This window comes from Citrobacter sp. CK195, assembly GCF_030333365.1.
Taxonomy (GTDB): domain Bacteria; phylum Pseudomonadota; class Gammaproteobacteria; order Enterobacterales; family Enterobacteriaceae; genus Citrobacter_B; species Citrobacter_B koseri.
Map to the genome: position 1 here is coordinate 270,559 of NZ_JAOWGB010000024.1, position 57,359 is coordinate 327,917.

At 54.8% G+C, this 57,359-nt stretch carries 54 protein-coding genes (2 of these 54 only partly in view); 26 read left to right on the forward strand and 28 right to left on the reverse strand.

All coding sequences use genetic code 11. From position 1 onward, the window contains the following. From ytfT to OGX93_RS12470, 3 genes are all read left to right on the forward strand, one after another. Positions 1–235, forward strand: the 3' end of a protein-coding gene (ytfT, locus tag OGX93_RS12460; RefSeq protein ID WP_024130780.1) for a galactofuranose ABC transporter, ATP-binding protein YtfT. 788 nt of this gene lie to the left of the window's left edge; the window shows 235 of its 1,023 coding nt (coding positions 789–1,023); the start codon falls outside the window, past its left edge; its stop codon occupies positions 233–235. Further along, positions 222–1,223 carry a galactofuranose ABC transporter, permease protein YjfF gene (yjfF, locus tag OGX93_RS12465; protein ID WP_024130779.1) on the forward strand — a complete coding sequence of 334 codons (1,002 nt, stop codon included), beginning with the start codon at positions 222–224 and terminating at the stop codon, positions 1,221–1,223. Before ytfT ends, yjfF begins: the two co-directional genes overlap by 14 nt. A gap of 81 nt (positions 1,224–1,304) precedes the next feature. Next, a complete protein-coding gene (locus OGX93_RS12470; protein WP_080750335.1) occupies positions 1,305–2,417 on the forward strand; it encodes a methyl-accepting chemotaxis protein in 1,113 nt (370 codons plus the stop codon). Between the two features lie 102 nt (positions 2,418–2,519). Here the strand turns inward: OGX93_RS12470 and fbp are convergent, their stop codons facing one another. Beyond that, positions 2,520–3,518: a class 1 fructose-bisphosphatase gene (gene fbp / locus OGX93_RS12475; protein ID WP_024130778.1), complete on the reverse strand. Its 999-nt coding sequence runs from the start codon at positions 3,516–3,518 to the stop codon at positions 2,520–2,522. A gap of 175 nt (positions 3,519–3,693) precedes the next feature. Between fbp and mpl the strand changes: the two genes are divergently transcribed. After that, a complete protein-coding gene (mpl, locus tag OGX93_RS12480; protein WP_024130777.1) occupies positions 3,694–5,067 on the forward strand; it encodes a UDP-N-acetylmuramate:L-alanyl-gamma-D-glutamyl-meso-diaminopimelate ligase in 1,374 nt (457 codons plus the stop codon). A 322-nt stretch (positions 5,068–5,389) separates the two neighbouring features. Here mpl and yjgA read toward each other — a convergent pair whose 3' ends face one another. After that, complete coding sequence (gene yjgA, locus OGX93_RS12485; RefSeq protein WP_012134373.1) at positions 5,390–5,941, reverse strand: ribosome biogenesis factor YjgA; 552 nt, start codon at positions 5,939–5,941, stop codon at positions 5,390–5,392. 95 nt (positions 5,942–6,036) lie between these two features. Between yjgA and pmbA the strand changes: the two genes are divergently transcribed. The 11 genes from pmbA (at position 6,037) to OGX93_RS12540 (ending at position 15,569) form a co-directional block, all read left to right on the forward strand. Beyond that, entirely contained in the window at positions 6,037–7,389 is a 1,353-nt protein-coding gene (gene pmbA, locus OGX93_RS12490) for a metalloprotease PmbA (protein ID WP_047459405.1), read from the forward strand. 44 nt (positions 7,390–7,433) lie between these two features. Next, positions 7,434–7,820, forward strand: coding sequence for a cytochrome b562 (gene cybC / locus OGX93_RS12495; protein WP_286449912.1), 387 nt, complete (start codon positions 7,434–7,436; stop codon positions 7,818–7,820). 331 nt (positions 7,821–8,151) lie between these two features. After that, positions 8,152–8,472, forward strand: coding sequence for a glycine dehydrogenase (locus tag OGX93_RS12500; protein ID WP_012134369.1), 321 nt, complete (start codon positions 8,152–8,154; stop codon positions 8,470–8,472). Positions 8,473–8,482: 10 nt separating this feature from the next. Continuing rightward, positions 8,483–8,845, forward strand: coding sequence for an SFCGS family glycine-rich protein (locus OGX93_RS12505; RefSeq protein WP_012134368.1), 363 nt, complete (start codon positions 8,483–8,485; stop codon positions 8,843–8,845). A 2-nt stretch (positions 8,846–8,847) separates the two neighbouring features. Next, on the forward strand, positions 8,848–9,147 hold the full coding sequence (locus OGX93_RS12510; RefSeq protein WP_012134367.1) for a DUF4312 family protein: 300 nt from the start codon (positions 8,848–8,850) through the stop codon (positions 9,145–9,147). Positions 9,148–9,169: 22 nt separating this feature from the next. Continuing rightward, entirely contained in the window at positions 9,170–9,946 is a 777-nt protein-coding gene (locus OGX93_RS12515) for a DUF4311 domain-containing protein (protein WP_012134366.1), read from the forward strand. 14 nt (positions 9,947–9,960) lie between these two features. Next, positions 9,961–10,605, forward strand: a complete 645-nt coding sequence (locus tag OGX93_RS12520) for a DUF4310 family protein (RefSeq protein WP_012134365.1) — start codon at positions 9,961–9,963, stop codon at positions 10,603–10,605. A gap of 58 nt (positions 10,606–10,663) precedes the next feature. After that, complete coding sequence (locus tag OGX93_RS12525) at positions 10,664–11,797, forward strand: amidohydrolase/deacetylase family metallohydrolase (RefSeq protein ID WP_112001304.1); 1,134 nt, start codon at positions 10,664–10,666, stop codon at positions 11,795–11,797. Then, complete coding sequence (locus OGX93_RS12530) at positions 11,781–12,899, forward strand: DgaE family pyridoxal phosphate-dependent ammonia lyase (RefSeq protein ID WP_024130774.1); 1,119 nt, start codon at positions 11,781–11,783, stop codon at positions 12,897–12,899. Before OGX93_RS12525 ends, OGX93_RS12530 begins: the two co-directional genes overlap by 17 nt. Further along, entirely contained in the window at positions 12,896–13,636 is a 741-nt protein-coding gene (gene dagF, locus OGX93_RS12535) for a 2-dehydro-3-deoxy-phosphogluconate aldolase (protein WP_047459393.1), read from the forward strand. The genes OGX93_RS12530 and dagF overlap by 4 nt, the downstream gene beginning before the upstream one ends. Before the next feature lie 22 nt (positions 13,637–13,658). Next, positions 13,659–15,569, forward strand: a complete 1,911-nt coding sequence (locus tag OGX93_RS12540) for a BglG family transcription antiterminator (RefSeq protein WP_058668474.1) — start codon at positions 13,659–13,661, stop codon at positions 15,567–15,569. A 97-nt stretch (positions 15,570–15,666) separates the two neighbouring features. Here OGX93_RS12540 and nrdG read toward each other — a convergent pair whose 3' ends face one another. From nrdG to OGX93_RS12570, 6 genes are all read right to left on the reverse strand, one after another. After that, entirely contained in the window at positions 15,667–16,131 is a 465-nt protein-coding gene (gene nrdG, locus OGX93_RS12545) for an anaerobic ribonucleoside-triphosphate reductase-activating protein (RefSeq protein WP_047459387.1), read from the reverse strand. A gap of 106 nt (positions 16,132–16,237) precedes the next feature. Beyond that, entirely contained in the window at positions 16,238–18,376 is a 2,139-nt protein-coding gene (gene nrdD / locus OGX93_RS12550; RefSeq protein WP_047459384.1) for an anaerobic ribonucleoside-triphosphate reductase, read from the reverse strand. 404 nt (positions 18,377–18,780) lie between these two features. Continuing rightward, on the reverse strand, positions 18,781–19,365 hold the full coding sequence (locus tag OGX93_RS12555; RefSeq protein WP_286449911.1) for a fructose PTS transporter subunit IIA: 585 nt from the start codon (positions 19,363–19,365) through the stop codon (positions 18,781–18,783). Between the two features lies 1 nt (position 19,366). Continuing rightward, positions 19,367–21,076, reverse strand: coding sequence for a sugar phosphorylase (locus OGX93_RS12560; RefSeq protein WP_286449910.1), 1,710 nt, complete (start codon positions 21,074–21,076; stop codon positions 19,367–19,369). Beyond that, on the reverse strand, positions 21,073–23,691 hold the full coding sequence (locus OGX93_RS12565; protein ID WP_286449909.1) for a glycoside hydrolase family 38 N-terminal domain-containing protein: 2,619 nt from the start codon (positions 23,689–23,691) through the stop codon (positions 21,073–21,075). Before OGX93_RS12565 ends, OGX93_RS12560 begins: the two co-directional genes overlap by 4 nt. A gap of 14 nt (positions 23,692–23,705) precedes the next feature. Beyond that, positions 23,706–25,103, reverse strand: coding sequence for a PTS fructose transporter subunit IIC (locus tag OGX93_RS12570; RefSeq protein ID WP_286449908.1), 1,398 nt, complete (start codon positions 25,101–25,103; stop codon positions 23,706–23,708). Positions 25,104–25,283: 180 nt separating this feature from the next. Here OGX93_RS12570 and OGX93_RS12575 point away from each other — a divergent pair, with 180 nt between their 5' ends. Then, positions 25,284–25,943 (forward strand): MurR/RpiR family transcriptional regulator, encoded by a 660-nt coding sequence (locus OGX93_RS12575; RefSeq protein ID WP_012134352.1) that lies wholly within the window; start codon positions 25,284–25,286, stop codon positions 25,941–25,943. A gap of 4 nt (positions 25,944–25,947) precedes the next feature. On the opposite strand, the gene OGX93_RS12580 is transcribed toward OGX93_RS12575, so the two are convergent. From OGX93_RS12580 to treR, 4 genes are all read right to left on the reverse strand, one after another. Then, complete coding sequence (locus OGX93_RS12580) at positions 25,948–26,694, reverse strand: oligogalacturonate-specific porin KdgM family protein (RefSeq protein ID WP_047459367.1); 747 nt, start codon at positions 26,692–26,694, stop codon at positions 25,948–25,950. A 197-nt stretch (positions 26,695–26,891) separates the two neighbouring features. Next, the gene (gene treC, locus OGX93_RS12585; protein ID WP_286449907.1) at positions 26,892–28,547 is read right to left on the reverse strand and encodes an alpha,alpha-phosphotrehalase; all 1,656 of its coding nucleotides are present in this window, start codon (positions 28,545–28,547) and stop codon (positions 26,892–26,894) included. Between the two features lie 49 nt (positions 28,548–28,596). Next, on the reverse strand, positions 28,597–30,018 hold the full coding sequence (gene treB, locus OGX93_RS12590) for a PTS trehalose transporter subunit IIBC (protein ID WP_286449906.1): 1,422 nt from the start codon (positions 30,016–30,018) through the stop codon (positions 28,597–28,599). 173 nt (positions 30,019–30,191) lie between these two features. Next, complete coding sequence (treR, locus tag OGX93_RS12595) at positions 30,192–31,139, reverse strand: trehalose operon repressor TreR (protein WP_012134348.1); 948 nt, start codon at positions 31,137–31,139, stop codon at positions 30,192–30,194. Between the two features lie 226 nt (positions 31,140–31,365). Here treR and mgtL point away from each other — a divergent pair, with 226 nt between their 5' ends. The 4 genes from mgtL (at position 31,366) to OGX93_RS12610 (ending at position 36,571) form a co-directional block, all read left to right on the forward strand. After that, positions 31,366–31,419: a mgtA regulatory leader peptide MgtL gene (gene mgtL / locus OGX93_RS22290; RefSeq protein ID WP_223849130.1), complete on the forward strand. Its 54-nt coding sequence runs from the start codon at positions 31,366–31,368 to the stop codon at positions 31,417–31,419. Between the two features lie 143 nt (positions 31,420–31,562). Next, positions 31,563–34,271: a magnesium-translocating P-type ATPase gene (gene mgtA, locus OGX93_RS12600; protein ID WP_047463800.1), complete on the forward strand. Its 2,709-nt coding sequence runs from the start codon at positions 31,563–31,565 to the stop codon at positions 34,269–34,271. A gap of 473 nt (positions 34,272–34,744) precedes the next feature. After that, positions 34,745–35,254 carry a TRAP transporter small permease gene (locus tag OGX93_RS12605; RefSeq protein WP_012134344.1) on the forward strand — a complete coding sequence of 170 codons (510 nt, stop codon included), beginning with the start codon at positions 34,745–34,747 and terminating at the stop codon, positions 35,252–35,254. 30 nt (positions 35,255–35,284) lie between these two features. After that, complete coding sequence (locus OGX93_RS12610) at positions 35,285–36,571, forward strand: TRAP transporter large permease (protein ID WP_047459361.1); 1,287 nt, start codon at positions 35,285–35,287, stop codon at positions 36,569–36,571. 104 nt (positions 36,572–36,675) lie between these two features. Here the strand turns inward: OGX93_RS12610 and ridA are convergent, their stop codons facing one another. The 4 genes from ridA to pyrL all read right to left on the reverse strand — a co-directional run bounded on the left by ridA (position 36,676) and on the right by pyrL (position 38,682). Further along, a complete protein-coding gene (gene ridA, locus OGX93_RS12615; protein ID WP_012134342.1) occupies positions 36,676–37,062 on the reverse strand; it encodes a 2-iminobutanoate/2-iminopropanoate deaminase in 387 nt (128 codons plus the stop codon). Between the two features lie 74 nt (positions 37,063–37,136). Next, on the reverse strand, positions 37,137–37,598 hold the full coding sequence (pyrI, locus tag OGX93_RS12620) for an aspartate carbamoyltransferase regulatory subunit (protein ID WP_012134341.1): 462 nt from the start codon (positions 37,596–37,598) through the stop codon (positions 37,137–37,139). A gap of 11 nt (positions 37,599–37,609) precedes the next feature. After that, positions 37,610–38,545 carry an aspartate carbamoyltransferase gene (gene pyrB, locus OGX93_RS12625; RefSeq protein ID WP_012134340.1) on the reverse strand — a complete coding sequence of 312 codons (936 nt, stop codon included), beginning with the start codon at positions 38,543–38,545 and terminating at the stop codon, positions 37,610–37,612. Positions 38,546–38,547: 2 nt separating this feature from the next. After that, positions 38,548–38,682 carry a pyr operon leader peptide gene (gene pyrL, locus OGX93_RS12630; RefSeq protein ID WP_024130768.1) on the reverse strand — a complete coding sequence of 45 codons (135 nt, stop codon included), beginning with the start codon at positions 38,680–38,682 and terminating at the stop codon, positions 38,548–38,550. On the opposite strand from pyrL, the gene OGX93_RS12635 reads away from it, so the two are divergent. Continuing rightward, positions 38,662–38,781, forward strand: a complete 120-nt coding sequence (locus tag OGX93_RS12635; protein WP_077956855.1) for a hypothetical protein — start codon at positions 38,662–38,664, stop codon at positions 38,779–38,781. The genes pyrL and OGX93_RS12635 overlap by 21 nt on opposite strands. Here OGX93_RS12635 and OGX93_RS12640 read toward each other — a convergent pair. The 5 genes from OGX93_RS12640 to arcA all read right to left on the reverse strand — a co-directional run bounded on the left by OGX93_RS12640 (position 38,772) and on the right by arcA (position 44,290). Further along, the gene (locus OGX93_RS12640) at positions 38,772–39,260 is read right to left on the reverse strand and encodes an arginine repressor (protein ID WP_024130767.1); all 489 of its coding nucleotides are present in this window, start codon (positions 39,258–39,260) and stop codon (positions 38,772–38,774) included. The genes OGX93_RS12635 and OGX93_RS12640 overlap by 10 nt on opposite strands. Positions 39,261–39,548: 288 nt before the next feature. Then, on the reverse strand, positions 39,549–40,952 hold the full coding sequence (locus OGX93_RS12645; protein WP_024130766.1) for a YfcC family protein: 1,404 nt from the start codon (positions 40,950–40,952) through the stop codon (positions 39,549–39,551). Between the two features lie 57 nt (positions 40,953–41,009). Continuing rightward, positions 41,010–42,014 (reverse strand): ornithine carbamoyltransferase, encoded by a 1,005-nt coding sequence (argF, locus tag OGX93_RS12650; protein WP_012134335.1) that lies wholly within the window; start codon positions 42,012–42,014, stop codon positions 41,010–41,012. A gap of 112 nt (positions 42,015–42,126) precedes the next feature. Continuing rightward, positions 42,127–43,059 (reverse strand): carbamate kinase, encoded by a 933-nt coding sequence (gene arcC, locus OGX93_RS12655; protein WP_286449905.1) that lies wholly within the window; start codon positions 43,057–43,059, stop codon positions 42,127–42,129. 10 nt (positions 43,060–43,069) lie between these two features. Next, the gene (gene arcA / locus OGX93_RS12660) at positions 43,070–44,290 is read right to left on the reverse strand and encodes an arginine deiminase (RefSeq protein WP_012134333.1); all 1,221 of its coding nucleotides are present in this window, start codon (positions 44,288–44,290) and stop codon (positions 43,070–43,072) included. A gap of 676 nt (positions 44,291–44,966) precedes the next feature. Between arcA and OGX93_RS12665 the strand changes: the two genes are divergently transcribed. Then, positions 44,967–45,419, forward strand: a complete 453-nt coding sequence (locus OGX93_RS12665) for a YhcH/YjgK/YiaL family protein (RefSeq protein WP_153258557.1) — start codon at positions 44,967–44,969, stop codon at positions 45,417–45,419. A 79-nt stretch (positions 45,420–45,498) separates the two neighbouring features. Here the strand turns inward: OGX93_RS12665 and argF (OGX93_RS12670) are convergent, their stop codons facing one another. Next, complete coding sequence (gene argF, locus OGX93_RS12670) at positions 45,499–46,503, reverse strand: ornithine carbamoyltransferase (protein ID WP_012134329.1); 1,005 nt, start codon at positions 46,501–46,503, stop codon at positions 45,499–45,501. Between the two features lie 164 nt (positions 46,504–46,667). Here argF (OGX93_RS12670) and rraB point away from each other — a divergent pair, with 164 nt between their 5' ends. Then, on the forward strand, positions 46,668–47,093 hold the full coding sequence (gene rraB, locus OGX93_RS12675; protein WP_047459344.1) for a ribonuclease E inhibitor RraB: 426 nt from the start codon (positions 46,668–46,670) through the stop codon (positions 47,091–47,093). Positions 47,094–47,158: 65 nt separating this feature from the next. Here rraB and OGX93_RS12680 read toward each other — a convergent pair whose 3' ends face one another. The 4 genes from OGX93_RS12680 to pepA all read right to left on the reverse strand — a co-directional run bounded on the left by OGX93_RS12680 (position 47,159) and on the right by pepA (position 52,799). Then, positions 47,159–47,662, reverse strand: coding sequence for a GNAT family N-acetyltransferase (locus OGX93_RS12680; protein WP_286449904.1), 504 nt, complete (start codon positions 47,660–47,662; stop codon positions 47,159–47,161). A 198-nt stretch (positions 47,663–47,860) separates the two neighbouring features. Beyond that, the gene (locus OGX93_RS12685) at positions 47,861–50,716 is read right to left on the reverse strand and encodes a valine--tRNA ligase (RefSeq protein ID WP_012134320.1); all 2,856 of its coding nucleotides are present in this window, start codon (positions 50,714–50,716) and stop codon (positions 47,861–47,863) included. Then, positions 50,716–51,159: a DNA polymerase III subunit chi gene (holC, locus tag OGX93_RS12690; RefSeq protein ID WP_012134319.1), complete on the reverse strand. Its 444-nt coding sequence runs from the start codon at positions 51,157–51,159 to the stop codon at positions 50,716–50,718. The genes OGX93_RS12685 and holC overlap by 1 nt, the downstream gene beginning before the upstream one ends. A 128-nt stretch (positions 51,160–51,287) precedes the next feature. Further along, the gene (gene pepA, locus OGX93_RS12695; RefSeq protein WP_047459338.1) at positions 51,288–52,799 is read right to left on the reverse strand and encodes a leucyl aminopeptidase; all 1,512 of its coding nucleotides are present in this window, start codon (positions 52,797–52,799) and stop codon (positions 51,288–51,290) included. Between the two features lie 153 nt (positions 52,800–52,952). Between pepA and ytgA the strand changes: the two genes are divergently transcribed. From ytgA to lptG, 3 genes are all read left to right on the forward strand, one after another. Continuing rightward, a complete protein-coding gene (gene ytgA / locus OGX93_RS12700; RefSeq protein WP_211180521.1) occupies positions 52,953–53,003 on the forward strand; it encodes a protein YtgA in 51 nt (16 codons plus the stop codon). A gap of 62 nt (positions 53,004–53,065) precedes the next feature. Further along, the gene (lptF, locus tag OGX93_RS12705) at positions 53,066–54,166 is read left to right on the forward strand and encodes an LPS export ABC transporter permease LptF (protein WP_012134315.1); all 1,101 of its coding nucleotides are present in this window, start codon (positions 53,066–53,068) and stop codon (positions 54,164–54,166) included. Continuing rightward, a complete protein-coding gene (gene lptG / locus OGX93_RS12710; protein ID WP_012134314.1) occupies positions 54,166–55,248 on the forward strand; it encodes an LPS export ABC transporter permease LptG in 1,083 nt (360 codons plus the stop codon). Before lptF ends, lptG begins: the two co-directional genes overlap by 1 nt. Positions 55,249–55,326: 78 nt before the next feature. Here lptG and OGX93_RS12715 read toward each other — a convergent pair whose 3' ends face one another. Both OGX93_RS12715 and ahr read right to left on the reverse strand, forming a co-directional pair. Beyond that, positions 55,327–56,829 (reverse strand): helicase HerA-like C-terminal domain-containing protein, encoded by a 1,503-nt coding sequence (locus tag OGX93_RS12715; RefSeq protein ID WP_115615185.1) that lies wholly within the window; start codon positions 56,827–56,829, stop codon positions 55,327–55,329. A gap of 135 nt (positions 56,830–56,964) precedes the next feature. Continuing rightward, on the reverse strand, positions 56,965–57,359 hold the end of the coding sequence (gene ahr, locus OGX93_RS12720) for an NADPH-dependent aldehyde reductase Ahr (RefSeq protein ID WP_012134312.1). The gene runs 625 nt beyond the window's last position; the window shows 395 of its 1,020 coding nt (coding positions 626–1,020); its start codon lies off the right edge, out of view; it ends in the stop codon at positions 56,965–56,967.

A 57,359-nucleotide genomic window follows, 5' to 3' on the forward strand; every position in this document is an offset into this window, starting at 1 on the left:
CATTCTGGCCGTGGTTATTGGCGGCGGCTCGCTGATGGGCGGGCGCTTTAACCTGCTGCTGTCGGTCGTGGGCGCATTGATTATCCAGGGGATGAATACCGGCATCCTGCTGTCAGGCTTTCCGCCGGAGATGAACCAGGTCGTCAAAGCCATCGTGGTGTTATGCGTGCTGATTGTGCAGTCGCAGCGCTTTATCAGTCTGATAAAAGGAGTGCGTGGTCGTGATAAAACGTAACTTACCGTTGATGATCACCCTCGGGGTTTTTGTGCTGGGCTATCTCTATTGCCTGACGCAGTTCCCCGGTTTCGCCTCAACCCGGGTTATCTGCAACATCCTGACCGATAACGCTTTCCTCGGGATTATCGCGGTTGGCATGACCTTCGTGATCCTCTCCGGCGGCATCGATCTGTCCGTGGGATCGGTGATCGCGTTTACCGGCGTTTTTCTGGCGAAGGCCATTGGCTACTGGGGGATCTCGCCGCTGCTGGCCTTCCCGCTGGTACTGGCGATGGGCTGTGCGTTCGGGGCATTTATGGGGCTGCTGATTGATGCGCTGAAGATTCCGGCGTTTATCATTACGCTGGCGGGGATGTTCTTCCTGCGTGGCGTCAGCTACCTGGTGTCTGAGGAGTCGATTCCGATTAACCACCCGATTTACGATACGCTCTCCAGCCTGGCATGGAAAATCCCCGGCGGCGGGCGTCTGAGCGCAATGGGGCTGCTGATGCTGGCGGTGGTGGTGATCGGCATTTTCCTCGCGCACCGTACGCGGTTTGGTAATCAGGTTTACGCCATTGGCGGAAATGCGGCGTCGGCGAACCTGATGGGGATTTCGACGCGCAGCACCACCATCCGTATTTATATGCTCTCTACCGGACTTGCGACGCTGGCGGGTATTGTTTTCTCCATTTATACCCAGGCCGGTTATGCGCTGGCGGGCGTTGGCGTTGAGCTGGATGCCATCGCATCGGTGGTGATTGGCGGTACGTTGCTGAGCGGAGGCGTGGGGACGGTGTTAGGTACGCTGTTCGGCGTGGCGATCCAGGGGCTGATCCAGACCTATATTAACTTCGATGGCACGCTGAGTTCCTGGTGGACGAAGATCGCTATCGGGATTTTGTTGTTTATTTTTATTGCCTTGCAGCGTGGTCTGACGGTGCTGTGGGAGAATCGCCAGAGCTCTCCGGTTACGCGTGTCAACACAGCCGCAACACCGAAGTAACATATTGAATTTCCTGAAACGTATAAACTTTTTCCGGTTGTAGTCGATAGATTCTATATCCCTACAACCGGAAAGATAACGATGCCAAAATCCCTCTCTATTCGTACAAGTTTACTGGTTTTACTGTCTTTACTTACCCTGCTCCTGTTGCTGACGGGCGGTATGGGGCTCTACGCCTCCACCCGTATTATCACTTCCTGGGTCTATTATGGGGTGATGACGGGGGCGACGCTGGCCGCCATCGGCCTGCTGGCGCTGGTATGGCTGATGTTGCGTAATAAGCTCCTGAAACCTCTTGATAATGTTGTTGAGCAACTGGAGCGTCTGGCGACAGGGGATTTATCGCCGACGGTAAGCCGTTTTGCCAGCTCTGAATTTAACCGTCTGAATACCGCCCTTGAAGAGATGCGTGCGGCGCTGAGTGAATCCGTGGTACGCGTTCGTGACGCCAGCACGCAAATTGATACCGGCAGCCGTGAACTGACGGCGGGCAACCTGCATCTGGCGCAACGCACGGAGTCTACGGCCACCTCGCTGGAACAGACAGCCGCCAGCATGGAAGAGCTGACTGCGACGGTGAAACTGAACGCTGAAAATGCCGATCAGGCGCACCAACTGGCGAAATCAGTCTCGGACACCGCCGATCGCGGCAGCGAGATGGTGTGCTATGTCATTGAGAAAATGCGTGATATTTCCGGCAGCTCTGACCGTATCGCCGATATTCTCGGCGTAATTGACGGCATCGCTTTCCAGACCAATATTCTGGCGCTGAATGCCTCCGTTGAAGCGGCGCGCGCTGGTGAACAGGGGCGCGGTTTTGCGGTGGTTGCCGGTGAGGTGCGTAATCTCGCCAGCCGCAGCGCCGATGCTGCGAAAGAGATCCGCGCGCTCATCAGCGACTCGCAAACGCATGTCGGAGAGGGCAGCGATCTGGCGATGCAGGCCGGTGAAACGATGGATGAGATTGCGACAGAAGTGATGCGCATGACCAAACTGATGCGTGAGATTGCCAGTGCTTCTCAGGAACAGAGCCGGGGCATTGAGCAGGTGAATATCGCGGTCAGTCAGATGGATGAAACCGCACAGCAGAACGCGGCGCTGGTACAGCAATCTTCCGCAGCCACCCGTTCGCTGGAAGAGCAGTCCCATGCGCTGCTGGAGGCGATGGCCGTATTTAAGCTACAGGCAGCGTAACCGAACGTAGGCCGGATAAGGCGAAGCCGCCACCAGGCAATAAATTGCCGGATGGCAACGCTGCGCGTTTTATCCGGCCTACATCCGTGCGATTAATGATAATTATGCGTCCGGGAACTCGCGGATGAAGCGTTCTACGTCTTCCACCATATGATCGGTGCCGACGAAGAACGGACGGCGCTGGTGCAGGCTTTCCGGCGTAATATCCAGAATGCGCTCTTTACCGTCGCTCGCTTTGCCGCCCGCCTGCTCAGCCAGGAAGGCCATCGGGTTGCATTCGTACAGCAGACGCAGTTTCCCTTCCGGGTGGCTGGCGGTGCTCGGGTAGAGGTAGATCCCGCCTTTCAGCAGGTTGCGGTGGAAATCCGCCACCAGGGAGCCAATATAGCGCGAGGTGTACGGGCGATTCGTGGACTTGTCCTCTTCCTGGCAGAACTTAATGTACTTCTTCACGCCATTCGGGAATTTGATGTAGTTGCCTTCGTTAATGGAGTAGGTGTTGCCCTTCTCCGGGAAGCGCATACGCTCCTGGCACAGGCAGAAAACGCCCAGCGACGGATCGTAGGTGAAGGCGTGTACGCCGCAGCCGGTGGTGTAAACCAGCATGGTTGAAGAGCCGTAGACCACATAACCCGCAGCCACCTGCTTGTTGCCCGGTTGCAGGAAATCTTCTTCCGTCACCGGCGTGCCGACAGGCGTTACGCGGCGGTAGATAGAGAAAATAGTACCGACAGAGACGTTAACATCGATGTTGGACGAGCCATCCAGTGGGTCCATCAGCACCACGTATTTCGCGTGTTCGCAGCCTTCAAAGACGACAATTTCATCTTCTTCTTCAGAAGCGATGCCCGCCACAATATCGCGTGCCTTCAGTGCAGCTTTCAGTTTTTCGTTCGCGAACAGGTCGAGTTTCTGCTGAACCTCGCCCTGCACGTTCTCAGCACCGCTGGCACCCAGGATATCGACCAGACCGGCCTTGTTGATATCACGGTGGATGATCTTGGCGCCCAGCTTTATTGCCGACAACAAAGCAGTGAGCTCACCGGTAGCATGAGAGAACTCGTGCTGCTTTTCGACAATAAATTCACCTAACGTTTTCATAACACTTTCCCTGCAATTGATATGGAGTAAAGCGACCGTAACAATCTTAACAAATATTTCAGCGGCCGCGCTCAGGTGAATCGCGCCAGCAAAGTACGGAATATCCTGAAATGCGTTTCTCACTTGCCTGACATGTGCGTAAAATGGCCCCCAGATTAAAAAAGGGTAGTGACGTATGCGCATTCATATTTTGGGAATTTGTGGCACTTTCATGGGCGGTCTGGCGATGCTGGCGCGCTCGCTCGGTCATGAAGTAACGGGTTCGGACGCCAATGTGTATCCGCCGATGAGCACCCTGCTTGAGAAGCAGGGCATTGATTTAATTCAGGGTTACGACGCCAGCCAGCTCGACCCACAGCCAGACCTGGTGATCATCGGCAACGCCATGACCCGTGGAAATCCGTGTGTTGAAGCGGTGCTGGAAAAGAACATTCCGTATATGTCCGGCCCGCAGTGGCTGCATGACTTTGTTCTGCGCGATCGCTGGGTGCTGGCCGTAGCCGGTACGCACGGTAAAACCACCACGGCAGGCATGGCGACCTGGATTCTGGAAGCCTGCGGTTATCAGCCGGGCTTCGTGATTGGCGGCGTTCCGGGCAATTTCGACGTTTCTGCCCGTCTGGGTGAAAGTCACTTCTTCGTCATTGAGGCGGATGAGTACGACTGCGCGTTCTTCGATAAGCGTTCCAAGTTTGTGCACTACTGCCCGCGCACGCTGATCCTCAACAACCTTGAGTTCGACCATGCGGACATCTTTGACGATCTGAAAGCGATTCAGAAGCAGTTCCACCACCTGGTGCGCATCGTGCCGGGGCAAGGGCGCATTATTTTCCCGGAACACGACATCAACCTGAAGCAGACGATCGCGATGGGCTGCTGGAGCGAGCAGGAGCTGGTGGGCGAGCAGGGGCACTGGCAGGCGAAGAAACTGAACGCGGATGCATCCGTTTGGGAAGTGTGGCTGGACGGTGAAAAAGCCGGCGAAGTGAAGTGGTCGCTGGTCGGTGAACACAATATGAATAACGGGCTGATGGCGATTGCCGCCGCTCGTCATGTTGGCGTAATGCCTGCGGATGCGGCTAACGCGTTGGGATCGTTCATCAACGCCCGTCGTCGTCTGGAGTTGCGCGGTGAAGCCAACGGTGTGACGGTGTATGACGATTTCGCTCACCACCCGACGGCGATCCTGGCGACGCTTGCGGCGTTGCGCAGTAAAGTGGGCGGTACGGCGCGTATTCTTGCGGTGCTGGAACCGCGCTCCAACACCATGAAGATGGGTCTTTGCAAAGACGATCTGGCTCCGTCGTTAGGGCGTGCGGATGAAGTGTTCTTGCTGCAACCGCAGCATATTCCGTGGCAGGTGGCGGAAGTCGCGGATGCCTGTGTTCAGCCTGCGCACTGGAGCGGGGATGTGGACGCGCTGGCCGACATGGTGGTGAAAACCGCGCAGCCTGGCGATCATATTCTGGTGATGAGCAACGGCGGGTTCGGCGGCATTCATCAAAAACTGTTGGATGGCCTGGCGAAAAAGGCAGAGGCTGCGGAGTAATCATATGCCCGGTGGCGCTGCGCTTACCGGGCCTACAATCTGTAGGCCGGATAGGACACATTGCGTTGCCATCCGGCAAATACCAATGCACCAGGCTGTAGGCCGGATAAGACGCGTTGCGTCGCCATCCGGCAATACCAAATGCACCAGGCTGTAGGCCGGATAAGACGCATTGCGTCGCCATCCGGCAATACCAAATGCACCAGGCTGTAGGCCGGATAAGACGCGTTGCGTCGCCATCCGGCAAATACCAAATACACCAGGCTGTAGGCCGGATAAGACGTTTTGCGTCGCCATCCGGCACACTTAACTCACGTACGCATTACTCTTCGTTTTCCGCCAGCTCACGCAGATACTGGAAGATCTGCCGCGCCGACTTCGGCGGCTTATTGCCTTCTTTCTCTTTCTTCGCGTTGCGGATCAGCGAGCGAAGCTGCTGACGGTCAGCATTCGGCCACAGGCTCAGCACTTCCTCCACCGCATCATCACCTTCAACGATCAGGCGATCGCGCAGTTGCTCAAGCTTATGGAACAGCACCACCTGCTGGTTGTGGCGGTTTTTCAGCTTATCCAGCGCCTGACGAATAGGTTCAACGTCGCGTTGACGCAGCATCTTACCGATCAGCTGCAACTGACGGCGGCGGCCTTCCATCTTAATACGCTGGGCCAGCTCAATGGCGGCGCGCAGATCCGCATCAAGCGGGATCTTATCCAGCGCGTTTTTCCCCAGATCCACAATTTCCGCGCCCAGGCGTTTTAACTCCTCGGCATCGCGTTTAATTTCACTTTTGCTGACCCAGATAATTTCATCGTCTTCGTCTTCGATGTCATCACCGGGAACGTCGTCGAGCCAGTCTTCGGGCTGCTTTGTCATGTCAGGCTCCTTAAAAAAAGAGGCTAATGTTACCAGTTAAGATGCGCACTGAAAAACGGTTCTCTGTTAGACTTCAGAGAAACTCTCTCTACAGTATGGCATTTGCGATGAAAGTAATCTCACAAGTTGAAGCGCAGCGTAAGATTCTGGAAGAAGCGGTCTCGACAGCCCTGGAGCTCGCCTCAGGCAAATCAGACGGCGCGGAAGTCTCTGTCAGCAAGACCACCGGCATCAGCGTCAGCACCCGTTATGGTGAAGTGGAGAACGTAGAATTTAATAGTGACGGCGCGCTGGGGATCACCGTTTATCACCAGAACCGTAAAGGCAGCGCGTCATCCACCGATTTAAGCCCGCAGGCGATTGCCCGTACCGTACAGGCGGCGCTGGATATTGCTCGCTATACCTCGCCGGACCCGTGCGCGGGCGTGGCAGATAAAGATCTGCTGGCCTTTGAGGCGCCGGATCTCGACCTGTTCCACCCGGCGGAAGTAACCCCGGATGAAGCCATTGATCTGGCTGCTCGCGCGGAGCAGGCGTCGTTGCAGGCGGATAAACGTATTACCAACACCGAAGGCGGCAGCTTTAACAGCCATTACGGCATCAAAGTGTTCGGCAACAGCCACGGCATGTTGCAGGGGTACTGCTCCACGCGCCATTCGCTCTCAAGCTGTGTCATCGCCGAAGAAAAGGGCGACATGGAGCGTGATTACGCCTACACCATTGGCCGCGCGTTAGGCGATCTGCAAACGCCGGAATGGGTGGGCGCCGAGTGCGCGCGCCGTACGTTATCTCGCCTGGCGCCGCGCAAACTCTCGACCATGAAAGCGCCGGTGATTTTCGCGAATGAAGTGGCGACCGGGTTGTTTGGCCATCTGGTCGGCGCGATTGCGGGCGGCTCGGTATACCGTAAATCGACCTTCCTGCTGGATTCGCTGGGCAAACAGATTCTGCCGGAATGGCTGACCATCGAAGAACACCCGCATCTGCTGAAAGGGCTGGCCTCTTCGCCATTCGACAGCGAAGGTGTGCGCACAGAGCGTCGCGACATTGTGAAAGACGGCGTGCTGACCCAGTGGCTGCTGACCAACTATTCCGCGCGCAAACTGGGGCTGAAAAGCACCGGGCACGCGGGCGGCATCCATAACTGGCGCATTGCCGGGCAGGGGCTGAGCTTTGAACAACTGCTCAAAGAGATGGGCACCGGTCTGGTCGTCACCGAACTCATGGGTCAGGGAGTGAGCGGCATTACTGGCGACTACTCCCGTGGCGCGGCCGGTTTCTGGGTTGAGAACGGCGAGATCCAGTATCCGGTCAGCGAGATCACCATCGCCGGGAATTTAAAAGAGATGTGGCGCAATATCGTCACCGTGGGTAACGATATTGAAACGCGTAGCAATATACAGTGTGGTTCCGTGCTGTTACCGGAGATGAAAATCGCCGGGCAGTAGCACTCGTTTGTTTTCTTTTCATAATAAAAATGAGGAAGTGAGCAATGCGTAAAAACCTGTTAGCTGTTCTTGCCATATCATCCCTGGCGTTCAGTTCGGCGGTGTTTTCTGCCGATCTTGAAGACAATATGGACACGCTTAACGACAATCTGAAGGTGGTGGAAAAAACGGATAACGCGACCGAACTGAAAGACGCGTTAAGCAAAATGCGCGCCGCTGCGCTGGATGCGCAAAAAGGCACGCCGCCTAAGCTGGAAGATAAAGCCCCGGATAGCCCGGAGATGAAGGATTTTCGCCACGGTTTAGATACGCTGGTCGGTCAGATTGACGGCGCATTAAAACTGGCGAATGAAGGAAAAATCAAAGAGGCGCAAGCGGCGGTGGAAACGTTTAAAACCACCCGCAACGCGTACCATAAGAAGTATCGTTAATAACGTGATGTAGGCCGGATAAGACGCATCGCGTCGTTATCCGGCATTTCCCCTGGGCCATAAGTAATCCCTATTCCCGTCACACTTTTTCACATTCGGCGATCGCGCGAATGTGCTTTTTCTCATCGGTTTTTCCGCCTTTCCTTGCGACGTATGTCACAGTTTTTCAGCGATAAATCGCCAAATCCCCCTTTTCTGTGGAACAGATCACTGTCGCCACTCGCCTTTCCACTTCGAAGTGGAAAACAACTCGCTACAAACTTTTAACCCCTGCCGTTAGTTTTAACCCAGAGCCATTAACGGGGTAAGACGAGTGAATAACGGAGCAGTAATGAACGACATGGGGGAGCAGGTGACGGAGATCGGTGAACTGGCCGATCGCATGCTGGCGCAGGTGTATGCCTTACTCAGCGAACATCACATCATTCCCAACGCCGTACAGGAACAAATGCTGACGTCTCATGTTCGCGCCATGGCGCACCGGTCAGTGACCGGCGAGCCTTTGCCGGAAGTGGATGCCAGTTTATTTGATGAAATTTCAGCCGAATCAATGGCACTTGCCCGCGACATCGTGGCGGCGTTTGGCAACCTTCCAGAGGAAGAAGCCTGGCTGCTGTCAGTACATTTCGAAGTCGCGAAAGACAACCTTTAAGGAGCAAAAAATGGAACAGATTACAGTCGTAATTGGCGATCGTCTGGGTAAGGGCCAGAAAGTGGCGGCAGGTGTGGAAAAAGCCGGTGGTCGTGCGGTGGTGGTGCCGGGCGTGGCGGCGGATATGAAGCTGGGCGACGTGATGAAAGCGGAAAACGCTACCTTTGGCATCTCTTTTTGCGGTAGCGGCGGTGCGGGCGCCATCACGGCGCAAAACAAGTATGGCTACAAAGCCAAATACGGGATGCGCTCTGTGGATGAAGGCGTCACGGCTATCAACGAAGGCTGCAACGTGCTGGGGTTCGGCTTTATGGATAAAGAAGAACTTGGCGAGCGTCTGGTTCAGGCGTGGCAGAAGAAATACGGCGCTTAAGTATGAAAGAACAATTCACCACTACGGTGAGAGTCACCGGTAAAGGCGAAGCCAAAGCGCGCGCCTTTGCCGATGCCCTGAACCACGTTCAGGGCGCGGTGATGAAAGCATCGCCGCATATTTTATTGCGTATTGAGCCACAGGATGTGCAGGTTGTTCAAGCGCGTGAAACGGTGCGCAAAGAAGCGTTTTTATTTGTCTTTTTGCGCCGGGAAAGACGCACCTACAGCGTGGAGCTGGAAGTGACCGTCAACGTGACTGCCATCAATCTCGACAAGGTGGACTTCGTCGCGCAACGCTGATTCTTTATTAAAAGGCATAAATATGTTCCTGATAATATTAATAAAATCGCTCATCATTGGTGGCCTGGTCGGCGTCGGTGTGGGCGCCGGGGCTGCACGCATGTTTCATGCGCCGACTACACAGGGTATGGGCGCGTTTCGTACATTGGGGGAACTGAACTCCTGTGAAGGGGACCCGGCTTCTCACTTCTCCTTCGGTCTGGGCTTCTTCTTCAACGCCTGGGCCTCATCCGTTGCGGCGGGTTCATTCACGCAGGATGTCGATCACCGCATCATCCCGAACTGGGGCGCGGCAGCGCTGATGATCAAAAACCGCAATGTCGGCGAGACGCTGCACGATCCAAAGAAAATGGCGATTGCCTGCGGCATCATCGGCATGATCGTCGTGACCTTCCTCAACCTTACCGCCTCTTCCGTACCGGAAGCGTTGCAGGTCACCGCCGTTAAGGTATTGGTGCCTGCGGCTAACCTGCTGGTGAATACCGTGATGCCGGTTATTTTCTGGTTGGCGGCGATCGACGCCGGGAAAAAATCAGGCTTCTGGGCCACCGTGTTTGGCGGCGCGGCGCAGCTGATCATGGGTAACGCCGTTCCGGGTCTGGTGCTGGGTATTCTGATCGGCAAAGGCGTTGAAGAGAGCGGCTGGAACCACGTCACCAAAGTGATGATGGTCGCCATTGTGGCGCTGTTTGTCCTGAGCGGCTTCTTCCGCGGCTTCGACATGAAGATGATCGAATCCTTCAATATGACCGTGCCGAACTGGCTCGAACTGATCCACGGCTCGCTCAGCGGCAAATAACGGAGGCCATCATAATGGAACAGAATAAAGGTTTTTGGTATGCCGACTGGTCGTTCCCGATCTTTGTAGGCTTGCTCTCATCCGGCGTTTTTGCCGGGACGCATATGTACTACCTGTACGGTATCGGCGCGTTTAACGAAGTGGCCTTTGTGGCAATGCTGAAAGCGGGGATGGACACCGGCGTTTACGGTGCGGTGGCCGCGTTTGGCGCAAGCTTCCTGTTTGCCCGCATTATCGAAGGGTCGCTGGTGGGGATTCTGGACATCGGCGGGGCGATCCAGACCGGCGTCGGTCTTGGGGTTCCGGCGCTGCTGCTGGGCGCAGGGATCGTTTTCCCGGTCGCTAACTTTGTCGCCTCGTTAATCACCGGTCTGGTGATTGGTCTGGCAATTGGCTACGTCATCATTCTGGCGCGTAAGTTCACCATCAATCAGAGCGACTCCACCTACGGGGCGGACGTGATGATGGGGGCGGGTAATGCGTCAGGCCGCTTCCTGGGGCCGCTGATCATCCTCAGCGCGATGACCGCCTCGATTCCAATCGGCGTGGGTTCTTTGCTGGGGGCGTTGCTGTTCTATCTCTGGCAGAAGCCGATCACCGGCGGCGCGATCCTCGGCGCCATGATTTTAGGTTCGATCTTCCCGATTGCCATTAGCTAACTGTTGATTTGTAGGCCGGATAAGGCGGTTACGCCGCCATCCGGCAAAGGAGAGAGCGATGTATGATTTACTCCTGCGCCGTGCGCGTCTGGTTGACGATACGGTGAGTGATATCGCCCTGAAGGACGGCAAAATTGCCGCGCTGGGCAATATCCAGCAACCGGCGGCGAAAACCGTCGATCTGCGCGGCGAGTATTACGTTAGCGCAGGGTGGATTGATTCCCACGTCCACTGCTATCCGAAATCCCCGATTTATCACGATGAGCCGGACAGCGTCGGTATTGCGACAGGCGTTACCACCGTTGTTGATGCGGGCAGTACCGGCGCAGACGACATTGATGATTTCTACACGCTGACCCGTGAAGCGGCCACTGAAGTTTATGCGTTGCTGAATATCTCCCGCGTAGGACTGATCGCACAAAACGAACTGGCGAATATGGCCAATGTCGATGCGGACGCCGTGAAACAGGCGGTGAAACGCCATCCGAATTTCATTGTGGGCCTGAAGGCGCGAATGAGCAGCAGCGTGGTGGGTGAAAACGGCATTACGCCGCTGGAATGCGCCAAAGCGATGCAGAAAGAGAACGGCGATCTGCCGTTGATGGTACACATCGGCAACAACCCGCCGGATCTGGATGAGATCGCTGAGCGTCTGACGGCGGGCGATATCATCACTCACTGCTATAACGGCAAACCTAATCGCATTCTGACGCCGGACGGTGAGCTGCGCGCGTCAATCACCCGGGCGCTACAGCGCGGCGTGCGCCTGGACGTTGGTCACGGCACTGCCAGCCTGAGCTTTGCGGTCGCGCAGCGCGCGATTAGCTTAGGCATTTTGCCGCACACCATCAGCTCGGATATCTACTGTCGTAACCGCATCAATGGCCCGGTTTATTCGCTTGCCAACGTGATGTCGAAATTCCTCGCCATCGGCATGACGCTGCCGCAGGTCATCGACTGTGTGACGGCAAATGCTGCTGATGGCCTGAACCTGAAAAGCAAAGGCCGCCTTGAGCCAGGTCTGGACGCCGACTTGACCCTCTTTACGCTCAGGCGTCAGCCAACCGTGCTGGTGGACGCTGAAAACGACAGCTTACAGGCTGAAAAATTGCTGGTGCCGCTTGCCGCCATCCGTGCGGGTAAGGGCTATGTAACCGAACAAGGGAGTGCTGAACGTGACTTCGATTTATGAAAAATACAATCTGAAACAAGTGATTAATACATCAGGGCGTATGACCGCGCTCGGTGTTTCCACCCCGCGCCCGGAAGTGGTGCAGGCGGCAATGGATGGCATGAACCAGTACTTTGAGATGAAAGATCTGGTCAATAAAACCGGGGAGTACATTGCAAAACTGCTGGATGTGGAAGGGGCGACGGTTGTCTCCTGCGCCTCGGCGGGGATTGCCCAGTCGGTAGCGGCGGTACTGGTTCAGGACAGCGACTGGCTGCTGGAAAACCTGCATGTTACTCCGATCGAGAATAACGAAATTGTATTGCCGAAAGGGCACAACGTTAACTTTGGCGCGCCGGTTGGCACGATGGTGGCGCTGGGCGGCGGTAAGCTGGTCGAAGCCGGTTATGCCAACGAATGTTCCGCAGCGCAGCTTGCGGCGGCGATCACTCCGCGCACGGCGGCGATCCTCTATATCAAATCTCACCACTGCGTGCAGAAAAGCATGCTCAGCGTAGAGCAGGCGGCGGTAGTCGCGCGCACGCACAATTTACCGTTGATTGTGGATGCGGCGGCAGAAGAGGATTTGCAGTGTTACTACCGCGTCGGCGCGGATCTGGTGATCTACAGCGGCGCGAAAGCGATTGAAGGGCCGACCAGCGGTCTGGTGCTCGGTAAAACTCAGTACGTCGAGTGGGTGAAACGCCAGACGGCGGGCATTGGCCGCGCCATGAAAGTCGGTAAAGAGGGCATCCTCGGGCTGACCTGCGCCATCGAACTCTACCTGAACGCGCAGAAAGAGAGCGGTGCGGAGATGGTCGAAAAAATGACGCCGTTTATTGATGCGCTGAATGCGCTTAATGGCGTGAGCGCCCGCGTGGTGTGGGACAGCGCCGGACGCGATATCGCGAGAACGGAAATTAAGTTCGATGAGGCCGTGACCGGCATTGCCACCGGCGATCTGGTGGAAGCCCTCAAACAGGGTGAGTACGCCATCTATTTCCGTGGCTACAAAGCTAACGAAGGCATTATTGAGGCGGATGTCCGCAGCGTAAATCAGGCGCAACTGGAGATTGTGGCACGCCGTATTCGCGACGTGATTAATCAGGAGAAAAAAGCATGAAACTGACCCCTAACTTTTACCGTGACCGCGTTTGTCTGAACGTTCTGGCGGGTTCCAAAGAGAACGCCCGTGAGATTTATGCGGCGGCGGAAGGCCATGTGCTGGTCGGCGTGCTCTCCAAAAATTACCCGGATGTCGACAGCGCGGTGGCGGATATGCGCGAATACGCGGCGCTTATCGACAATGCCCTCTCCGTTGGCCTGGGGGCTGGCGATCCGAACCAGTCGGCGATGGTGAGCGAAATCTCTCGTCAGGTGCAGCCGCAGCACGTTAATCAGGTCTTTACCGGCGTGGCGACCAGCCGCGCGCTGCTGGGGCAGAGTGAAACGGTCGTTAACGGTCTGGTCTCCCCGACGGGGACGCCGGGCAGAGTGAAAATTTCTACCGGCCCGCTGAGCAGCAAAACGCCGGACGGCATTGTTCCCGTTGAGACGGCGATTGCCCTGCTGAAAGACATGGGCGGCAGCTCGATTAAATACTTCCCGATGGGCGGCCTGAAATGCCGTGATGAGTACAAAGCGGTAGCGGAAGCCTGCGCCCGTCACGACTTCTGGCTGGAGCCGACTGGCGGTATCGATCTGGAAAACTTTGGCGAGATTTTGCAGATTGCGCTTGATGCCGGCGTCAGCAAAATCATTCCTCACATTTATAGTTCGATTATTGATAAGGTGAGTGGCAACACCCGTCCAGACGATGTACGCCAGCTGTTGGCCATTACCCGGACGTGCGTAGGTTAATAGCAAGAGTGAGGTAAGTGACGTGCGATTCCCCAACCAACGTTTGGCACAGCTGTTTGATATGTTGCAAAACGAGACGCTGCCGCAGGATGAGCTGGCGCAGCGGTTGTCGGTTTCCACGCGCACCGTGCGGGCGGACATTACTGCGTTGAATGCGTTGCTGACGCAGTATGGCGCGCAGTTTGTTCTGAGCCGGGGCAACGGTTATCAGCTCCGAATTGACGATCCGACCCGCTATCAAACCCTGCGGGAGCAGCAGCCGAGTACGCTGCGCATCCCGCGAACCAGCCAGGAACGGGTGCACTATCTGGTGGTTCGTTTCCTGACGTCCGCTTTCTCGCTCAAACTGGAAGATCTGGCGGATGAGTGGTTCGTCAGCCGTGCGACGCTGCAAAATGATATGGCGGAAGTTCGCGAGTGGCTGCGCCGCTATCATCTGACGCTGGAAACCCGCCCGCGCCACGGCATGAAATTGTTCGGCAGCGAAATGGCGATCCGCGCGTGTCTGACCGATCTCCTGTGGACGCTGGCGCAGCAGGACCCGGCGAACCCGTTGATTGTGGAAGAAGCGCTTAACGCGGGCGTACCGGAGCAATTGCAGCCGATTTTGCAGGAAATATTTACCCGTTTTCGTATCCGTCTGACAGATGAAGGCGAGCTGTTTTTACGCCTGTATTGCGCCGTCGCGGTACGGCGCATCAGCGAAGGGTATCCGCTGTCAGAATTTACCACGGAAGAGGTGGAGGACAACGTCTGCTTCGCGGCGCGGGATATTGCGGCGGTGCTGCAACACCTGGCGGATAAACCGCTGTCGGCGTCTGAAGAGAACTGGCTGAAGGTACACATTGCCGCACGGCAGGTGCAGGAGATTGCTCCCAGCGCCATCAATGCCGATGACGATGAAGCGCTGGTTAACTATATCCTCCGTTTTATCAACACGCAGTACAACTATAACCTGTTGAATGACAAACAGTTACACGCCGACCTGCTCACCCACATCAAAACGATGATCACGCGGGTGCGCTATCAGATAATGATCCCCAATCCGCTACTGGAAAACATTAAGCAGCACTACCCTATGGCGTGGGATATGACGCTGGCGGCCGTGTCGGGTTGGGGAAAATACACGCCATATACCATCAGCGAAAACGAGATTGGTTTTCTGGTATTGCATATCGGCGTTGGGCTGGAGCGTAGTTACAACATCGGTTACCAACGGCAGCCTAAAATCCTGCTGGTATGTGACGCGGGAAATGCGATGGTACGCATGATCGAAGCGGTGCTGGCGCGGAAATATCCGCAGATTGAGATCGTGAGAACCCTGACTCTGCGTGACTATGAGCAGCGGGACAGCATTGCCGAAGATTTTGTCATCTCTACCGCGCGCGTCAGCGAAAAAGATAAGCCGGTGGTCATGATTGCGCCATTCCCTACCGACTACCAGCTGGAGCAGATCGGCAAGCTGGTGCTGGTGGACAGAACCCGCCCGTGGATGCTGAACAAATACTTCGACGCCGCTCACTTTCGCATTATCGACGGTGCAATGGATCAGCAGACGCTGTTTAAGACATTGTGCGATCAGCTGCAAAGCGAGGGGTTTGTGGATGCGGAGTTTCTCGACTCGGTGGTTGAGCGTGAGGCCATTGTCAGCACGATGTTAGGCGACAGCATCGCCCTGCCGCACGCCCTGGGATTGCTGGCGAAGAAAACGGTGGTCTATACCGTGCTCGCGCCGCAGGGCATCGTCTGGGGAGATGAGACGGCGCACGTCATCTTTTTACTCGCCATCAGTAAAAGCGAGTATGAAGAAGCAATGGCGATCTACGATATTTTTGTCACTTTCCTGCGTGAGCGCGCCATGACGCGACTCTGCGCCAGCCAGAATTTTGCCGAGTTCAAAGCGGTAGCGATGGAGTGCGTGAGCCGTTTTTGAGAGGCGTTTTCCAGAAATGAATGTTAATGCAAATGTAATGCTATAACGCATTACATTTGTTTATCCTGAAGCAGAGAAACGGCGTTAAAGAGTGCGATCAACGTAAATGATGGACGACCTGGTTACTGCTGCCGCGCCAGATCAGCATCGGGTCTTTAAGATCCTGTACGAATTTACCGTCGACCAGCACGTTAATCAGATCCACAACCTGCATTTGCGCGGCGTTGAGTTCATCCAGCTTATAACCCGTCCATACCCAGATGTCTTTGCCGGGGCACTCTTCGCGAATGCGTCGCACCAGTTTCAGAATGTCCGGTACGTTTTGGGGATGCAGCGGATCGCCGCCAGACAGTGAGATCCCCTGGCGTTTAATCCGCGCGTCGTTCAGATCGTTAATGATCTGGTCTTCCATCTCTTTCGTAAACGGTTTACCCGAATTGAGCCGCCAGGTGCTTTTGTTGTAACACCCAGGGCATTCATGCACGCACCCGGAAACAAACAGAGTACAGCGCGTGCCGGGGCCGTTGACGATGTCGACGGGGTAGTACTGGTGAAAGTTCATAGTCTGTAACCACGCCGGGTGGCGCTACGCTTACCCGGCCTACAGTAAGAGTGCAGTCCGTAGGCCCGGTAAGCGTAGCGCCACCGGGCATTAACGTGACAGCGGATTAACCGATCTGCCCATTGCCTAAATGCTTAACGCGGCGCTTCACTTCTTCCTGCTTACCGGCGTTAAACGGACGCGCATCCGGGCTGCCTAAATAACCGCATACGCGGCGGGTGACTGAAACACGCGCGGCGTCGTGGTTACCGCATTTCGGGCAGGTAAACCCTTTGCTGGTGCACTCGAACTCGCCGGTAAAGCCGCACTCGTAACACTCATCGATTGGCGTGTTGGTTCCGTAATACGGCACATGCTGATAGCTGTAATCCCAGACGTCTTCCAGCGCTTTCAGGTTGTGCTGAATGTTCGGGTATTCGCCGTAGCAAATGAAGCCACCGCTCGCCAGCGGCGGATACGGCGCTTCGAAATCGATTTTATCGTACGGGTTCACCTTTTTCTCCACGTCGAGGTGGAAGCTGTTGGTGTAGTAGCCTTTATCGGTCACGCCCGGCACGACGCCAAACTCAGCGGTATCCAGACGGCAGAAGCGGTCGCACAGGTTCTCGCTCGGTGTGCTGTACAGGCTGAAGCCATAGCCGGTTTCGTCTTTCCACTGATCCACCGCCTGACGCAGGCGCTCGACAATGGCGATACCTTTAGCGCGCAGCGCTTCGCTGTCGTACAGATGTTTGTCGCCAAACAGCGCGTTGATGGTTTCGTGAATACCGATATAGCCCAGCGAAATTGACGCGCGGCCATTTTTGAAAATCTCGGAAACGTCATCGTCAGCTTTCAGGCGGACACCACAGGCGCCTTCCATATAAAGGATTGGCGCAACGCGGGCTTTCACGCCTTCCAGACGGGCGATACGGGTCATCAGCGCCTTACGCGCCAGCACCAGGCGATCGTCCAGTAGCTTCCAGAACGTTGCTTCATTGCCACCGGCTTCCAGCGCGATACGCGGCAGGTTGAGGCTGATGACGCCCAGGTTGTTGCGGCCATCGTGAACCTGTTCGCCGTTCTCATTTTCCCAGACGCCGAGGAAGCTGCGACAGCCCATTGGCGTTTTGAACGAACCGGTCACTTTCACCACCTGATCGTAGTTCAGGATGTCTGGATACATGCGTTTGCTTGCGCACTCCAGCGCCAGCTGTTTGATGTCGTAGTTTGGATCGCCAAACTTGTGGTTCAGACCGTCGCGAATCGCAAACACCAGTTTCGGGAACACAGCGGTTTTACGGTTCTTACCCAGACCTGCGATACGGTTACGCAGGATGGATTGCTGAATCAGGCGCGATTCCCAGCTGGTGCCGAGGCCAAAACCAAAGGTGACGAACGGCGTCTGTCCGTTGGCGGTGTGCAGCGTATTCACTTCGTATTCCAGAGACTGGAAAGCGTCGTAGCACTCTTTCTCGGTACGGGCGTGCGCGTAGCCGTCAGCGTCCGGGATCTGCCACTCTTCGGCGGTCTTACGGTGTTTATTGAAGCTGGCGGTAACAAACGGCGCCAGCACTTCATCAATACGGTTGATGGTGGTGCCGCCATAAATATGGCTGGCGACCTGCGCGATGATTTGCGCGGTTACGGCCGTGGCGGTGGAGATGGATTTCGGCGGCTCGATTTCCGCATTCCCCATCTTAAAGCCCTGCGTCAGCATGCCTTTCAGATCGATCAGCATACAGTTGAACATCGGGAAGAACGGAGAATAGTCGAGATCGTGATAGTGAATGTCGCCGCGCTCGTGCGCCTGTACCACATCACGCGGCAGCAGATGCTGACGGGCGTAGTGTTTCGCCACGATACCGGCCAGCAGATCGCGCTGGGTCGGGATCACTTTACTGTCTTTGTTGGCGTTTTCGTTCAGCAGCGCGGAGTTGGTTTGCTCAACCAGGCCACGAATTTCCTGGTTCAGACGGCCACGTTTTTCACGTTGAATATCACGGTCATGGCGGTATTCAATGTAAGCGCGAGCGAGTTGTTTGTACGGCCCGGACATCAGCTGGTTCTCAACGGCTGTCTGGATCTCGTTGATATCAACCTGGCTGCGCTCATTCATCTGGTTACTAACGACTTCTGCGACGGTGGCGCAGTAATCTGCGTCATCGACTCCCGCTGCTTTAGCTGCACGCAGAATGGCTTCCTTGATGCGCTCTGATTTAAACGGCACTTTACAGCCATCTCGTTTCATCACATGCGGTGTCATGATCACTCCATATTTATAAGAACAGGTTATCCACAGAGGCTGAGGAAGTCTGCGTGGGTTTATTCATCTCTCTATCCAACGACTTCCCGCAATCCCGACCCACGTTATCCACAACATCACCGTTATGGCGTCGTGTTGTGTTTGTAGCAATTGTAGTCGATTAATACAACATATTGGGTCGGGTTGCATTTTAAGTTCTATATGTAGTGATTTGCATCAAAGATGTTTACGATTTTATTGATTCAGAACAAAGTAAAAATTTAAGAGTACGAATGGCGGGCGCTTGCGCTTAATGTAAATTTTTGGACTTAAAAATTGCGTAAAAATTCAACAAAATTCGGGCGTTAAGCCAGGCGTTCGTCAAACCGGCGCGAAAAGAAACGACCGGTTTGACGCAGGAGGGGTTATTGCGCTGTTGCGTTCATCCAGTGAATACCCGCATTGATAAATGCAGCAACAGCGACGATCCCCAAAATCAGGGGGACAAGCCGGGTGTTTTTCACTGCAATGGCGGGTTCTGGCGAAACCGAAGGCGCATCTGGCGAGAGCAGCGCAAGCACCTCTTCGGCAGAGGAAGCGTTGATGAGTGATTCACGCACCTTATCGTCCACCAGAGACGAGGTTAGTCGGGTTAATAATTGCATATGCGTACTGCCTGCTTCTTCTGGGGGAATCGCCAGCAGAAATACCAACTGAACCTCCTCGTCCCCCTCAAGACCCGGCCACATGACGGGCTGGCGAAACAGGGCGACGCTAAATGCGGCCTGGACAACCGAGCCGCATTTCCCATGTGGGACAGCCAGCGACTCTCCCAACGCCGTGGGCCCTTCGCTTTCACGGCGCAGGACGCTATCAATAAACATCGCCTTGTCGTTGATCAGGCCCTGCCTGAACAGGGCGGCGGACATCTCCCCGATCACCGCTTCAGGAGTGCGGTGCGGCGGATCGATAAAAATCAGTTCAGAATGCGTAAGCGCGGACAACTCCATGTTATGCCTCCGGTTGCGTATCAGCGAGAATCCATACCGTTTGCCAGCCGGAAAGCTCGCAAGCGCCGTTGAATGCTGCGCCTGTCAGCAGATCTGTTCCTGTGACAGGCAGTGAAAGTGATTGTGGTATTCCTGTGACGTTCACGACGCAGTACAGCGTTTCGCCTTCTGTAGGATGCTGGCGAACGACGCCAAAGAGCGCGTCAGGCAATTCAGGAATGCGCTGCGAGGCGAACGGAGAAAATGCGGGATGCTGCTGACGTATATGCGCTAACTTCGCCAGAGACGAGTAGATTCGGGATTGTCTCGTTTCCGGCGAGAGCAGCTGCTCATGGAGCGTGGCAGCGTCCAGTTTTTCCCGGTTAATGCGGCGATTTATGCCCGATTCGAGCAGCCCGGCGTTGTCATTTTCACTGCCGAAGAGGCTGTGATAATAGATTGCAGGCACGCCCCGCAGCATAAAGAGGATGGCGTGCGCGGCGGTGAATCTGGCGACCTGGTCGTCGGGACTTTCCCCTGACTCGCTCAATGCGCTCAGAAAGTTGATGTTAAGTTCATACGGCGACTGGCTGCCGTCAGGGTTGGTTTTCCATGAAATACGCCCCTGCTTGCGTTCTACCTCGCTTATCAGAAACTGCCGCTCTTCTGCGCAAAGGAGATTTTCCACGGGACGCAGCCCGATGCCGTCGTGGCTGGCGAGGAAATTAAAAAAGGTCGTCTTGTCGGGAAACGCATCCTGTTCCAGACGTTGCGCCCACTGGCGTAACCAGCGTGCGTTACCGCGTAAAAAGGCATGGAGCGTCAGCGGCGGCAAGGGGAACTGATACACCATGTGAGCTTCATCGCCGTTGCCGAAGTAGCTGATATTTTCCTGATGTGGGACGTTGGTTTCCGTAATCAACAGGCAGTCAGGCCAGGTCGTATCCAGAATGGCGCGCCAGAGTTTAACGATCAGATGCGTCTGCGGCAGGTGAATACAGGTGCTGTTTCGCTCTTTCCACAAAAAACCGATCGCATCGAGTCTGATTGCGCGCGCGCCGCGCGCTGCGTATTCCAGCAGGATGTCGATACTTTCCAGTAACACGTCAGGTTCACGGAAATTCAGATCGATCTGATCGGCGCTGAATGTCGTCCAGATATGTACGGTTTCCCCCGTTTTGCGCTTGAATGGCGTAAGCAGGGGAAGGGCGCGTGGACGCGTGACAAGATGGTAGTCATCGTCAGGGTCGGCGCTAATAAAGTAGTGCTGATAACGCGGTTCGCCGTGTAAATAGCCCTGGAACCAGCGGCTTTGCTGAGAGATATGGTTAATCACGAAATCAAACATCAGATTAAAATCGCCTGCCAGCGCTGCAATGTCTGACCACTGGCCTAATTCTGGCGCAATGTGGCGATAATCTTTAACGCTGAAGCCATCATCAGATGTCCACGGGAACATGGGCAACAGGTGAATGTCGCTGATGACGCCCTTAAGCCAGCGTGTCGAAAACTGATGCAGGCAGGCAAGAGCGTTTGTGTCCCCGCTATGGATACTGTCGCCATAAGCAATCATCCACACCCGGCTCTGATCCAAAGGCGCGGCGATTTGCTCCCGTAGCTTCCAGCGTTGACAGAGTTGCTCGATTTTCGCCGCCAGCGCGTACCGATCCGCATGGGGATAAAGCTGAGCTAACGTATTTTTGATGAAGGTATGATGGGCGTTCTGGCTCATACTTTTTCGTTACGCTCCTGATGAGTAAAAAGAAAATCACACGTACTGCAAGGCAAAATGGTGGCGCAATCTGCGACAGGTTCTTCCAGGTAATTGATTTGCGGAATATTTCTTAGCGAAGGCGGGAGCGGCACCGGGTGCTCTCCGGCATTGAAAATGCGAATTATTGTTCCGTCTACCGTATGGGCATGGGGTATTGCGGAAAGCATCAGCGGTTCGGGAAGCGTCAGAAGGCTGAATGTTTCCGGCAGCGAGCGCGAAACAAAATTGAGCGTAAAACGCTCCAGGCGGTTGTCCAGCGTGTTCAACGTCTGATTTTGCCAGGTGAATGGCTGGCGCGTCACGCGGGTTTCAAGATGCCTTAACGTCACAGGGGCGGCCCGATCGGCGAGCGCCAGCGTCAGGCTGAAATGCAGCGGTTTAAGCAGCTGCGCGTCGGGCGTGTTGACGACGGTATTATTAATGCCGGAAGCGCGTCCGGGTCGCCAGTCAAGATCGTCACGTCCCAGGACTCCCGTTGATTTAAACAACGTCAACGCTATCTGCGCCGTCTCGTTCTGGCATATCTGAAACTCTTTCATGCCCAGGCTATTGATGATGAGCGAGCGGTTGTTTTCCTCGATGGCGATAATGCCCTCGCTGGTTTCAATATCGACCGGCTTTTCCCGATAGTGCTGACGCCAGTCGGCTGGCGCATCGGCAACAGGACGCCGGATGACGGCAAAGGGCTGAGAGGCGATGGATTCCGTGGTGCGAATGTCGCTGTTGATGAGTAAGCGCAGGCGGTGATCGCAGACGGTGTTTTCCAGCGAAATGTCGATAAAAAGCTGAGCGTCATGCTGGCGAAGCTCGCAGACAAGGCGTACAGGGTAGGGCTGAACATCCTGCGCCTCTCGCGCCGCCAGCGAAGGGGGCAGCATCAGCGTGGCGCTTAGCGTCATCCGTTCAATGTGCGGGCCTTTCTCGCAGGCAATAAGCGTAAATGTGTGGCAGCGCTGCGGAACATCGCCCTCCAGCGGCGAAAAGTCATAGCTATCGCCGGCATCCGCACAGTCTTCAAAGGTCAGCAGGTCGGATATTACCCGGCCGTTGCGCTTATCATGAAGCGACAGCGAACCGGCATGCAGCACCAGCCGGTAATCGTTGTTTTCAATGGCGCTTTCAGCGCAGTTGCGCATTGCTGGCGCGGTACGTGATGATTCCTGCACCTGAATGTGGGTATAGCCCAGCGGCGGTAACGCTGGCGCGTCAATAGCGACCTGCCAGCGGTAATAAGGCGGAAGTTCGACCTCTTTTTCGCCTTGCACAGTAACCTGAACCGTGCGCCCGCCGGAGACCTGCGTGCGTTCGAGAACGCTGAACGGAAGAGGACGCGCATGATGGCTGAGTTCAATACCGGCCGTACGGCTATATAATGTGGCTTTGATAATGCCCGACCAGGCGGTGGCGCTGGGGTTGATGACGAAAAGATCGCCCTCTTCACAACTGGCGGTCGCCAGTTCTTTTACGACCAGATTCCACAGGCTATGGCTAAGCTGTTCCGTTTGCTCAAGGCGATGGAGAATATCGCGATTGGTGGCATCGCTGTTACACCCGCCGATGGAATCATGCGCATGATTACGCAGAAGGTTTTTCCATATCTGGTCAACCCATTGCACGTTGACTTCAATGCCCTGATAACGCGCCAGCGCAATGGTGGGTTCGAGCTTGCCTAACAGGAACTGTTCAACGTCATAATTCTTCTTTTTGATGTCGTAACGTACTGAACCGATTGTTTTATGAATGCGGGTATAGCGGGGAGATTTTAATTCCCCTTGCCAGCGATCATATCTTGATGCCTGTTGTCGAAGGTGGTCAATGTACGCTTCCAGAGAGGAGATCTGAAAACGATCGCCTTCAGGGGAACATGCGCTGGCGATACGCAGTATCTCCGGCAGATGGGGATCAATATTGACCTGGTCGCCGCCGCAGGGCAGGAGCAGATCGTTCAGGCCGGAGCGTTGGCGGATGTGGTTAACGATTGGGAATATTTTGTCGTGCAGATGCGCGTCGTCTGCACGAATATTTTTTGCCGCGCCATAGCCGAAGGGCATGGCGCAAGCGATAACCTGCGCGCCGGATGGCGCTTGCCAGATGAACTGACTCTTTTCAACCTGCGTATCATGGTTGATGCCCCGCCAGAAAACGATGTTATCAAGGTTACACCCGCGAAGCAGGGTCGGGAGCTGGCTGTTATGGCCGAACGTATCGGGTAAATAGCCGACCATCATGGCATGGCCCAGTTTACGCGCGGAAAGTATCCCGTATTTCAGGTTGCGAATGATGGATTCGCCATGAACATTATACGTATCCGTCTGGGTGTACCACGGGCCGATAAAAAGCCGTCTGTCGGCGACCAGCTGTTTCAGCCGCTCGCAGTATTGAGGATTGACGGCCAGGAAATCTTCCACGACAGCGGTTTGGCCGTCGAAGTGGTAACAGGTATACGCAGGGTTCTGTTCCAGGGTTCGGATCACATCCGCAAAATTCCAGGACGCGAGAATATTGCTATCCTGCAAGGTGAAATACCATTCCTGATCCCAGTGCGTATGGGCGATGACGTGAATGTTGCTCATTTCTACTTCCTGAATTATTTGGCGATCTTAGGGCTGGCGAAGAGCACGCCCAGCGCGCATACAAGAGAACCGGCAAACACGCTGATCAGATACCCTGTGACATTTGTCGCCAGCGGCCATCCCCAGATGGCAGGCAACGGCAGCGATTGCTTCACGCCGAGTGCGATAGCAATAAGCGCGCCGGACATCGCGCCGACCATAAAGACCGGAATCAGGCGTGGATTTTTCAGGATGAAAGGAATGGCGCCTTCTGAAATGCCAATGAATCCCAGCAGTAAAGACGTACCGCCAACGGTTTTTTCTTCGCTGCTAAACACGTTGGGCAGGCCAAAACGGTTGTTCAGCAACGCCGCCAGGCCGACGCCGATAGATGGAATGACGATCGCCAGCTCTCTGGCGGTTAAATCGAAGGTTTCGCTGACGCCGTTAAGCCCCAGCGCCACCGAACCAGCGGCTTTATTGATGGGGCCGCCGAGGTCGAAGGCCGTCCCTGCGGCGATCATCATGGCGTAAAAACCGCGCCCGGTGTCGCCAGCGGAGGTGAAAAACTCGACCATCGCCTGGTTGATTGCGCCAAAGAAGGGGTTGATCAGGTACTGCATAACGATGACGAGCGTAATGCCGGTACACAGCGGCACGATAAGCATCGTTTTAATGGTGGTAAGCTGGGCGCGAACGTTAATGGTATTGTTGAGCCACTGCACCAGATGACCGACAAAAAAGCCGATGGCGATGGCGCCGAAGAAGCCTGAAGGCATAAAACCGTCGAGATCAAAAAAGCGTTTATAGACCTCGTCGGACATAATGCCGCCGATAAGTCCGGGGATCAGCGCAGGTTTACCGGCAATAGAGAACGCGAGGTACATGGCAAAAACCGGGTACATGAACTTGATCACCATAAAGCCCAGTTTATCCAGCACCTCGAACGGCGTACCGGCAATTGGAATAAACTGCCCGGTTATTTTGGCGACCGCCATCAGTAATCCGCCGAGGACAACGACCGGGAGCATATAGCTGATCGCCGCCATAATATGGCCGATGAAGGTCTGCCAGGCGGAGCGAGCTTCTTCCTGTTCTTCACACACGGCCGTTACGGTTTTATCCATCGCCAGCGCCTGACGCAGGTAACGATCGGTGTTTTTGATCAGTTCCTGAGTGCGTATTTTGAGATGAGGAACGTTATCGAATCGTTCAGCGTCCTGGATGGGAACATCGATTGCCAGAATGACGGCATCTGCGCTGGCAATATCTTGCCGGGAAAGCTTGTTTTTGACGCCATCGCTTCCTTGTGTTTCCACTTTGACGATGACGTTATTTTCTTCTCCCCACGCTGCAATTTTGTTGGCAGCCATAAAGGTATGAGCGATGCCGGTCGGGCATGCCGTTATCGCGACGACTTTTTGCCTTGTCATTGTAAAACCCCTAACAATAGAATTGCAGAAATTATAAAGAGAAATAAAAAAGGCAATAAAAGGTTTGATGGTACTAATTGCGTACCACCATACCTGTTGAATAGAGTGTGATTCGCATTCCAGTGTTATAAATACGATATTGATAGAATATATTATATTCGTAGGTTAAGGGTGGGTTTTATGAATTCCTTTCAGGGTAGTGAAAGATTAATATTTGAGTATATTCAGTGTCATGCTCATGAAATATCGGGTATTTCAGCTAAGGTGATTGCGAGCGAAACATTCACCACTACAACATCCGTTAATCGGGTGTGTAAAAAAATGGGATACCGGAGCTATACCGAGCTACGGTATCAGTTTTCTCGCGACAGGTTAATAGCCGAACCCGTAAGATATGTTGTTGGTGATGAAAAAGAAGAGACCATTACACAACTGTGCAACATACTGGTTAATTCCAGCCATATCTTCTTATATGCGCGCGGCGCGTCATTGACCAGCCTGAATTATTTGTCGCGTTTTTTGTCGCTGGCGAGCTTACCGCACCTCATTCTCAATGATGTTCATCAGCTGACGCGTGTATCTAAAGGTACGCTGGTGTTGATCAGCAAATCGGGTGAAACGGCGTCGTTAGTCGAAATGGCGCGAAACGCGTTACGTAAGGGATTAAAAATCATTGCGATTACAAAACGAGAATCCACGTTAGCGACGATTTCAACATTATGCTGGCCTCTGGATATTGATATTGACGCAATCTCGTTATATCAACGAGAAGGCCAGCTGGAACTGCTGACGGTAGTAGACCGCATCGGATGTTATCTGCTGCAATACGATGCGGCATAGCGCGTTAAAGCTGTTTTACGATACCAAGACGTACGGCGTAATCATTTTCATGATGACCGTCGTCATTGATATAGGTTTTATCAAGAGAGACCAGCTCGACGTACGGCGTCCAGCCATCGTCCAGTTTGTAGTTGAACGCGAGGGTATGTTCCCAGTAAGTATCGTCGCCCGTCCCCTGATCGACGCCATCCTGATAGCGGAAACGGGGGTTATAAGACATGCCAAAGTTACCAATATTGTAGGCAAACCATATATCGAACTGATGAGATTCACGACGTGTATAACCGCTGCCGTCTAACTCTCTGTCGCTGTGCGCATCGTTCACCGTGTTGTAACGATAACGGGCGGAAAGGTTAAGGCCATTATCGAAGGATTTCCAGCCCTGAATAAAAGGGCGATAATGGGTATTACTGGACGTAAATACGGTGACCATCCCCGGTGCGACCGAGTAACCGTCACCTAAATCAAAGCGCCAGCGAGTTTCTATTTCCTGGGCCGCTTCGGTCACGCCTTTATCATCGGAACTGTAGCGATCGGTATCGCCAAAAAACGTATCGTTATGGTTTTGCGCAGCTTCAACGGAGAAATAAAAACCATTGTCGGCCTGGTGCATGACTTTAATTCTGGAATCATTAGCTTCTGAATTGGTATTATGACCAAAACGCAAATCAACAGAGGTATTACCGCACCATCCCTGGCTGCTAATGAGTAAAGCTGAAAGTAAACTTAACTTAATAAGAGGTTTATTCATGATATCCTGCCGGTTATATGATAAGTGTCAGTGGCAGGTCTATTTTTGTTTTATTCTTTAGCGCGTGTAAATTTTATGATGGTACATTCTAAGTATCACTATACGCGGCATTTTTTTACGTTGTCAGAAAGACGGAGAAAATATCTGTGGGCTGAATAATCCGGGATACAGACAGGTCTGTCCATATCCCGTTGTGATTACTTTTGCAACCACCAGACGGCCTCAAACGGGCGTAACGTCATGGCGGCAGGGCGGGTGGCAACCTCGTCGTAGTTGTGCATCAGCGCCTGCCAGTTTCCTTCGTGATGCTCTGGCAGCCAGTCCTGACAGGCGTTGCTCAGGTTGGCGACCACCAGTAACCGTTGCCCCTGCCATTCGCGGCGATAGCACCATACATGCGGGCTGTCTGGCAGCAGATCCTGATAATTCCCCCAGGTTAAGACCGGCTCTGTTTTGCGCAAGGCAATCAGTCTTTGATAGGTGTAGAACACCGAGTCTTCATCATTTAGCGCCGCCGCCACGTTGATGTCCGCATAGTTATCGCAGAGGTTGATCCACGGCTCGCCTTGCGTAAACCCTGCATTCGCGCTGCTATCCCACTGCATGGGCGTGCGGCTGTTATCGCGGGATTTGCTGGCAAGAATAGCCAGTAAATCATTGGCTTCCCGGCCCTGGGCGAGCAGCCAGGCAAACATGTTGTGGCTTTCCACGTCACGGTAATCGGTGATGTGGGAGAAATGCGGGTTTGTCATGCCAATTTCTTCGCCCTGGTAGATATAGGGCGTACCCTGCATACCGTGCAGCACCATCGCCAGCATCTTCGCCGCCGGAACCCGCAGTTCGCCTTCGTCGCCAAAGCGCGACACGATACGCGGCTGATCGTGGTTACACCAGAACAGGGCATTCCAGGCAACGTTATGCATCCCCTGCTGCCAGTGGCGAAACAACGCTTTTAGCGCCACGTAATCCGGCTTTGCCAGCGTCCATTTCTCGCCGCCGGGATAATCGACTTTCAGATGATGGAAGTTAAAGGTCATCGACAGCTCGCTGCCATCGAGAGCGGCATACCGCTGACAGTTTTCCAGGGTGGTGGATGACATTTCGCCCACCGTCATCAGGTTACGCGGAGTAAAAACGTCACGGTTCATCTCGTGCAAGAACTCATGCGCGCGCGGCCCGTCGGTGTAAAAGCGGCGACCATCGCCGTCCAGATCGTTCGGGAAACGCTGATCTTTGGAGATGAGGTTCACGACATCCAGGCGCAGCCCGTCCACGCCGCGATCGGCCCAGAATTCACACACTTTTTTCAGCTCAGCGCGTACCGCCGGATTTTCCCAGTTCAGGTCGGCCTGCTCCGGGGCGAAAAGGTGCAGGTAATACTGTTCGCTCTGGGCATGCCAGCGCCAGGCGCTGCCGCCAAATTTGGAGCGCCAGTTATTGGGCGGCGCATCCGGCGTACCGTCGCGCCAGATATAAAACTCCCGGTGCGGACTCTCTTTATTCAGCGCGTTATGGAACCAGGCATGCTGCGTGGAGGTGTGGTTAAACACCATATCCAGAATAATGCGGATGCCGCGCGCTTTGGCCTGCGCCGCCAGTTCGTCAAAATCATCCAGCGTGCCGTAGGCCGGGTCGATGGCGGTGTAGTTCGCGACGTCGTAGCCGTTATCAATCTGCGGTGAAACATAGAATGGCGTCAGCCAGATAGCATCCACCCCCAGTTTTTGCAGGTAATCAAGACGCTGCGTAACGCCGCGTAAATCGCCGGTTCCGCTGCCGGTCGTGTCCTGAAAACTTTTGGGATAGATCTGGTAAATAACGCCGTTTTGCCACCAGTGGGGAAGGGTATTCATGCTTGTAACCTACATATGCGATGGGGCGCAACTGCGCCCCGAAGAAGAATCAGACAATCTGCAACGTGCCCTGACGGTACTTACGCTGATAGATAACGGAAGTCAGCACGATTGGGATGACGACCGCGATCGCCATCGCCATGCTAAACACCTGCCAGTAGCTCGGCTGGATGGAAAGGATGCCCGGCAAGCCGCCGACGCCGATCCCGTTCGCCATGACGCCGTTCAGGCCGCATAACAACCCGGCGAGGCCAGAGCCGATCATGGCGCACAGCATCGGGAAGCGGTATTTCAGGTTGATGCCGTACATCGCCGGTTCGGTCACGCCGAGGTAGGCGGAGATGGCGGCCGGAACGGAAATTTCGCGTTCGTTGTGCTTACGGCTGGAGATAATAATGCCCACCACAGCGGAAGCCTGGGCGATATTCGACAGCGCAATCAACGGCCATACCGGCGTACCACCCATGCTCTGAATCATCTGCATATCGATAGCCAGCGTAGTCTGATGTACGCCGGTAATGACCAACGGGGCGTACAGGAAGCCGAACAGCGCCGCACCGACAGGGGCGAAACTCCCGGTCATCAGATGGCGCACCGCAAAGGCCACGCCATCGCCAATCATGCGACCAAACGGGCCGATAAAGGCGTGTGCGAGAAAGACCGCGAGGATCAACGAGCATACCGGCACCACCACCAGATAGAGGTAATCCGGCACGATACGCTTCATGCGCGTTTCAATAAAGCCGAGCGCCAGACCCGCCAGCAATGCCGGGATGACCTGCGCCTGATAGCCGACTTTCGCAATGCTGAACATGCCGAAGTCCCACACTTCAGGAGCCTGCTGGCCCAGCAGATAGGCGTTCATCAACTGCGGCGACACCAGCGTTACGCCGAGTACGATACCGAGGATCGGCGTGCCGCCCATTTTCTTCACCGCAGACCAGCAGATCCCGACCGGCAGGTAGAAGAAGATCGCTTCGCCGATCAGCCACAGGAAGTCGTAGATCGTTTTCAGCGCGGGATGCATCTGCGCCAGCGTCTGGCCGTTGCTCATCGGCAGATCGCCGATCACGTTGCGAAAACCTAAGATCAGACCGCCGCTGATCAGCGCAGGCAGCAGCGGGAAGAAGATCTCAGCGAAGTGGGAGATCAACTGCTCGTGCCATTTCATATTCTGCCGCGCGGCTTTTTTAGCCTGCTCTTTGTCGGCGTGCGCCTTACCGGTGGTCGCCAGCAGCGCGTTGTAATAGTCGTCAACGTCAGTGCCAATCACCACCTGGAACTGCCCGGCGTTGGTGAAGCAGCCTTTAACCATCGGTAATTGTTCAATTTCTTTCGGTCTGGCATTTGCTGGCTGGTTCAGCACAAAGCGCAGGCGAGTAATGCAGTGGCTCACCGTGGCGATATTGTCTCGCCCGCCGACCAGTTCAATCAGCTGGTCTATATCAGCTTGTTTTACTTTGCTCATCATAAAGCCCCGTGGCAGATGAAATGTGTCCCTGTAAGCCGGATGATAAGACGCTTTAGCGTCGCCATCCGGCAGCTCTTACGTTGTTGGCGCAAGAGTATATCTTCGGTGAATATTAAAAAATGGGAACGTTCCCGAAACGCAGCGAAGATCACAAATTACCGTTCAGAAAAGAATCAGGAGAGGGTAGACGGAATGACGATCTGGCGGGGATCGCTGCGGCCGTTGATTTGCTCGATCAGCTGTAAGGCCGCTTGTTTCCCGGCTTCAGCGTAACCGGGATCAACCGTGATAATCTCCGGGTGGAGAAATTTCATCAGCGGCGTGTTCCCGACGCTCGCCAGTTGCAGAGAATCGATACGCTGTTCCTGTAAATATTTACTGGCGCCCAGCGCCAGCGTATCGGTCGCGCAGACCAGCGCGCTGGTGTCTGGCGTAATGACATCCGCTGCGTGCTCATAGCCTTGTTTCATTGCCAGGCCAGGCAGAGCGGCGACAGGGTGCAGTTTATTTTTTTTGCAGAAACTCAGATAGGCTTCGTGACGGCGCTTACCGGTCGTGACGTCGCTGTGAGGCACGCCGAGAAAGCTGATCGCCCGATGTCCCTGGTCATACAGACGCTGCATTAAGGTATGGATAGCGCCTTCGTCGTCATAGCACACCGACGCAAAACCGCTGGCGTCCCTTGCCAGCAGCACCAGCGAGGCCTGCCAGGGCGCAAGCATCTCCTCGCAAATACCGGTAAAACCGAACAGCACCACGCCGTCAATATTACGCCGTCTGAGCATCCCCAAGTGCTCTTCTACCAGTTCTGGCGAGAACTGACTCTCCATCATGATGGGATCGTAACCCTGCTCGTAAAATGCGGGCAGCATGGTCTGGACGGCGAGGTTTTCTGACAGGGAATCCAGACGGGTAACAATAATGGCGACCACTTTATCACTTTGCCCGCGCATGGCGCGTGCGGAACGGGAAGGGGAAAAACCATGTTGATTCATTACGGCTTCCACACGTTCACGAGTCCGTTCACTTACCCCGCTTTCGTTGTTGAGCACGCGGGAAACGGTGGATTTCCCTACGCCGCTTAAGCGGGCAATGTCTTTAATGGTCAGCCGATTCTGCATCCTGTTTTCCCGTGGTGCGCATCAAGTTGTGTCAAAAAGAGTAACTTTACTCAAGCCAGGGGCAATGGGTAAAGTCTGGTTTATACGCTTCATCCTTCAAGCTAAATGTTTTTGTGTATACGTTTGGTTTAATTACACGGCGGTATCATACCGCCATAATTGCCACAAACCTTATGGTTTTCTGCGTATAATGCGCGGCGCCAATCATTCACTTACCGGAGGCTGCATGGATCCCGAACCCACCCCTCTCCCGCGATGGAGAAATAGCCCTTTCCGGTAAGCCTGTTTTTCACTGTCTTACCGGATACGTAAGGCAGTGACGTTCCCGACGTCCCTGTTATCGCTTTAAATTATCGTCAGGTAAGGCTTTGCCGCGCCTGAGAGATGTTTCTGCGCCGCTTTTTCGGCGCGGAGGGACTGCTTATGCTGAAAAATATCACCCGCGAGCTGTTTGCCCGCCTTAACCGTCATTTACCTCATCGTCTGGTGCATCGTGACCCTCTGCCCAGTGCGCAGAGCGTTGCGAATACTCCGATTCCCCCGTCATTGAGCGATCGCTGCCTGAAAATGGCGGTGATGGAAGAAGCGGCGCTCTGGCGCGCATTCGATGCGCATCCTGAGGGGCTGAATGTCGCAGAGGTGGAGGATGCGCGCGAGAAATACGGTGAAAATCAGCTGCCCACACAGAAGCCGACTCCGTGGTGGAGACACCTGTGGGTCTGCTATCGCAACCCTTTCAATATATTGCTGACCATTCTCGGCGTCATCTCCTATGCCACGGAAGATCTGTTTGCCGCAGGCGTTATTGCGCTGATGGTCGGGATTTCGACGCTGCTGAATTTTGTGCAGGAAGCGCGTTCGACCAAAGCGGCAGATGCGTTGAAGGCGATGGTCAGCAATACCGCTACGGTGCTGCGCGTTATCAATGAAAAAGGCGAGAACAGCTGGGTTGAGCTGCCCATCGACCAACTGGTGCCGGGCGATATTATCAAGCTGGCGGCGGGCGATATGATCCCGGCGGATTTACGCGTTATTCAGGCGCGCGATCTGTTTGTTGCGCAGGCTTCGCTCACGGGCGAATCTCTGCCGGTAGAAAAAGTGGCGACAACCCGCGACCCTAAGCAAAGCAATCCGCTGGAATGCGACACGCTGTGCTTTATGGGCACCAACGTGGTGAGCGGAACGGCGCAGGCGATTGTCATTGCAACGGGCGGCGAGACCTGGTTTGGTCAACTGGCTGGCCGCGTGAGCGAGCAGGAAAGCGAGCAAAACGCGTTTCAGAAAGGCATCAGCCGCGTCAGTATGCTGTTGATCCGCTTTATGCTGGTCATGGCTCCTATCGTGTTGATCATTAACGGCTATACCAAAGGCGACTGGTGGGAAGCGGCGCTGTTTGCGCTCTCGGTCGCGGTAGGGCTGACGCCGGAAATGCTGCCGATGATTGTCACCTCCACGCTGGCGCGCGGGGCGGTGAAACTGTCGAAGCAAAAAGTCATTGTTAAGCACCTGGACGCCATTCAGAACTTCGGCGCGATGGATATTCTCTGCACCGACAAAACCGGTACGCTGACTCAGGATAAAATTGTGCTGGAGAACCATACGGATGTCTCCGGCAAGCCCAGCGAACGCGTGCTGCATTCCGCCTGGCTGAACAGCCACTACCAGACCGGGTTGAAAAATCTGCTGGATACCGCAGTGCTGGAAGGCGTGGATGAAGAGTCTGCGCGTCAGCTCTCCGGGCGCTGGCAGAAAATTGATGAGATCCCGTTTGATTTTGAGCGTCGCCGGATGTCCGTAGTGGTGGCGGAAGAAGCCGATGTGCATCAACTGGTGTGCAAAGGCGCGTTGCAGGAGATCCTCAGCGTCTGCACCCAGGTGCGCCACAATGGCGACATTGTGCCGATGGATGACAACATGCTGCGCCGGGTGAAGCGCGTAACGGATACGCTGAACCGCCAGGGGCTGCGCGTGGTGGCCGTTGCCACGAAGTATCTGCCTGCGCGGGAAGGGGATTATCAACGCATTGATGAGTCTGACCTGATCCTCGAAGGCTACATTGCGTTTCTCGATCCGCCGAAAGAGACGACCGCTCCGGCGCTGAAGGCGCTGAAAGAGAGCGGCATCACCGTGAAGATCCTCACTGGCGACAGCGAACTGGTGGCGGCGAAAGTATGCCATGAAGTCGGGCTTGATGCGGGCGATGTGGTGACTGGCAGTGATATCGAAGGGCTGAGCGATGATGAACTGGCGGAACTTGCCGCGCGCACCACGCTGTTTGCACGCCTGACGCCGATGCACAAAGAGCGCATCGTCACGCTGCTGAAACGCGAAGGGCATGTGGTTGGCTTTATGGGCGATGGCATCAATGATGCTCCGGCATTGCGTGCGGCGGATATCGGTATTTCCGTTGATGGCGCCGTGGATATTGCCCGCGAAGCTGCGGATATCATCCTGTTGGAAAAGAGCCTGATGGTGCTGGAAGAGGGCGTTATCGAAGGGCGTCGCACGTTCTCCAACATGCTGAAATACATCAAAATGACCGCGAGTTCTAACTTTGGTAACGTCTTTAGCGTGCTGGTGGCGAGCGCATTCTTGCCCTTCCTGCCAATGCTGCCGCTGCACTTACTGATTCAGAACCTGCTGTACGATGTATCCCAGGTGGCGATCCCGTTTGATAACGTGGATGACGAGCAGATCCAGAAGCCGCAACGCTGGAATCCCGCCGATCTGGGGCGTTTTATGATCTTCTTCGGGCCAATCAGTTCGATTTTCGACATCCTGACCTTCTGCCTGATGTGGTGGGTATTCCATGCGAATGTGCCGGAAGCGCAAACCCTGTTCCAGTCGGGTTGGTTTGTCGTCGGGCTGTTATCGCAAACATTGATTGTGCATATGATTCGCACGCGCCGCGTACCGTTTATTCAGAGCCGCGCCGCATGGCCGCTGATGCTGATGACGCTGGTGGTGATGGTGGTGGGTATCGCGCTGCCGTTCTCGCCGTTGGCGGGCTATCTGCAATTACAGGCGCTGCCGCTGAGCTACTTCCCGTGGCTGATCGCTATTCTCGCGGGTTATATGACATTGACACAATTAGTGAAAGGTTTTTATAGCCGTCGTTACGGCTGGCAATAATCCAGAATAATGGCTGCTGCGGCAGCCATTACGCTTTTCTGTACTCCGTAAATATATCCTCACGAAAGTTCCTGTTTTATTTTTTTTGAAATACTAAAGAGTGTGACGGATCACAATTTTACTCCTCTTTCAGACATCTTTTTATCAGGAAAAAGACCTTCATTGCAAAAATGAAACAGCGTGCTAAAAATATTTCCATTCAGTCATATTTTATGAACATAATTATCGTAATACTTTCTTACATGCGTTGGCCTGCGCAGGCTACGCTGTAAAAGGTCATATATAACTGTAAGTTAAGCCCGGCACTCTTTTATCCTGTCAGTTAGCGCTATTCATGGCATTTTTTAAACTGCCAGCGAACCCTATAAAGATCGCCAGGATTTGATTAAACGGATTCAGGATATGAAGTAATACCTCTGGCGGGGTAAGGACTTTATCCGCCTGAACCTAAAGATTAATTCAAGGGGACGACCATGGGTGAATTTTATTCGTCGGTAATGGATTTGTTTTACCGAATCTCAATGTGGGTTGCCGGATTGGCGCTGTTGATTATGGTGGCCGTTATTCCCGTTGGGATATTTGCGCGCTATGTGATGAACAGCGCGCTGTCATGGCCGGAACCGGTCGCCATTCTTTGCATGGTGACATTCACCTTTGTTGGCGCAGCGGTGAGCTATCGCGCGGGTTCCCATATTGCCGTCAGCATGGTGACCGACCGCCTGAGCGAGGGCGCGCAGCGAATCTGTTTTATCGTGGCGGATCTGATGCTGATGGCCGTCAGCCTGTTTATCCTCTGGTACGGCTCCCTGCTGTGCTACGACCTGTGGGAACAGCCGGTGGCGGAATTTCCTCTGTTATCAGCGGGTGAGAACTACCTGCCGTTGCCTGTCGGCTCGGCCATCACGCTACTTTTCATTATCGAGAAAATTTTCCGTGGTTCGCAGTATCAACGTCCTGTCGTCATGCTGGGCTCAACCCATTAATGCGCGACCCCATTTCATAAAGGAAAGCAGATGGATGCATTTATTCTCGTCTTTACGCTCGGCATTATGCTGGCGATTGGGGTGCCGGTAGCATACGCGGTGGGCATTAGCGCGATCATTGGCGCCTGGTATATCGACATTCCCCTGGAAGCGGTCATGATCCAGCTCACCAGCGGCGTGAACAAATTTTCGCTGCTGGCGATCCCATTTTTTATTCTGGCGGGGGCGATTATGGCGGAGGGCGGTATTGCGCGTCGCCTGGTGAACTTCGCCTACATCTTTGTCGGCTTTATACGCGGCGGGCTGTCGCTGGTGAACATTGTGGCGTCTACCTTTTTTGGCGCGATTTCCGGCTCGTCCGTCGCGGATACGGCGTCTATCGGCTCGGTGATGATCCCGGAGATGGATAAAAAAGGCTATCCGCGTGACTTTGCGGCGGCGGTCACCGCCAGCGGCTCCGTACAGGCGATCCTGACGCCGCCCAGCCACAACTCGGTGATTTATTCGCTGGCGACGGGCGGTACGGTGTCGATTGCCGCGCTGTTTATCGCCGGCATTCTGCCGGGGCTGCTGTTAAGTTTTACCCTGATGGTGATGTGCGTCGGTTTTGCCCATAAGCGCGGTTATCCGAAAGGCGAGCGGGTGCCGTTTCGCCAGGCGTTGAAGATTTTTGTCGATACGCTGTGGGGGCTGATGACGGTTGTCATCATCATGGGCGGGATCCTCTCTGGCATCTTCACCGCGACGGAATCGGCGGCGATCGCCTGTCTGTGGGCCTTCTTCGTCACTATGTTTATCTACCGCGACTACAAATGGTCTGAACTGCCGAAGCTGATGTACCGCACGGTAAAAACGGTCACCATTGTGATGATCCTGATCGGGTTCGCCGCCGCATTTGGCGCCATCATGACCTACATGCAGCTGCCGATGCGCATTACCGAGGCGTTCACCAGTATTTCAGATAACAAATACGTCATCCTGATGTGCATTAACATTATGCTGCTGCTGATCGGGACACTGATGGACATGGCGCCGCTGATCCTGATCCTGACGCCTGTTCTGCTGCCGGTCACTACGGCATTGGGTATTGATCCGGTGCATTTCGGCATGATCATGCTGGTGAATCTTGGGATCGGCCTGATTACGCCGCCGGTGGGATCGGTGCTGTTTGTTGCCAGTGCGGTGAGTAAGCAGAAAATAGAGCAGGTGGTGAAGGCGATGCTGCCGTTCTACGCGGTACTCTTCCTGGTGCTGATGTTAGTGACCTATATTCCGGCGATCTCGCTGTTCCTGCCGAAACTGTTTGGGGTGATGTGATAAATGCCCGGTGGCGCTGGCGCTTACCGGGCCTACAAACGGCACTTTCCGTAGGCCGGATAAGGCAAAGCCGCCATCCGGCGCAGACATATTTTTAAGGAGACTTAGCGGCGAACAGCGATCGCTTCGATCTCGATTTTTACGTCTTTCGGCAGACGCGCAACTTCAACGCATGAACGTGCCGGGAAGGTCGCATTATGCTCGGTGAAGAATGCTTCATAGGTCGCATTCACGGTCGCGAAGTCGTTCAGGTCTTTAACGAACACGGTTGTTTTCACGATGTCGCCCACTTTCAGGCCTGCGGCTTCGACGATAGCTTTTACGTTTTCCAGCGACTGGCGCGCCTGGGCGGACACGTCATCCGGTACGCTGCCGGTTTTTGGATCAACCGGGATCTGACCGGAAGTGATGATCATGCTGCCCAGGTCAACGCCCTGAACGTATGGGCCGATAGCTGCGGGTGCATTTTCCGTCGCGATAGTTTTGCTCATGATTTCTCCTGAATTACAGCGGTAAATTAGGTACAGGCCATTATAGGGAGCCGGATACCCATTACCAACCTCAATTAGTTGGCCAGCACCACATAATGCGAAAACTCTTTTTCGCAGTATTTACATTTGAGCGCAATGTCATCTGTGCGTTTTTTCACTGCAAAACTGGATGAAACCGGCTCAGCATGACTGATGCAGTTGCTGTTCGGGCAGACCAGCACGTTGTCGATGCGATCCGGCAGGCTCGGGCGCGATTTGCCCACCACATCATAGTTGTCGATGCGGTTTACCGTTGCCTGTGGCGCGTACAGGGAGAGCTGGTTAACCTGTTCTTCGGTCAGGAAAGTGTTCTCGATTTTAATCAGGTCCTTACGACCCATCTCGCCGGACGGCAGGTTAAGGCCGATGGTGATGCGCTGATCGGTCTCGGTCAGTTTGAACAGCGTCAGTAATTTAAAGCCAACCTGCGCGGGAATGTGGTCGATTACGGTGCCACGTTTGATCGCTTCAACCTGTAGTTTATTGTCGTGTGTCATCTCTTTTCCCCTTACAGTGCCAGATCGCTATTCAGAACCAGTGCCAGTAACGCCTGGCGAGCGAAAATACCGTTTCCTGCCTGCTGGAAGTACCAGGCGTGCGGCGTTTTATCTACGTCGGTGGTGATCTCATCAATACGCGGCAGCGGATGCAGAACCTTCATGTTTTCACGCGCGCCGTTCAGGTCGCTGGCGCGCAGGACAAACTGCGCTTTGACGTTGGCGTATTCGGACGGGTCCAGACGCTCTTTCTGCACGCGGGTCATATACAGAATATCCACTTCCGCCATCACCTCTTCGATGGCGCTGTGCAGACTCCAGGCAATGCCTTTCTCATCCAGCATATCCAGAATGTATTGCGGCATCGCCAGCGCGTCCGGCGCGATAAAGTAGAAGCGGTTGCCGTCAAACTTCGCCAGCGCCTGCGTCAGTGAGTGTACGGTTCGGCCATATTTCAGGTCGCCGACCATGGCGATGTTCAGATTGTCCAGGCGGCCCTGGGTCTCCTGAATGGTAAACAGATCCAGCAGCGTCTGGGTCGGATGCTGGTTTGCGCCGTCGCCGGCGTTCAGTACCGGCACGTTGCCGGAGAACTCGGTCGCCAGACGCGCTGCGCCTTCCTGTGGGTGACGCATCACAATCGCGTCCACATAAGTGCTGATAACGGAGATGGTATCCGCCAGCGTCTCGCCTTTTTTGCCCAGCGACGTGTTAGCGCTGTCGGAGAAGCCCACCACGCTGGCGCCGAGGCGGTGCATCGAGGTTTCAAACGACAGGCGGGTGCGTGTGGATGCCTCGAAGAAGCAGCTGGCGATCACTTTATGCTTCAGCAGCTCCGGCTGTGGATTGGCTTTTAATTTCGCCGCCGTCGCCAGAACCAGATTGAGGTCATCGCGGCTGAGGTCGTTTATGGAAATGATGTGTTTTTGGTATAGCGGGTTAGCCATGTTTATCTCCTGACGCCTGGGCAAAAAAAAAGCCCCTCAATGAGGGGCCTGGAATAGGTGAGCAACGGGAAGAAAAACGGCAGTCCAGCGTCTGTTTTCAGACGCGGTAAGACAGAATGTCGTACACACTGAACCATACTTCCTCCCGGCAAATTGTCCGCGATTATACTCAGCTATGTTATGGGATCAAGCGATTAATGCACATTTTATTCATCGCAAACGGTTCTCATGAATAAGAATTCATTTTTAATAAATAATTAATTTGCTTGTGAACAAGCCCGGTGCGCTGTACGACCCGTGGCGCGACCCAGACGATACTGCTGCCCGCGATCACACCTAAAATTTCCGGCAGGGCGTGATAATCCAGGATTCTGGCAACGGCGCGGCCATAACCGGCCACCGTGTGGATAAGGATAAATTCGCTATTGTGTTCCACGCTGACCACCATCTCGGATATCGATCGCGCAGCGTCAGGAGCGGGGCGCAATTGCGGATTTACGGAATAAATTTTTTGTCCCTTTGTATTTCTTATTTTTATGACGCCGAGCAGTTTCAACAGACGTGAAACGGTCGACTGGCTGATGCCTTCGAAGCCGTGGTTTTGCAGATCGCGACGTATTTCCTCCTGGGATAAGTAACTTTTTTCTGTAATCAGGCGCTGACATACCGCCAGTTGCTGCTGTTCTTTGGCGGAGCAATCATTGTATTCCTTCATATATGCACCTTGCTTTGTCATTGATATCAATGGACTAGCGAAATTCATCCTGTTTGTCACATTGATAACGAATCAACCGGTCGGTTTTGCAGGAAAGTGAGAAGCCAGTCAAAAAAGAAAGCGTATTGGCTGCGTTCGTTTGCCGGATGGCGGCGCTAAAGCGTCTTATCCGGCCTACAAAATGCGCAACCTGTTGGCCTGTGCCGGATGGCGGCGCTAAAGCGCCTTATCCGGCCTACGAAATGCGTAACTTGTAGGCCGGATAAGCGAAGCGCCATCCGGCGGGAGTTACAGCATTGCGCCAACGCTCAAAACAGCCATATTCAGTAGCGTCAGGATCAGCAGCAGCGGCGCGACCCACTTCAGATACCGCACATACGGCACGCGCGCAATCGCCAGACCTCCCATTACGACCGCCGACGTCGGCGTAATCAGGTTCACAATCCCGGACGCCGATTGATACGCCGTCACCACCAGATCCCGTTGCACATGGGCGAAGTCCGCTAACGGCGCCATGATCGGCATGGTCAACACCGCCAGACCAGAGGAAGAGGGCACCAGGAATGAGAGCAATACTTCCAGCCAGTAAGTGACATTGATAAAAATGGTGGTGGACAAGCCAGATACCAGATTTTCCGCGCTGTGCAAAATGGTATGCGTAATCATGCCATTATCCATCACCACCACAATGCCGCGTGCAATACCGATAATCAGCGCTACGCCAAGCAGATCCCGCGCGCCGTCGATAAACGTACTGGTGAACGCCTCTTCGCTCATCCGGGCGATAACGCCGACGATAATCGCGGACGCCAGGAAAACGCCGGAAATTTCCGCCATCCACCAGCCGAGAACCGCGACGCCGTAAATCATCACGGCAAAGGCGGCGGCGAAAATCAGCAAGATCCATTTGCGGGTTGCGGTGAACTCCAGCAGCGTGCTGGAACGGTTGCCAAGAAAGTGAGCGCGGTTCTCCTCCATCTTATCCGCCACGATAGATAACTCCGGGTTGCTGCGCACTTTGCGGGCATAGCGCATCACCCAGACCACGCAAATAACATAACCAACGACCAGCAGAATGATGCGTAACAGCATACCCTGAGTGAACGGGATTCCGGCGGCGTTGGCGGCAATCACCGTGGCAAAAGGGTTGATGGTCGAACCGAGTGTGCCAATACCTGCGCCGAGCAGCACGGTGGCGGCCGCGACCAGCGGATCGAAGCGGGCGGCCATCATCACCGGAACCAGCAGCGTGTAGAAGGGGAGTGACTCTTCCGCCATCCCGTAAATCGTCCCGCCTGCGGCAAAGAGTCCCATAAGTATGGGGATCATCCACTCCTCTTTGCCGTTGAGCCGTACCGTGACGCGTTCAATACCCGCATCAATTGCACCGGTTTTGTTCACTACGCCGAGAAAGCCGCCGATGATTAGTACAAACAGCGCCACATCGATTGCGCCTGCGGTATAGGTTTCGTGGTTGTAGAGGCCGTCAATGGGGGCCAACAGTACGGCGGTAATCCCTTGCGGATGCGACTCGGCAGGAGCATAGGTGCCCGCGACCGGAACCTCTTTACCCAACGTGGGGTTCATCGCCATCTGGTATTTGCCCGCCGGGACAATCCAGGTCATCACAGCGACCAGTGCGATAAGAATAAACAGGATGGTATACGCGCTGGGAAATTTAAATTTGCCCATGGTGTTCTCTCCAGATAACACGGGCATGCGTCGTCAGGCGGCACATGCCCGGAGGGGTTAGTCGCCGAGCGTCGCCACCATGACCGCTTTAATGGTGTGCATACGGTTTTCCGCTTCGTCAAACACGATGGAGTGGGCTGACTCGAACACCTCTTCCGTCACCTCCAGTCCTTTCAGGCCATAGGCGGCCTCGATTTCGCGGCCCACTTTGGTGTGCTCGTTGTGGAAGGCGGGCAGGCAGTGCATAAACTTCACGTTGGGGTTGCCGGTGGCGTTGATGACCTGCTGGTTGATCTGGTAGGGCTTCATCAGGCTGACGCGCTCCGCCCACGCCTCTTTTGGTTCGCCCATCGACACCCAGACATCGGTATAGAGGAAATCTACGTCATAAACGCCTTCCTCCACGTCCTCGGTTAGCGTAATGCGCGCGCCGGTGACGCTGGCGATGTCGCGGCACTGCGCCACCAGTGCGTCGTCCGGCCAGAAGGATTTCGGCGCGACCAGGCGGATGTCCATCCCCATTTTTGCCGCGCCGACCATCAGCGAATTGCCCATGTTATTGCGGGCGTCGCCGAGGTAAGCGAAGCTGAGTTCAGGCAGCGTTTTGCCCGGCGCATGTTCCAGCATGGTCATCAGGTCGGCGAGGATCTGCGTAGGGTGAAATTCATCGGTCAGGCCGTTCCACACCGGTACGCCCGCGTACTGCCCCAGTTCTTCAACGATCTGCTGACCAAAACCGCGATACTCAATGCCGTCATACATCCGGCCCAGCACGCGGGCGGTATCTTTCATGGATTCTTTATGCCCAATCTGCGAGCCGCTTGGCCCGAGATAGGTCACCTGTGCGCCCTGATCGAATGCGCCGACCTCAAACGCGCAGCGGGTGCGGGTGGAGGTTTTTTCGAAAATTAGCGCGATGTTTTTACCGACCAGCGTTTGCTTCTCGCGTCCGGCTTTTTTTGCCGCTTTCAGCTCGATGGCCAGATCGATCAGGTACTGGATCTCCGTCGGAGTGAAGTCGAGCAGTTTAAGAAAGTTGCGATTTTTCAGTGAAGTAGCCATTACAGTGTCCTTGTTAAAATGAATTACCTGATGGCGCTGCGCTTGTCAGGCCTACGGTTATGCGCGTGCTGTAGGCCGGATAAGGCATCGCCGCCATCCGGCAGAAATCGCCTTATGCGTCGTAACCGACGGTTTCGGGTCGAATCAGAGTGCCTTTGTCACCGCTGAGAATGGCCGGGCCGTCGGCCAGTGAACCGATGCCGGCAATCCCCTGGCAGTGGCTGACAAACTCGGCGCAGGCGGTGACTTTCGGCCCCATCGAACCGGCATCGAACTGCATTTCGCTGAGCAGTTCCGGCGTTACCTGAGCCATCGGGCGTTGGGTTGGCTTGCCCCAGTCGAGGTACACCGCGTCGGCATCGGTCAGGATCAGCAGCGCGTCCGCGTGGATTTGACTGGCGAGCAGAGCGGCAGAGAGGTCTTTGTCGATCACCGCTTCAATGCCATGAAAACCATCGGCTTTTTCCACTACCGGCACGCCGCCGCCACCGTTGCAGATCACGAGATGGTCGCGGGCGATCAGGGCGCGGATCGCGTCGCTCTCAACGATGCGTTTGGGCTGTGGCGAAGGCACTACGCGGCGAAACGCTTTTCCGTCGGCTTTGAAAATCCAGCCTTTTTCCGCCTGTAGCGCGTTGGCCTGGTCGCCGTCATAAACCGGGCCGATATATTTGGTTGGGTTGCGGAATGCCGGATCGTCGGCGTCCACCTCCACCTGAGTGAGCAGGACGCTGATTTCACGCTGCGGAAGCTGGTTTTTCAGCGACTGTTGCAGCATGTAGCCGATCATCCCCTGGCTTTCCGCGCCGAGAATATCGAGCGGGTAGGGGGTGACGCGGTCATAGGCGCTGTTCTGTAACGCCAGCAGGCCAACCTGCGGGCCGTTGCCGTGTACCAGCACCACGCGCCACTGTTGCGTCAGTTGGGCGATGGTTTTTGCCGCCAGATCGATGTTTTTGCGCTGGATATCCGCTTCCAGCGGTTCGCCGCGTTTGAGCAGCGCATTGCCGCCCAGTGCGACAACCAGAGTGGGTTTGTTGTCCATAATCGCTTCCTTAAATGCCGTCGCGTTCCAGCGGGCAGCTCATGCAGCGCGCGCCGCCGCGTCCGCGTCCCAGTTCATCGCCAGGAATGGGCAGAACGGTGATGCCCGCTTTGTCGTATTTTTCGTTGGTCCAGATGTTGCGCTCGTAGCCGACCACCACACCGGGGCGCAGGGTGAGAACGTTATTGGCGTCATTCCACTGCTCACGTTCGGCTTCGAAGGCATCGCCGCCAGTGGTGATCAAACGCACCTGATCAATGCCGAGGGCTTTTTCGATGGCGTGTACCAGCGTGCTTTCCTGGGTACGCTTCAGCCCGCCGCGCCCGTCCGGTGTTAAGGTCCAGCACTGGACGTCCGGGCGAACCACTTCCGGGTAGACGGAGAAGGTGTCGATGTCGATATGGGTCATGACGGTATCGAGGTGCATGCAGGAACGGTGTTTTGGCAACTCAACGGCGATGACGCGCTCGGCCTGGCGATGTTTAAACAGCGACTGGGCGAGGAACTCGATCCCCTGCGGGGTGGTACGTTCAGACATGCCAATTAGCACGGCGCCGCGACCAATAACCAGCACGTCCCCGCCTTCTAACGTGGCATGGTCGTAATTAATGTTTTCGTCGCCGAAATATTTAATAAATTCGCCATCCGCAAATTGTGGATGCCAGCGATAAATCGCCCGCAGGTTATTGGTCTCACGCTGGCGCGCTGTTTTTGCCATTGGGTTGATCGACACGCCGTTATATATCCAGCATGAGGTGTCGCGGGTAAATAAGTGATTGGGTAATGGCTTCATAATAAAGTCATTAATATCGTGTGTATCAACCACCATATTTTTAATCGAGGCGGGGATTTCGCCATATGTCAGCCCACCGCTTAAATGGCGCGCTAATTCCCGGTGCGGCATATCCGCCAGCCAGGCGCGAATATCCGCCGCGAACGTCGGGCCCAGGCGATAGTCGGAGATTTGTGTTTCCAGTAGCCAGGTTTTGGCTTCGATAACATCCAGTGTTTGCGTCAGCAGGTCGGTTAGCAGCAACACCTCTATGCCTTGTTGGCGTAACGTATTAGCGAAAATATCGTGCTCTTCGCCTGCGCGTTCCACCGACAAAACGTCATCAAAAAGCAACTCCTGGCAATTTGACGGCGTCAGTCTTTTCAGACTGAGATTAGGGCGGTGTAACATCACACTACGTAATTGACCGATTTCAGAACCGACATAATGTTTTTCCATCACGATACCTTTTACTCAATTTTCAGGAATAAAGAAGTGGTGGCTGCAAATAATTAAATTGTTTGCAGTCATTACTGTTCAGCTAATTTTCGGAAATCATCATTGATTCTAATTCGGTCTGATAATGTGATGTGTTTCACATCGGAAGGGATATTTAATTTTTCTTATTTAATATATGAGCGAGGTCAGAGAAATTGAAAAATAAAGAGAGTAATAACTGAATTACTACGCAATAAAATGTCTTGTTATTCTTTTTTGTTAATTATTTGTAGATGATCTAAATTTATTATTTAATTCTATCTTGTTGATTTTATGGTGTTTTATTTTTGTCTGTGCATAGGTATGCGGGAGGGTTATTTTATTATTTTTACCTTAACGTAAATCATAAAATAACTATGGTGATAAATGCAGGTTATGCAGGGAAAAGGAAGTGTGATCAACAAGGTGTTTTTCTGATAAACCCTTTTATAACAGCACATTACGGTTTTTACTGTAAAGTGGAGGGGGAAAGTTATGCAAAGGATATGCATAATCTTCGATGACGATTAACAGTCGGACAACATCTTCAGCGATAAACATGCGCTGACGCAAAACATCGTGAAATAGAAGTGGTATGGCAGCGGTTTTTTTCGTATAACCATAAAAATGAAACGTTGTTTTATTTAAGGAGTCTGTGATGATCGTTGGCAATATCCACAATCTGCAACCCTGGCTGCCGGACGTGCTGTGTCAGGCCATTGAACATATTAAAGCGCATGTGACGGATGAAACGGCAAAGGGCAAGCATGATATCGACGGCAATCGCCTGTTTTATCTGGTTTCGGAAGATATGACCGAGCCGTTTGAAAAGCGTCGTGCGGAGTATCACGCGCGCTATCTCGATATTCAGATCGTATTAAAGGGGCAGGAAGGAATGACCTTCAGCACCCAGCCTGCGGGCGCGCCAGAAACTGACTGGCTGGCGGATAAAGACATCGCGTTTTTGCCTGAAGGGGCAGAGGAGAAAACGGTGATCCTTAATGAAGGCGATTTTGTGGTCTTTTACCCGGGGGAAGTCCATAAGCCGCTGTGCGCCGTAGGGGCGCCAGCTCAGGTACGCAAAGCGGTCGTTAAGCTGCTGGTCGAGTAAGTTGTATTGCCGGGTGGCGACGCAAAACGTCTTACCCGGCCTACGGGAGCACGATCTGTAGGCCGGATAAGACTAATCGTTATTTCGCCAGCGTTGCCACCATCACCGCTTTGATGGTGTGCATCCGGTTTTCCGCCTGGTCAAACACGATGCTGGCCGGAGATTCAAACACCGCATCGGTCACTTCCATCCCGCCGTGCAAACCGAACTCTTCGGCCATTTTCTTGCCAAGCGTGGTCTGATCATCGTGGAATGCGGGCAGGCAGTGCAGAAACTTCACCTGAGGATTACCGGTCTGCGCCATCATCGCGCTGTTTACCTGATACTGACGCAGCAGCGCGATACGCTCCGCCCATTTCTCTTTTGCTTCACCCATCGACACCCATACGTCGGTATAGATAAAGTCCGCGCCTTTCACGCCTGCTGCGATATCTTCAGTCAGCGTAATGTCGCCGCCGTTCTTTTGCGCCAGCGCTTTGCACTCTGCGACCAGGCTCGCTTCCGGCCAGCAGGCCTGCGGAGCCACCAGACGTAAATCCAGCCCTGTCAGCGCGGCGGCTTCCAGCATGGAATTTCCCATGTTGTTACGCGCATCGCCAGCGTAAACCAGCGTCATCTCATTGAAGGCTTTGCCCGGCAGATGTTCCTGCATGGTCAGCAAATCCGCCAGCAGCTGCGTGGGGTGAAACTCGTTGGTCAACCCGTTCCACACGGGAACGCCTGCATATTCCGCCAGCGTTTCTACCACTTCCTGGCCGTGGCCGCGGTACTGAATACCGTCATACATGCGTCCCAGCACGCGGGCGGTATCTTTAATTGACTCTTTATGCCCAATCTGGCTGCCGCTTGGCCCAAGGTACGTTACGCGAGCGCCCTGATCGTATGCGGCAACTTCGAAAGAGCATCGGGTGCGGGTCGAGTCTTTTTCGAAGATGAGCGCGATGTTTTTACCGGTCAGCCTGGCGACTTCTACGCCGTTTTTCTTGTCGGCTTTCAGTTTGGCGGCGAGTTGCAGCAGAGCGGTGAGTTCAGCGGAGGTGAAATCGAGTAATTTCAAAAAATGTTTCTGATAAAACGTAGACATGGTTCCCTCACATGGCAAAGGCCATTTGTTGAATTAAAATTCAATTTATATGGATGATTATGCATTTGCAACCCCATTTAACAAATCTTTCCTGGAAAGGTGGAGGCAATGACAGCGGTGTGTGACAATAAGAGTATCGGCAGGACATTTATGAGGAACGAGCCATGGCAAACCCGGAACTACTGGAAGAGCAGCGTGAAGAGACGCGTCTGATTATTGAAGAATTACTTGAAGATGGCAGCGATCCAGATGCGCTGTACACTATCGAGCACCACTTTTCCGCTGACGACTTCGAAACGCTGGAAAAAGCAGCCGTAGAAGCGTTCAAACTCGGTTATGAAGTGACCGAGCCGGAAGAGCTGGAAGTGGAAGAAGGCGATACGGTGATTTGCTGCGATATCCTCAGCGAATGTGCGCTGAATGCCGATCTGATTGATGCTCAGGTTGAACAACTGATGAACCTGGCTGAGAAATTTGACGTGGAATATGACGGCTGGGGTACGTACTTCGAAGATCCGAACGGCGAAGAGGGTGAAGACGGCGACGATGAAGATTACGTCGACGAAGACGATGACGGCGTACGCCACTAACTCAGAAGCAGAATGTTTGCATAAATTGCCGGATATGGCGTCGCCTTATCCGGCCTGTGGGTGACTTACAGCGTTTTCAGCATGCGGACTTCGCAGTCAACATGCCCGGTGCAGCCCAGTGGTTCGCTGATATGCTCAAATCCCAGATGTTCATACAGGCCAATTGCTTCGCGTAAGGATGCGGTGGTTTCCAGGTAGCAGCGTTTAAACCCCTGCTCACGCGCGTGCTCCAGCGCCATCAGCGCCAGTTTCTTCGCCAGCCCCTGGCCGCGCACCGTCGGCAAAAAGTACATTTTTTGCAGTTCGCAGATATCCGGTTCGCTACAGCCTAACGCCGCCACGCCGCCGCCGCCCACCACCTGACCGTTCTGCTCGACGACCCAATAGGCCGCGCCTGGCTGACTGTAAACCTGGAACAATTCATCCAGATTAGGATCGGCAACCGTATAGCCTTTATCAGCGGTCAGGCCGTATTCAGCGGAAACCTGGCGGATGACGCGGGCGATGGCGGCGTTATCGTCAGCGGTAAGACGACGCAACGTTGCCGGGACAGAGGTAATGACACTCATAGCGAACTCATGACAGAAACGTGGAACATATGCAGTTAATAACACTGCGGGGAGGGGGAGTGCAAGCGAGGATAATTCAACAAAAAGCCTCTTAGCGAGTGCGTCAGAGGCTTTTATCGTCCGTGGTGCCGGATGCGCTGAAGATGCCTGTAGGCCGGATAAGCGTAGCGCCATCCGGCAAACAGTCAGGTACGATCTTTACAGCGCGGCGATAACTGCCTGCTGTTCAATCAGCTTCGCTTTCGCTTCCGCGTAGTTTTCCAGCTTCTCACGCTCTTTGGCGATCACCGCTTCCGGTGCGCGGGCGACAAAACCTTCGTTCGCCAGCTTGCCTTCAATGCGGCCAATTTCAGCTTCGACCTTCGCCACTTCTTTCGCCAGACGCGCCAGCTCGGCTTCTTTGTCAATCAGCCCCGCCATCGGGATCAGCAGTTCGGCACCATCGATAATCTTCGTCACGGAAACCGGACCTTTGTCATCGGCTGGCAGCACGGTGATGCTTTCCAGACGCGCCAGGTTCAGCAGGAAGCTGCGGTTGTCGTTCACGCGGCGAATCGCTTCTTCGCTGCAACCACGCAGCAGCAGTTCCAGCGGTTTGCCCGGCGCGATGTTCATTTCCGCACGGATGTTACGTACGGCAACGATCGCCTGTTTCAGCCATTCGGTATCGGCCAGCGCGGCTTCATCCACCTGGGAGGCATCGTACTGCGGGAACGGTTGCAGCATGATGGTGTCGGCGGTAATGCCGGAAATCACTTTCACACGCTGCCAGATGGTCTCAGTGATGAACGGGATGATCGGATGCGCCAGGCGCAGCAGACCTTCCAGCACGGTGACCAGCGTGTTGCGGGTGCCGCGCAGTTCTGCTTCAGAGCCGCCGTTCATGACCGGCTTGGTCAGCTCCAGATACCAGTCGCAGAACTGGTTCCAGGTAAACTCGTACAGAATGCCCGCTGCGATATCGAAGCGGAAGCTGTCCAGCGCTTCGCGGTACGCTTTGATGGTCTGGTTGAATTCCGCCAGGATCCAGCGGTCTGCCAGCGACAGGGTCATCTCGCCGCCGTTGAAGCCGCAATCCTGATCTTCGGTATTCATCAGCACAAAGCGGCTGGCGTTCCACAGCTTGTTACAGAAGTTACGGTAGCCTTCCAGACGCTTCATATCCCAGTTGATGTCGCGGCCGGTAGAGGCCAGCGCGGCCAGGGTGAAACGCAGGGCGTCAGTACCGTGCGGCTCAATGCCGTCCGGGAATTGTTTCTCGGTACGTTTGGCAATCTTCTCAGCCAGCTGCGGTTGCATCATGTTGCCGGTACGTTTTTCCAGCAGATCCGGCAGGGAAATGCCGTCAACCATATCCAGCGGGTCGATAACGTTACCCTTGGATTTGGACATCTTCTGGCCTTCGTCATCGCGAATCAGACCGGTCATGTAGACGGTCTTGAACGGCACCTGCGGCTTGCCGTTTTCATCTTTGATGAAGTGCATGGTCATCATGATCATGCGGGCAATCCAGAAGAAGATGATGTCGAAACCGGAGACCATCACGCTGGTCGGGTGGAACTGACGCAGCGCGTCGGTGTTTTCCGGCCAGCCGAGAGTCGAGAAGGTCCATAGCGCGGAAGAGAACCAGGTGTCCAGTACGTCGTCGTCCTGGCGCAGCGCAACGTCGGCGCTCAGGTTGTTTTCCTGACGCACTTCGTCTTCGCTACGGCCAACGTAGACGTTGCCCGCGTCGTCGTACCATGCCGGGATGCGGTGGCCCCACCACAGCTGACGGGAGATACACCAGTCCTGAATGTCACGCATCCAGGAGAAGTACATGTTTTCGTACTGTTTTGGCACGAACTGGATATCGCCGTTCTCTACCGCTTCCACCGCCGGTTTTGCCAGCACGTCGGCACGTACGTACCACTGGTCGGTCAGCATTGGTTCGATAACCACGCCGCCACGGTCGCCGTAAGGAACGGTCAGGTCGTGCGGTTTAATCTCTTCCAGCAGGCCGAGGGCATCGATAGCGGCAACCACTGCTTTACGTGCGGCAAAGCGCTCCAGTTTCTGGAACTCAGCCGGGATTTCGTTGGAGTAAACGTCGGACTCTTCGCCTTTGGTGTCATACACTTCCGCGCTTTCACGGATATCGCCGTCAAAGGTCAGAATATTGATCATCGGAAGCTGATGACGACGGCCCACCTCATAGTCGTTAAAGTCGTGCGCCGGGGTGATCTTCACGCAGCCGGTGCCTTTTTCCATGTCGGCATGCTCGTCGCCCACGATCGGAATACGACGGTTCACTAGCGGCAGCACCACGAATTTGCCAATCAGATCTTTATAACGCGGATCTTCCGGGTTGACGGCTACGCCGGTATCACCCAGCAGGGTTTCCGGGCGGGTGGTGGCGACCACCAGGTAATCTTTACCGTCTGCGGTTTTCGCACCGTCAGCCAGCGGATAGCGGATGTGCCACATAGAGCCTTTGGACTCGCGGTTTTCCACTTCCAGGTCAGAGATCGCGGTGCGCAGTTTCGGGTCCCAGTTGACCAGGCGCTTGCCACGGTAAATCAGATCTTCTTTGTACAGGCGGACAAACACTTCTTTCACGGCATTGGAAAGACCTTCGTCCATGGTGAAGCGTTCGCGCTCCCAGTCCACGGAGTTGCCCAGACGGCGCATCTGACGGGTAATGGTGCCGCCGGATTCCGCTTTCCACTGCCAGATTTTGTCGATGAAGGCATCGCGGCCATAGTCGTGGCGGGTTTTACCCTCTTCTGCGGCAATCTTGCGCTCAACCACCATCTGGGTAGCGATCCCGGCGTGGTCAGTACCGACCTGCCACAGGGTGTTTTTACCCTGCATACGCTGATAGCGGATCAGGGTATCCATGATGGTTTGCTGGAAGGCGTGACCCATATGCAAACTGCCGGTGACGTTTGGCGGCGGGATCATGATGCAGAAGCTTTCCTGGCTTTCATCGCCATTCGGCTTAAAGTAGCCCTGCTGCTCCCAGTGCTCGTAAAGCGGCTGTTCGATATCTTGTGGGTTATATGTCTTTTCCATTATTTCCAGGTTGCCGTATTCAGGTTAAAACCAGCCACGCGGTAGGCTTTGTAGCGTTCGCGCGCCAGTTGTTTCAAAGTTTCTTCGTAAGGGACAAAGTCTATCACTTCTGTGAAAGCGGTGGCAAAATCTGCAAAGCCAGTACGCAGGCTGATCAGAATATCACGCGGGCTGCTGTTGCGTTTTTGCGGCCAGGCGATTTCCACCGGCGCGCCGCCGCGCGGACCTTCTCCCGCCAGATTATGCGGGACAAAACTCTCCGGCGGTCTTGCCCACAGCGCTTCATCCAGACGGATGGCCTGTTTTTCGTCTTCACAGGCAATCAGCACGCGTTTACCACTGCGCCAACGTTCTGCGGCAATGTCGCACACCAGTTGTTCAACGGCGCTCAGGCCATCAATGGTGGTGTCATTGTCCAGAATATAGAACGTTGCATTCTTCATATATGGGGCTTCTTGTGGTGAATTTAAATGCGAAGCCGGATGGCGCTACGCTTATCCGGCCTACGGTTAAATACTCCATGTAGGCCGGGTAAGGCGCATATGCGTCGCCATCCGGCAATCATGCAAACTTACTCTTCGCCGTTAAAACCCGCGCGATTGAGCAGGAACTGCGACAGCAACGCCACCGGACGACCGGTTGCGCCTTTCGCTTTGCCGGAACGCCATGCGGTGCCGGCGATGTCCAGGTGCGCCCAGTTGTACTTACGGGTAAAGCGCGACAGGAAGCAACCGGCGGTGATTGCACCACCAGGACGGCCGCCGATGTTCGCCATATCCGCAAAGTTAGACTCCAGCTGTTCCTGGAACTCATCGCCCAACGGCAAGCGCCATGCGCGGTCGCCTGCCTGTTCGGACGCGCTAATCAGCTCATGCGCCAGTGGATTGTGGTTCGACATCAGACCGGTGATGTGATGGCCCAGCGCAATCACGCAGGCGCCCGTCAGGGTCGCGACGTCAATCACCGCTTCCGGCTCAAAACGCTCAACGTAGGTTAACACGTCGCACAGTACCAGGCGGCCTTCGGCATCGGTGTTCAGCACTTCGACCGTCTGGCCGGACATGGTGGTCAGCACGTCGCCCGGACGATACGCTCGCCCGCCAGGCATGTTTTCGCAGCCTGCCAGCACGCCGATGACGTTAATCGGCAACTGAAGTTCCGCGACCATGCGCATCACGCCGTACACTGCCGCCGCGCCGCACATATCGTACTTCATCTCGTCCATGCCTTCGGCAGGCTTGATGGAGATGCCGCCGGAGTCAAAGGTCAGCCCTTTGCCGACCAGCACAACCGGACGCGCGTCTTCGGACGGGTTGCCTTTGTATTCGATAACCGACATCAGCGATTCGTTCTGCGAACCGTGACCGACCGCCAGATAAGAGTGCATACCCAGCTCTTTCATCTGCTGTTCGCCGATGACGCGGGTGATGACGTTCTTGCTGTAGCTGTCGGCCAACTGGCGCGCCTGAGAGGCCAGGTAGGCGGCATTACAGATATTCGGCGGCATATTGCCGAGATCTTTCGCTGCTTTAATCCCGGCGGCAATCGCCAGACCGTGCTGGATCGCACGCTCGCCGCTGGTCAGCTCACGGCGGGTCGGCACGTTGAAGACCATTTTACGCAGCGGGCGACGCGGCTCGCTCTTGTTGGTCTTCAGTTGATCAAAGCTGTACAGCGTCTCTTTGGCCGTTTCGACAGCCTGACGCACTTTCCAGTAGTTGTTGCGGCCTTTGACGTGCAGTTCGGTCAGGAAGCAGACCGCTTCCATTGAGCCGGTGTCATTCAGCGTATTGATGGTTTTCTGAATGACCTGCTTGTACTGGCGCTCATCGAGCTCGCGCTCTTTACCACAACCAATGAGGAGGATTCGCTCGGAAAGAACGTTAGGAACATGGTGCAGCAACAGGGTCTGCCCCGGTTTTCCTTCCAGTTCACCACGACGCAGCAGGGCGCTGATGTACCCGTCGCTGATTTTATCGAGCTGTTCTGCAATCGGAGAAAGGCGGCGTGGTTCAAAGACGCCCACGACGATGCAGGCACTCCGCTGTTTCTCCGGGCTACCGCTTTTTACACTGAACTCCATGCACTACGCTCCTGAATCTTAAAGACAACGGCGGCGGCTACAGTTAGAATTGCAAGCTTTCGTAACTCATGTCCGCAGTTGCGGTGACTTCGTGTTAATCTTAACGTTATTACGGCATTGGCACGTCAGAACGCGTTCTGAGTGGCGAATCCGCTGAGTATAATAATTTTAGCGACGATTTCGACGACTCAAGAGAATAAATGACGTTTAAGCCATGAAACAAGCTAAATTCCTGCAAAAGACGAGTTTTTACGGGCGTATTTAAAGTGATAATCATAAGATATCTGGTGCGGGAGACGCTCAAAAGCCAACTGGCGATTCTTTTCATCCTGCTTTTGATCTTCTTTTGTCAAAAGCTAGTGAGGATCCTCGGGGCGGCGGTTGACGGTGACATTCCGGCAAATCTGGTGCTCTCGCTACTGGGGCTGGGCGTGCCGGAAATGGCGCAGCTCATCCTGCCATTAAGCCTGTTCCTCGGGCTGTTGATGACGCTGGGCAAACTGTATACCGAAAGTGAAATAACGGTCATGCACGCCTGTGGTCTGAGCCGGGCTGTGCTGGTGAAAGCCGCGATGGTGCTGGCGCTGTTTACCGGCGTTGTCGCCGCTGTCAACGTCATGTGGGCGGGGCCCTGGTCATCCAGACACCAGGATGAGGTACTGGCGGAAGCAAAAGCCAATCCCGGCATGGCCGCGCTGGCGCAAGGGCAGTTCCAGCAGGCGACCAATGGCAGCGCCGTGCTGTTTATTGAAAGCGTTGACGGCAGCGATTTTAAAGATGTGTTCCTTGCGCAAATCCGCCCGAAAGGCAACGCCCGTCCTTCTGTGGTGGTGGCCGATTCTGGACATCTGACGCAATTGCGCGACGGCTCCCAGGTTGTGACGTTGAACAAAGGGACGCGCTTTGAAGGTACTGCCCTGCTGCGTGACTTCCGCATCACCGATTTCCAGAACTATCAGGCGATTATTGGTCATCAGGCCGTTGCGCTGGACCCGAACGATACCGATCAGATGGATATGCGCACGCTGTGGCAGACCGATACCAATCGCGCCCGTGCGGAACTGCACTGGCGTATTACGCTGGTATTCACCGTATTTATGATGGCGCTGATGGTTGTACCGCTGAGCGTGGTTAACCCGCGACAGGGGCGCGTGCTGTCGATGCTGCCGGCTATGCTGCTGTATCTGCTGTTCTTCCTCCTGCAAACCTCCCTGAAATCAAACGGCGGTAAGGGCAAACTGGATCCGGTTATCTGGATGTGGGCGGTCAACCTGATCTATCTGGCGTTGGCGGTTGGTCTGAACCTTTGGGATACGGTGCCGGTACGCCGCCTGCGCGCCCGTCTTCTGCGTAAAGGAGCGGTATAATGCAGCCGTTTGGTGTACTTGACCGCTATATCGGTAAAACCATTTTCACCACCATCATGATGACGTTGTTCATGCTGGTGTCGCTCTCCGGCATCATCAAGTTTGTTGACCAGCTCAAAAAAGCCGGGCAGGGGAGCTACGATGCGCTGGGCGCGGGGATGTATACCCTGCTCAGCGTGCCGAAAGATGTGCAGATTTTCTTCCCGATGGCGGCGTTGCTTGGCGCGCTGCTGGGGCTGGGGATGCTGGCGCAGCGCAGTGAACTGGTGGTGATGCAGGCTTCGGGTTTCACCCGGATGCAGGTGGCGCTGTCGGTGATGAAAACCGCCATTCCACTGGTGCTGTTGACAATGGCCATCGGGGAATGGGTCGCTCCGCAGGGCGAGCAGATGGCGCGTAACTACCGTGCGCAGGCAATGTACGGCGGTTCGTTGCTCTCTACTCAGCAAGGCCTGTGGGCGAAAGATGGCAACAATTTCGTCTATATCGAGCGGGTGAAGGGCGACGAAGAGCTGGCGGGCATTAGCATCTACGCCTTTAACGATCAGCGTCGCTTACAGTCAGTGCGTTATGCCGCGTCTGCGAAGTTCGACGCAGACAACAAGGTCTGGCGTCTGTCGCAGGTGGACGAGTCTGACCTGAAAGACCCGAAACAGATCACCGGTTCGCAGACCGTGAGCGGCACCTGGAAAACCAACCTCACGCCGGACAAACTGGGCGTGGTGGCGCTGGACCCGGATGCGCTCTCCATCAGCGGCTTGCATAACTATGTGAAGTATCTGAAGTCGAGCGGCCAGGACGCCGGACGTTATCAGCTCAATATGTGGAGTAAAATCTTCCAGCCGCTTTCCGTGGCGGTAATGATGTTGATGGCGCTGTCGTTCATTTTTGGCCCGCTGCGTAGCGTGCCGATGGGCGTGCGTGTGGTGACCGGGATCAGCTTTGGTTTCGTCTTCTACGTTCTGGACCAGATTTTCGGCCCGCTGACGCTGGTTTATGGCATTCCGCCGATTATCGGCGCGCTGCTGCCAAGCGCTTCGTTCTTCCTGATTAGCCTCTGGCTGATGATGCGTAAGTCGTAAAATCGATCTCTCTCGTTGTTGGCCGGATACGGCGCAGCGCCATCAGGCGCTGCGCTTAGCAAACCAGGATTCCTTCTGTTAGCGTTTTCTACCGCCCATCAGGCTACCTAACATCCCCCGGATAATTTGGTTCGTTACCTGACGCGCTGCACTTTTGGCGACGCTCTGCACCACACCATCACGTTTGCCGCCGCGTGGCCCGGTACTGCCAAACAATATCTCTTTCAGCCCTCCAAGAATTCCGTCATCAACGGCGACTTCTTTGCCTTTTGCTGGCGGATTGTTTTGCTGCTCGGTGGTGGCCTGAACGCCTTTTTGCAGCATTTCATACGCCGATTCGCGATCGACTTCGTCTTCATATTTGCCGTACAGCGAGGAGTGATTGATAAGCCCGTTACGCTCATCGTCCGTCACCGGCCCCATGCGTGAGCACGGTGCGATGACCATCGCTCGTTCAACCACTGATGGGCTGCCTTTGGCATCCAGGAAGGAGATCAGCGCCTCGCCGGTGCCCAGTTCCTGAATCGCTTTCTCGGTATCAAACGCCGGATTCGCCCGCATGGTTTGTGCGGCGGCTTTCACCGCTTTCTGATCTTTGGGGGTGAAGGCGCGCAGGGCGTGCTGTACGCGGTTGCCTAGCTGACCGAGCACGTTGTCCGGGATATCGGAAGGATTCTGTGAGACAAACCAGACGCCCACGCCTTTGGAGCGAATCAGGCGGATAACCTGTTCGATTTTATCCAGCAGCACCTGCGGAGCGTCGTTGAACAGCAGGTGAGCTTCGTCGAAGAAGAACACCAGCTTCGGTTTTTCCAGATCGCCCGCTTCCGGCAGTTGCTCATACAGTTCGGAGAGCATCCACAGCAGGCTGGCGGCATACAGTTTGGGCATCTGGTAGAGTTTTTCGGCGCTGAGGATGTTGATAATGCCTTTGCCGTTGGCATCGGTACGCATCCAGTCTTTGATGTCCAGCATCGGTTCGCCGAAGAAGTGCGCCGCGCCTTGCTGTTCCAGCGACAGCAACCCGCGCTGGATCGCCCCGACCGATGCGCTGCTGATATTGCCATACTGGTTCTGGAAGGATTTGGCATTATCACCAATATACTGCGTGATCGCCCGCAGGTCTTTAAAGTCCAGCAGCAACAGCCCCTGGTCATCGGCGATGCGGAAGATAATATCCAGCACGCCGGACTGCACCTCGTTCAGGTTCAGCAGGCGAGCCAGCAATAGCGGCCCAAGATCGGAGACGGTCGCCCGTAGTGGATGACCTTTTTCGCCAAAAATATCCCACAGCACCACCGGATTAGCGTGCGGTTGCCAGTCGGTGATGCCGATATTTTTCAGCCGTGCGAGCAGTTTTTCAGAAGGTTCGCCTTCTTGCGCGACGCCGGTTAAGTCACCTTTCACATCCGCCATAAATACCGGAACGCCGATGTCTGATAGGGACTCAGCCAGTTTTTGCAGGGTAACCGTTTTGCCGGTTCCGGTTGCTCCGGTAATCAGCCCGTGACGGTTGGTCATGCCCGGCAACAGGAACAGTTCGCTTTCCAGCGTGCGGGCAATTAACAGGGGTGCACTCATGAGATTTTCTCCATTTATCCTGCCTGGAGTATAGGCAACTGCGGCGTACTCTTCACCGCTAAATTGCGGAGATTGCGAGAAGAATTCCAAAAGGGGGAACAAAACCGGGCAGCGAATGCCGCCCGGTGAAGGCAATCAAAAGTCGGCTTGCAGTACCACACGGTAGCGAGCTTTACCGTCACGAACGTGCTGGATGGCCTCGTTGATTTGCGACATCGGGAACAGCTCAGTCGTCGGCGAGACCTTGCTGCGCCCGGCAAATTTCATCAACTTGCGCAGTTCATACGGCGTACCGGTTGCCGAACCGGAGATGCTGCGATCGCCTGCAATCAGGGTAAACGCCGGAACCGGTAGCGGCTTCAGCACCGCGCCAACGGTGTGGAAGTTGCCGCCATAGGCCAGCGCTTCGAAGTAAGGCTGCCAGTCGAGATCGACATTGACGGTGTTGATGATGAGATCAAATTGACCTGCCAGCGCTTTCAACGCCTCTGGATCGCGGCTGTTGACCACTTTATCGGCGCCCATCGCCA

What these genes read in the sequence shown, in the direction of transcription:
- pmbA (WP_047459405.1), top strand. Translation starts at nt 6,037, where the DNA reads ATGGCATTTGCGATGAAAGTAATCTCACAAGTTGAAGCGCAGCGTAAG.
- OGX93_RS12470 (WP_080750335.1), top strand. Translation starts at nt 1,305, where the DNA reads ATGCCAAAATCCCTCTCTATTCGTACAAGTTTACTGGTTTTACTGTCT.
- OGX93_RS12680 (WP_286449904.1), bottom strand. Translation starts at nt 47,662, where the DNA reads ATGAGTGTCATTACCTCTGTCCCGGCAACGTTGCGTCGTCTTACCGCT.
- OGX93_RS12515 (WP_012134366.1), top strand. Translation starts at nt 9,170, where the DNA reads ATGTTCCTGATAATATTAATAAAATCGCTCATCATTGGTGGCCTGGTC.
- OGX93_RS12520 (WP_012134365.1), top strand. Translation starts at nt 9,961, where the DNA reads ATGGAACAGAATAAAGGTTTTTGGTATGCCGACTGGTCGTTCCCGATC.
- arcA (WP_012134333.1), bottom strand. Translation starts at nt 44,290, where the DNA reads ATGGAAAAACATTATGTCGGTTCTGAAATCGGTCAATTACGTAGTGTG.
- argF (WP_012134335.1), bottom strand. Translation starts at nt 42,014, where the DNA reads ATGGCTACTTCACTGAAAAATCGCAACTTTCTTAAACTGCTCGACTTC.
- pyrB (WP_012134340.1), bottom strand. Translation starts at nt 38,545, where the DNA reads ATGGCTAACCCGCTATACCAAAAACACATCATTTCCATAAACGACCTC.
- pepA (WP_047459338.1), bottom strand. Translation starts at nt 52,799, where the DNA reads ATGGAGTTCAGTGTAAAAAGCGGTAGCCCGGAGAAACAGCGGAGTGCC.
- OGX93_RS12605 (WP_012134344.1), top strand. Translation starts at nt 34,745, where the DNA reads ATGGGTGAATTTTATTCGTCGGTAATGGATTTGTTTTACCGAATCTCA.
- OGX93_RS12555 (WP_286449911.1), bottom strand. Translation starts at nt 19,365, where the DNA reads ATGGAGTTGTCCGCGCTTACGCATTCTGAACTGATTTTTATCGATCCG.
- argF (WP_012134329.1), bottom strand. Translation starts at nt 46,503, where the DNA reads ATGTCTACGTTTTATCAGAAACATTTTTTGAAATTACTCGATTTCACC.
- OGX93_RS12565 (WP_286449909.1), bottom strand. Translation starts at nt 23,691, where the DNA reads ATGAGCAACATTCACGTCATCGCCCATACGCACTGGGATCAGGAATGG.
- OGX93_RS12685 (WP_012134320.1), bottom strand. Translation starts at nt 50,716, where the DNA reads ATGGAAAAGACATATAACCCACAAGATATCGAACAGCCGCTTTACGAG.
- arcC (WP_286449905.1), bottom strand. Translation starts at nt 43,059, where the DNA reads ATGGACAACAAACCCACTCTGGTTGTCGCACTGGGCGGCAATGCGCTG.
- OGX93_RS12525 (WP_112001304.1), top strand. Translation starts at nt 10,664, where the DNA reads ATGTATGATTTACTCCTGCGCCGTGCGCGTCTGGTTGACGATACGGTG.
- OGX93_RS12505 (WP_012134368.1), top strand. Translation starts at nt 8,483, where the DNA reads ATGGAACAGATTACAGTCGTAATTGGCGATCGTCTGGGTAAGGGCCAG.
- treC (WP_286449907.1), bottom strand. Translation starts at nt 28,547, where the DNA reads ATGAATACCCTTCCCCACTGGTGGCAAAACGGCGTTATTTACCAGATC.
- OGX93_RS12645 (WP_024130766.1), bottom strand. Translation starts at nt 40,952, where the DNA reads ATGGGCAAATTTAAATTTCCCAGCGCGTATACCATCCTGTTTATTCTT.
- nrdG (WP_047459387.1), bottom strand. Translation starts at nt 16,131, where the DNA reads ATGAACTTTCACCAGTACTACCCCGTCGACATCGTCAACGGCCCCGGC.
- OGX93_RS12610 (WP_047459361.1), top strand. Translation starts at nt 35,285, where the DNA reads ATGGATGCATTTATTCTCGTCTTTACGCTCGGCATTATGCTGGCGATT.
- holC (WP_012134319.1), bottom strand. Translation starts at nt 51,159, where the DNA reads ATGAAGAATGCAACGTTCTATATTCTGGACAATGACACCACCATTGAT.
- rraB (WP_047459344.1), top strand. Translation starts at nt 46,668, where the DNA reads ATGGCAAACCCGGAACTACTGGAAGAGCAGCGTGAAGAGACGCGTCTG.
- ridA (WP_012134342.1), bottom strand. Translation starts at nt 37,062, where the DNA reads ATGAGCAAAACTATCGCGACGGAAAATGCACCCGCAGCTATCGGCCCA.
- pyrL (WP_024130768.1), bottom strand. Translation starts at nt 38,682, where the DNA reads ATGGTTCAGTGTGTACGACATTCTGTCTTACCGCGTCTGAAAACAGAC.
- mgtA (WP_047463800.1), top strand. Translation starts at nt 31,563, where the DNA reads ATGCTGAAAAATATCACCCGCGAGCTGTTTGCCCGCCTTAACCGTCAT.
- lptG (WP_012134314.1), top strand. Translation starts at nt 54,166, where the DNA reads ATGCAGCCGTTTGGTGTACTTGACCGCTATATCGGTAAAACCATTTTC.
- pyrI (WP_012134341.1), bottom strand. Translation starts at nt 37,598, where the DNA reads ATGACACACGACAATAAACTACAGGTTGAAGCGATCAAACGTGGCACC.
- OGX93_RS12640 (WP_024130767.1), bottom strand. Translation starts at nt 39,260, where the DNA reads ATGAAGGAATACAATGATTGCTCCGCCAAAGAACAGCAGCAACTGGCG.
- OGX93_RS12665 (WP_153258557.1), top strand. Translation starts at nt 44,967, where the DNA reads ATGATCGTTGGCAATATCCACAATCTGCAACCCTGGCTGCCGGACGTG.
- OGX93_RS12510 (WP_012134367.1), top strand. Translation starts at nt 8,848, where the DNA reads ATGAAAGAACAATTCACCACTACGGTGAGAGTCACCGGTAAAGGCGAA.
- OGX93_RS12560 (WP_286449910.1), bottom strand. Translation starts at nt 21,076, where the DNA reads ATGAGCCAGAACGCCCATCATACCTTCATCAAAAATACGTTAGCTCAG.
- treB (WP_286449906.1), bottom strand. Translation starts at nt 30,018, where the DNA reads ATGATGAGCAAAGTAAAACAAGCTGATATAGACCAGCTGATTGAACTG.
- mpl (WP_024130777.1), top strand. Translation starts at nt 3,694, where the DNA reads ATGCGCATTCATATTTTGGGAATTTGTGGCACTTTCATGGGCGGTCTG.
- OGX93_RS12715 (WP_115615185.1), bottom strand. Translation starts at nt 56,829, where the DNA reads ATGAGTGCACCCCTGTTAATTGCCCGCACGCTGGAAAGCGAACTGTTC.
- dagF (WP_047459393.1), top strand. Translation starts at nt 12,896, where the DNA reads ATGAAACTGACCCCTAACTTTTACCGTGACCGCGTTTGTCTGAACGTT.
- OGX93_RS12635 (WP_077956855.1), top strand. Translation starts at nt 38,662, where the DNA reads ATGTCGTACACACTGAACCATACTTCCTCCCGGCAAATTGTCCGCGAT.
- treR (WP_012134348.1), bottom strand. Translation starts at nt 31,139, where the DNA reads ATGCAGAATCGGCTGACCATTAAAGACATTGCCCGCTTAAGCGGCGTA.
- OGX93_RS12570 (WP_286449908.1), bottom strand. Translation starts at nt 25,103, where the DNA reads ATGACAAGGCAAAAAGTCGTCGCGATAACGGCATGCCCGACCGGCATC.
- OGX93_RS12580 (WP_047459367.1), bottom strand. Translation starts at nt 26,694, where the DNA reads ATGAATAAACCTCTTATTAAGTTAAGTTTACTTTCAGCTTTACTCATT.
- OGX93_RS12500 (WP_012134369.1), top strand. Translation starts at nt 8,152, where the DNA reads ATGAACGACATGGGGGAGCAGGTGACGGAGATCGGTGAACTGGCCGAT.
- OGX93_RS12575 (WP_012134352.1), top strand. Translation starts at nt 25,284, where the DNA reads ATGAATTCCTTTCAGGGTAGTGAAAGATTAATATTTGAGTATATTCAG.
- nrdD (WP_047459384.1), bottom strand. Translation starts at nt 18,376, where the DNA reads ATGACACCGCATGTGATGAAACGAGATGGCTGTAAAGTGCCGTTTAAA.
- fbp (WP_024130778.1), bottom strand. Translation starts at nt 3,518, where the DNA reads ATGAAAACGTTAGGTGAATTTATTGTCGAAAAGCAGCACGAGTTCTCT.
- cybC (WP_286449912.1), top strand. Translation starts at nt 7,434, where the DNA reads ATGCGTAAAAACCTGTTAGCTGTTCTTGCCATATCATCCCTGGCGTTC.
- yjgA (WP_012134373.1), bottom strand. Translation starts at nt 5,941, where the DNA reads ATGACAAAGCAGCCCGAAGACTGGCTCGACGACGTTCCCGGTGATGAC.